At 72.4% G+C, this 56665-nt stretch carries 52 protein-coding genes, 1 pseudogene and 1 riboswitch (2 of these 54 only partly in view); of the genes and pseudogenes, 35 read left to right on the top strand and 18 right to left on the bottom strand.

The window, feature by feature from the left end; translation table 11 throughout:
* Positions 1-375 carry the 3' portion of a hypothetical protein gene (locus tag AC2RP6_RS14075; protein WP_486446532.1) on the top strand. It extends 300 nt beyond the left edge of the window, so 375 of the gene's 675 nt are visible here — the last part of the coding sequence; the start codon falls outside the window, past its left edge; the stop codon is at positions 373-375.
* Positions 376-525: 150 nt separating this feature from the next.
* The gene (locus AC2RP6_RS14070; RefSeq protein WP_030026053.1) at positions 526-741 is read left to right on the top strand and encodes a DUF6458 family protein; all 216 of its coding nucleotides are present in this window, start codon (positions 526-528) and stop codon (positions 739-741) included.
* Positions 742-751: 10 nt separating this feature from the next.
* Here the strand turns inward: AC2RP6_RS14070 and AC2RP6_RS14065 are convergent, their stop codons facing one another.
* Entirely contained in the window at positions 752-1867 is a 1116-nt protein-coding gene (locus AC2RP6_RS14065) for a glycosyltransferase (protein ID WP_486450331.1), read from the bottom strand.
* Positions 1868-1875: 8 nt separating this feature from the next.
* On the bottom strand, positions 1876-2415 hold the full coding sequence (locus tag AC2RP6_RS14060; RefSeq protein WP_030826678.1) for a WcaF family extracellular polysaccharide biosynthesis acetyltransferase: 540 nt from the start codon (positions 2413-2415) through the stop codon (positions 1876-1878).
* Positions 2416-2586: 171 nt separating this feature from the next.
* On the opposite strand from AC2RP6_RS14060, the gene AC2RP6_RS14055 reads away from it, so the two are divergent.
* Positions 2587-4035, top strand: a complete 1449-nt coding sequence (locus AC2RP6_RS14055; RefSeq protein WP_486450330.1) for a hypothetical protein — start codon at positions 2587-2589, stop codon at positions 4033-4035.
* Between the two features lie 149 nt (positions 4036-4184).
* On the opposite strand, the gene AC2RP6_RS14050 is transcribed toward AC2RP6_RS14055, so the two are convergent.
* From AC2RP6_RS14050 to AC2RP6_RS14040, 3 genes are read right to left on the bottom strand one after another with little or no spacing between them, the layout of a single operon-like run.
* Entirely contained in the window at positions 4185-5420 is a 1236-nt protein-coding gene (locus AC2RP6_RS14050; RefSeq protein ID WP_486446531.1) for an MATE family efflux transporter, read from the bottom strand.
* Entirely contained in the window at positions 5417-7168 is a 1752-nt protein-coding gene (locus AC2RP6_RS14045) for a lipopolysaccharide biosynthesis protein (RefSeq protein WP_486446530.1), read from the bottom strand. Before AC2RP6_RS14045 ends, AC2RP6_RS14050 begins: the two co-directional genes overlap by 4 nt.
* Positions 7165-8376, bottom strand: coding sequence for a glycosyltransferase family 4 protein (locus tag AC2RP6_RS14040; RefSeq protein ID WP_486450329.1), 1212 nt, complete (start codon positions 8374-8376; stop codon positions 7165-7167). Before AC2RP6_RS14040 ends, AC2RP6_RS14045 begins: the two co-directional genes overlap by 4 nt.
* Positions 8377-8542: 166 nt before the next feature.
* Here AC2RP6_RS14040 and AC2RP6_RS14035 point away from each other — a divergent pair, with 166 nt between their 5' ends.
* Positions 8543-9031, top strand: coding sequence for an FAD synthase family protein (locus AC2RP6_RS14035; protein WP_486446529.1), 489 nt, complete (start codon positions 8543-8545; stop codon positions 9029-9031).
* On the opposite strand, the gene AC2RP6_RS14030 is transcribed toward AC2RP6_RS14035, so the two are convergent.
* Both AC2RP6_RS14030 and AC2RP6_RS14025 read right to left on the bottom strand, forming a co-directional pair.
* On the bottom strand, positions 8932-9735 hold the full coding sequence (locus tag AC2RP6_RS14030; protein ID WP_486446528.1) for a CDP-alcohol phosphatidyltransferase family protein: 804 nt from the start codon (positions 9733-9735) through the stop codon (positions 8932-8934). The genes AC2RP6_RS14035 and AC2RP6_RS14030 overlap by 100 nt on opposite strands.
* Before the next feature lie 34 nt (positions 9736-9769).
* Positions 9770-10972, bottom strand: a complete 1203-nt coding sequence (locus AC2RP6_RS14025) for an MFS transporter (protein ID WP_486446527.1) — start codon at positions 10970-10972, stop codon at positions 9770-9772.
* Between the two features lie 84 nt (positions 10973-11056).
* Between AC2RP6_RS14025 and AC2RP6_RS14020 the strand changes: the two genes are divergently transcribed.
* The gene (locus AC2RP6_RS14020; protein WP_486446526.1) at positions 11057-11554 is read left to right on the top strand and encodes a MarR family winged helix-turn-helix transcriptional regulator; all 498 of its coding nucleotides are present in this window, start codon (positions 11057-11059) and stop codon (positions 11552-11554) included.
* Here the strand turns inward: AC2RP6_RS14020 and glgX are convergent.
* Positions 11520-13889: a glycogen debranching protein GlgX gene (gene glgX / locus AC2RP6_RS14015; RefSeq protein WP_486446525.1), complete on the bottom strand. Its 2370-nt coding sequence runs from the start codon at positions 13887-13889 to the stop codon at positions 11520-11522. The genes AC2RP6_RS14020 and glgX overlap by 35 nt on opposite strands.
* Before the next feature lie 183 nt (positions 13890-14072).
* Here glgX and AC2RP6_RS14010 point away from each other — a divergent pair, with 183 nt between their 5' ends.
* The 10 genes from AC2RP6_RS14010 (at position 14073) to AC2RP6_RS13965 (ending at position 25134) form a co-directional block, all read left to right on the top strand.
* Complete coding sequence (locus AC2RP6_RS14010) at positions 14073-15293, top strand: L,D-transpeptidase (RefSeq protein WP_486450328.1); 1221 nt, start codon at positions 14073-14075, stop codon at positions 15291-15293.
* A gap of 138 nt (positions 15294-15431) precedes the next feature.
* Positions 15432-17588: a choice-of-anchor A family protein gene (locus AC2RP6_RS14005; protein WP_486446524.1), complete on the top strand. Its 2157-nt coding sequence runs from the start codon at positions 15432-15434 to the stop codon at positions 17586-17588.
* Positions 17589-17643: 55 nt separating this feature from the next.
* Complete coding sequence (locus AC2RP6_RS14000) at positions 17644-18513, top strand: MSCRAMM family protein (RefSeq protein WP_486446523.1); 870 nt, start codon at positions 17644-17646, stop codon at positions 18511-18513.
* A 97-nt stretch (positions 18514-18610) separates the two neighbouring features.
* Positions 18611-19318 (top strand): L,D-transpeptidase family protein, encoded by a 708-nt coding sequence (locus AC2RP6_RS13995; RefSeq protein WP_486446522.1) that lies wholly within the window; start codon positions 18611-18613, stop codon positions 19316-19318.
* Positions 19319-19440: 122 nt separating this feature from the next.
* Complete coding sequence (locus AC2RP6_RS13990) at positions 19441-20679, top strand: L,D-transpeptidase (protein WP_486446521.1); 1239 nt, start codon at positions 19441-19443, stop codon at positions 20677-20679.
* An 86-nt stretch (positions 20680-20765) separates the two neighbouring features.
* On the top strand, positions 20766-21533 hold the full coding sequence (locus AC2RP6_RS13985) for an enoyl-CoA hydratase/isomerase family protein (protein ID WP_486446520.1): 768 nt from the start codon (positions 20766-20768) through the stop codon (positions 21531-21533).
* Positions 21534-21779: 246 nt separating this feature from the next.
* Positions 21780-22292, top strand: a complete 513-nt coding sequence (locus AC2RP6_RS13980) for an ATP-binding protein (protein ID WP_030655726.1) — start codon at positions 21780-21782, stop codon at positions 22290-22292.
* A gap of 365 nt (positions 22293-22657) precedes the next feature.
* Positions 22658-23473 carry a polysaccharide deacetylase family protein gene (locus AC2RP6_RS13975; protein WP_486446519.1) on the top strand — a complete coding sequence of 272 codons (816 nt, stop codon included), beginning with the start codon at positions 22658-22660 and terminating at the stop codon, positions 23471-23473.
* The gene (locus AC2RP6_RS13970; RefSeq protein ID WP_486446518.1) at positions 23470-24657 is read left to right on the top strand and encodes a YncE family protein; all 1188 of its coding nucleotides are present in this window, start codon (positions 23470-23472) and stop codon (positions 24655-24657) included. Before AC2RP6_RS13975 ends, AC2RP6_RS13970 begins: the two co-directional genes overlap by 4 nt.
* A gap of 264 nt (positions 24658-24921) precedes the next feature.
* Entirely contained in the window at positions 24922-25134 is a 213-nt protein-coding gene (locus AC2RP6_RS13965; RefSeq protein ID WP_486446517.1) for an EF-hand domain-containing protein, read from the top strand.
* Positions 25135-25183: 49 nt separating this feature from the next.
* Here the strand turns inward: AC2RP6_RS13965 and AC2RP6_RS13960 are convergent, their stop codons facing one another.
* A complete protein-coding gene (locus AC2RP6_RS13960; RefSeq protein WP_486446516.1) occupies positions 25184-25741 on the bottom strand; it encodes a PadR family transcriptional regulator in 558 nt (185 codons plus the stop codon).
* Positions 25742-25900: 159 nt separating this feature from the next.
* On the opposite strand from AC2RP6_RS13960, the gene AC2RP6_RS13955 reads away from it, so the two are divergent.
* Together AC2RP6_RS13955 and AC2RP6_RS13950 are read left to right on the top strand one after the other, a co-directional pair.
* Complete coding sequence (locus tag AC2RP6_RS13955; RefSeq protein WP_486446515.1) at positions 25901-26632, top strand: flavodoxin family protein; 732 nt, start codon at positions 25901-25903, stop codon at positions 26630-26632.
* 6 nt (positions 26633-26638) lie between these two features.
* A complete protein-coding gene (locus AC2RP6_RS13950) occupies positions 26639-27283 on the top strand; it encodes a dihydrofolate reductase family protein (protein WP_486446514.1) in 645 nt (214 codons plus the stop codon).
* Positions 27284-27329: 46 nt separating this feature from the next.
* Here AC2RP6_RS13950 and AC2RP6_RS13945 read toward each other — a convergent pair whose 3' ends face one another.
* From AC2RP6_RS13945 to gcvT, 5 genes are all read right to left on the bottom strand, one after another.
* A complete protein-coding gene (locus AC2RP6_RS13945; protein WP_486446513.1) occupies positions 27330-27830 on the bottom strand; it encodes an AMIN-like domain-containing (lipo)protein in 501 nt (166 codons plus the stop codon).
* A gap of 137 nt (positions 27831-27967) precedes the next feature.
* On the bottom strand, positions 27968-29350 hold the full coding sequence (locus AC2RP6_RS13940; protein WP_030846770.1) for an L-serine ammonia-lyase: 1383 nt from the start codon (positions 29348-29350) through the stop codon (positions 27968-27970).
* Between the two features lie 282 nt (positions 29351-29632).
* Entirely contained in the window at positions 29633-30889 is a 1257-nt protein-coding gene (gene glyA, locus AC2RP6_RS13935) for a serine hydroxymethyltransferase (RefSeq protein ID WP_030769140.1), read from the bottom strand.
* A gap of 15 nt (positions 30890-30904) precedes the next feature.
* Positions 30905-31285 carry a glycine cleavage system protein GcvH gene (gene gcvH, locus AC2RP6_RS13930; RefSeq protein ID WP_030655701.1) on the bottom strand — a complete coding sequence of 127 codons (381 nt, stop codon included), beginning with the start codon at positions 31283-31285 and terminating at the stop codon, positions 30905-30907.
* Positions 31286-31388: 103 nt separating this feature from the next.
* Complete coding sequence (gene gcvT / locus AC2RP6_RS13925; protein ID WP_486446512.1) at positions 31389-32504, bottom strand: glycine cleavage system aminomethyltransferase GcvT; 1116 nt, start codon at positions 32502-32504, stop codon at positions 31389-31391.
* A gap of 171 nt (positions 32505-32675) precedes the next feature.
* Positions 32676-32779, bottom strand: a riboswitch (glycine riboswitch).
* A 187-nt stretch (positions 32780-32966) separates the two neighbouring features.
* On the opposite strand from gcvT, the gene AC2RP6_RS13920 reads away from it, so the two are divergent.
* The 11 genes and pseudogenes from AC2RP6_RS13920 (at position 32967) to AC2RP6_RS13870 (ending at position 45119) form a co-directional block, all read left to right on the top strand.
* The gene (locus AC2RP6_RS13920; RefSeq protein WP_486446511.1) at positions 32967-33644 is read left to right on the top strand and encodes an AAA family ATPase; all 678 of its coding nucleotides are present in this window, start codon (positions 32967-32969) and stop codon (positions 33642-33644) included.
* A 101-nt stretch (positions 33645-33745) separates the two neighbouring features.
* A complete protein-coding gene (locus AC2RP6_RS13915) occupies positions 33746-34480 on the top strand; it encodes an enhanced serine sensitivity protein SseB (protein ID WP_486446510.1) in 735 nt (244 codons plus the stop codon).
* Positions 34481-34577: 97 nt separating this feature from the next.
* The gene (locus AC2RP6_RS13910) at positions 34578-35318 is read left to right on the top strand and encodes an enhanced serine sensitivity protein SseB C-terminal domain-containing protein (RefSeq protein ID WP_486446509.1); all 741 of its coding nucleotides are present in this window, start codon (positions 34578-34580) and stop codon (positions 35316-35318) included.
* Positions 35319-35782: 464 nt separating this feature from the next.
* Positions 35783-36778: an ABC transporter permease gene (locus AC2RP6_RS13905; RefSeq protein WP_486446508.1), complete on the top strand. Its 996-nt coding sequence runs from the start codon at positions 35783-35785 to the stop codon at positions 36776-36778.
* 72 nt (positions 36779-36850) lie between these two features.
* Entirely contained in the window at positions 36851-38629 is a 1779-nt protein-coding gene (locus tag AC2RP6_RS13900; RefSeq protein ID WP_486446507.1) for an ABC transporter substrate-binding protein, read from the top strand.
* Between the two features lie 132 nt (positions 38630-38761).
* Complete coding sequence (locus AC2RP6_RS13895) at positions 38762-39760, top strand: ABC transporter permease (protein WP_486446506.1); 999 nt, start codon at positions 38762-38764, stop codon at positions 39758-39760.
* Positions 39757-40882: pseudogene (locus AC2RP6_RS13890) on the top strand (ABC transporter ATP-binding protein). Before AC2RP6_RS13895 ends, AC2RP6_RS13890 begins: the two are co-directional and overlap by 4 nt.
* On the top strand, positions 40879-41985 hold the full coding sequence (locus AC2RP6_RS13885) for an ABC transporter ATP-binding protein (RefSeq protein ID WP_486446505.1): 1107 nt from the start codon (positions 40879-40881) through the stop codon (positions 41983-41985). Before AC2RP6_RS13890 ends, AC2RP6_RS13885 begins: the two are co-directional and overlap by 4 nt.
* 306 nt (positions 41986-42291) lie before the next feature.
* The gene (locus AC2RP6_RS13880) at positions 42292-42948 is read left to right on the top strand and encodes a trimeric intracellular cation channel family protein (protein WP_486446504.1); all 657 of its coding nucleotides are present in this window, start codon (positions 42292-42294) and stop codon (positions 42946-42948) included.
* A gap of 46 nt (positions 42949-42994) precedes the next feature.
* On the top strand, positions 42995-43849 hold the full coding sequence (locus tag AC2RP6_RS13875) for a thioesterase family protein (protein ID WP_486446503.1): 855 nt from the start codon (positions 42995-42997) through the stop codon (positions 43847-43849).
* A gap of 106 nt (positions 43850-43955) precedes the next feature.
* Complete coding sequence (locus AC2RP6_RS13870; RefSeq protein WP_486446502.1) at positions 43956-45119, top strand: cysteine desulfurase family protein; 1164 nt, start codon at positions 43956-43958, stop codon at positions 45117-45119.
* 13 nt (positions 45120-45132) lie between these two features.
* On the opposite strand, the gene AC2RP6_RS13865 is transcribed toward AC2RP6_RS13870, so the two are convergent.
* Positions 45133-45798 carry an N-acetylmuramoyl-L-alanine amidase gene (locus AC2RP6_RS13865; RefSeq protein ID WP_486446501.1) on the bottom strand — a complete coding sequence of 222 codons (666 nt, stop codon included), beginning with the start codon at positions 45796-45798 and terminating at the stop codon, positions 45133-45135.
* Between the two features lie 69 nt (positions 45799-45867).
* Between AC2RP6_RS13865 and mnmA the strand changes: the two genes are divergently transcribed.
* Complete coding sequence (gene mnmA / locus AC2RP6_RS13860) at positions 45868-47004, top strand: tRNA 2-thiouridine(34) synthase MnmA (RefSeq protein WP_486446500.1); 1137 nt, start codon at positions 45868-45870, stop codon at positions 47002-47004.
* 26 nt (positions 47005-47030) lie between these two features.
* Here mnmA and AC2RP6_RS13855 read toward each other — a convergent pair whose 3' ends face one another.
* Positions 47031-47954: an NADP-dependent oxidoreductase gene (locus tag AC2RP6_RS13855; protein ID WP_486446499.1), complete on the bottom strand. Its 924-nt coding sequence runs from the start codon at positions 47952-47954 to the stop codon at positions 47031-47033.
* Positions 47955-48081: 127 nt separating this feature from the next.
* Here AC2RP6_RS13855 and AC2RP6_RS13850 point away from each other — a divergent pair, with 127 nt between their 5' ends.
* Positions 48082-49110 (top strand): GlxA family transcriptional regulator, encoded by a 1029-nt coding sequence (locus tag AC2RP6_RS13850; protein ID WP_486446498.1) that lies wholly within the window; start codon positions 48082-48084, stop codon positions 49108-49110.
* Positions 49111-49462: 352 nt separating this feature from the next.
* Here AC2RP6_RS13850 and AC2RP6_RS13845 read toward each other — a convergent pair whose 3' ends face one another.
* Complete coding sequence (locus AC2RP6_RS13845) at positions 49463-49591, bottom strand: hypothetical protein (protein ID WP_486446497.1); 129 nt, start codon at positions 49589-49591, stop codon at positions 49463-49465.
* Between the two features lie 493 nt (positions 49592-50084).
* Between AC2RP6_RS13845 and AC2RP6_RS13840 the strand changes: the two genes are divergently transcribed.
* Complete coding sequence (locus AC2RP6_RS13840) at positions 50085-50429, top strand: DUF1330 domain-containing protein (RefSeq protein WP_486446496.1); 345 nt, start codon at positions 50085-50087, stop codon at positions 50427-50429.
* Positions 50430-50620: 191 nt separating this feature from the next.
* Here the strand turns inward: AC2RP6_RS13840 and AC2RP6_RS13835 are convergent, their stop codons facing one another.
* Positions 50621-50878 carry a hypothetical protein gene (locus AC2RP6_RS13835; protein WP_486446495.1) on the bottom strand — a complete coding sequence of 86 codons (258 nt, stop codon included), beginning with the start codon at positions 50876-50878 and terminating at the stop codon, positions 50621-50623.
* Between the two features lie 283 nt (positions 50879-51161).
* Here AC2RP6_RS13835 and AC2RP6_RS13830 point away from each other — a divergent pair, with 283 nt between their 5' ends.
* The 4 genes from AC2RP6_RS13830 to AC2RP6_RS13815 all read left to right on the top strand — a co-directional run.
* Complete coding sequence (locus AC2RP6_RS13830) at positions 51162-51851, top strand: SDR family oxidoreductase (protein WP_486446494.1); 690 nt, start codon at positions 51162-51164, stop codon at positions 51849-51851.
* The gene (locus AC2RP6_RS13825; RefSeq protein WP_486446493.1) at positions 51848-52831 is read left to right on the top strand and encodes a methionine synthase; all 984 of its coding nucleotides are present in this window, start codon (positions 51848-51850) and stop codon (positions 52829-52831) included. The genes AC2RP6_RS13830 and AC2RP6_RS13825 overlap by 4 nt, the downstream gene beginning before the upstream one ends.
* 30 nt (positions 52832-52861) lie before the next feature.
* Positions 52862-55063, top strand: a complete 2202-nt coding sequence (ligA, locus tag AC2RP6_RS13820) for an NAD-dependent DNA ligase LigA (protein WP_486446492.1) — start codon at positions 52862-52864, stop codon at positions 55061-55063.
* Positions 55064-55449: 386 nt separating this feature from the next.
* Positions 55450-56665: the 5' portion of a putative bifunctional diguanylate cyclase/phosphodiesterase gene (locus tag AC2RP6_RS13815; protein ID WP_486446491.1), read on the top strand. Its footprint extends 965 nt past the window's final position; only the first 1216 of its 2181 coding nucleotides appear in the window; the start codon lies at positions 55450-55452; its stop codon lies off the right edge, out of view.

Here is a 56665-nt window from a genome sequence, read left to right as displayed (position 1 = left end):
ACCGGCCAGGAGGCCTGCCAGCGGGTGGCCCGCACGGCCAAGCACGACAAGGACGCGGCGACCGGGGCCGTCATCACCGGGGAGATCGCGGGCGCCAAGGACGCGATCACCCACCTGTGCCCGGACCAGAAGCCCGTCCTCGCCGCGGCGGAGAAGGGCTTCCCCGAGGGTTCCCGGCAGTCGCCCGCAGCGGGCAACTACCGTGCGCTGACCCAGGCCACGAACTGCACCTGGGAGGCCAAGGGCAAGGACGGCGCGGTCCTCGCGTCGGGCCCGGAGGCCCCGCCCAAGGCCGGTGACAAGATCACCGCCGCCATTCCGGCGGGCACCGCGGAGTTCAACTCCTCCGGCTGCTACGCCTGGATCCCCGCGTAACACCCGCACGGCACCGCACCGCACTGCACCGGCAGGGCTGCGGTCGCGAAGAACGCCCCGCAGGACCGGACTTCCGGCCCCGCGGGGCGTTTTCGTCGCCGATACCCGGGTACCCGCGCGGTCACAGTCACCACACCGGAAGGCGGACCCATGGGCATCGGCGGATGCATAGGCCTGATCGTGGTGGGCGCCATCCTCACCTTCGCCAGCGACTGGGAGATGGAGAGCGTCAACCTCGACCTGGTCGGCCTGATCATGATGGCGGTGGGCGGGATCGGCCTCGCCGTCTACACCAGCATCTACAAGCGGCGCCGCGCCGCGGGCGCGATCCCCGTGGTGGAGGAGCACCGCCGCGACGTCATCTGACGCGCGGACCTCAGCGGCGCCGAGCGGCCTCGTACACCGGCAGCAGGGTGTCGAGGACCGCGCCCATGGAGAACGAGCCGTCGGCCAGCTCGCGGGCCGCGAGCGAGGCCTCGCGGCCCGTCCGCGGCTCCAGCAGCTCCAGGACCGCCGCGGCCACCCCGGCCGGCCCGGGGTCGACCGCACGGCCCGCCCCGGCCTTCGCGATGTCCCGCGCCAGGCCGTTGGAGTGCGTCACCACCGACGGGACGCCGACGGCGAGGGCCTCCAGCACGGACATCGGGAACGGCTCGTCCACCGACGGCAGGACGTAGACGTGGGCCCGGCGCAGCTCCGCCAGCACCTGAGCGCTGGACAGCGCCCCCGGCACCGTGAACCGGTCCGTGAGACCCAGCGCCCCGATCCGGGCGCGTACGGCCCCCAGCTCGCCCTCGTCCGGCCCCGCGACGACGAAGTGCGCGTCCGGGTGCTCCGCGAGCACCGCCGGGGCCGCGTCCACGAAGTCCACCGGCCGCTTACGGGCCTGCAGGCGGGCGGAGTACAGGATGCGCGGCGCCCCCTCGGGCGCGGGCCGCTCCTCCTGCGCGGGCGTCCCGTTGACCAGCCGGACCGTGTTCGCCAGCGGTGCGCCGACCACCGCGTCCAGGCCCTCCCGCTCGTGCGGGGTCAGGTACAGCACCGCGTCCGCGCCGCGCAGCAGCCGGCGTACCGCCATCGCGTCCAGCACCTTCGCCAGGAGCTTCGCGCTCGGGTCCACCATGCCGTGCGTCTGCAGCACCAGGGGCTTGCCGGCGCGCAGCGCCGCCAGCGCCACCGGCAGGGTCACCAGGTCGCGCGCCAGGTGGACGTGCACCACGTCGGCGTCACGCACCAGGCGTCCCGCCGAGGCCAGCAGGGCCGGCGAGGTCATTCCGCTGAAGCCGAGCGGCAGCAGCCGGCGGGCCGGGAACAGCTTCGCCGGTACGCCCTCCACGGAGGTGGGCCACTTCTCGAAGCCGTCGCCCAGCGCGAGCAGCCGCGCCTCGTGGCCGCGGGCCCGCAGCCCCTTCGCCAGGTTCAGCGCGACCCGCACCGGCCCGCCGAAGGCGTGCGAGGGGGAGTGCAGGGTGACGGCGTGCAGGACTCTCATCGCGGCACTCACTTGGGCTCCTCCACCGGGCGGCGCCGCCCGTCCTGCGTCTGCAGGGTCAGTTCCGGCAGGTCCTTGTGCACGACGGCGCCCGCGCCCGCGACGGCGCACCGGCCGACGGTCACCCCGGCCAGCACGGTCGCCCGGACCGCCACCCAGGCGCCGTCCTCGACGGTGATCGGCGCGTTGCGGTAGCGGAAGTCGGCGGCCCGGTGGTCGTGGGAGCCGGTGCACAGCATCGCCTCCTGCGAGAGGCACACGTGCGAACCGATGGTCACCGGCTCCAGGTTCAGCACCCAGACGCCCTCACCGATCCACGCGTGGTCGCCCACGGTGAGCTTCCACGGCCACAGCACACGCACCTTGTGCCGGATCAGTACGCCCTCGCCGATCTTCGCCCCGAAGGCCCGCAACAGCGAGACCCGCAGCCGGGCCGGACAGAACCAGGCCATGAAGACCGTGTTCATCACGGCGAACCAGAGCGCCTGCGTCAGCAGCCCGCGCCCCTTGTCGTACCCGGCCAGCGTGAAGGACGGAAGATCACGCAACAGAAGCCCCCATCGTGCTCTCGGCCACGGCCTCCCCGGGCGCGGCCCGCTCAGACTAGACTGCGCGCGGACCAGGCACATCGGGTGGGGGCGGCAGTGACGACGGACATACGCAAGCCCCCCGCGGCGCCCGCCAGGCCGGTCGTCCCGTCCCCCTTCGAGGACGACAGCATGTGGGGCCGGGAAACCCTGCCGCGCACCCTGCTCTCACGTGCGCTGTCCGTACCGCTCGCGCTCGGATTCACCGTCTTCCTGCCGCTCTTCGTCGCCGTGCAGACGGGCGCCGGCGTCCGCGACGCGGCCTTCTGGCTCCAGCTGCTGCTCACCATGTACGCGGGCGCCCGGCTCTCCGCCATGGTGCTCACCAGCCGCCGCAAGCTGCTCCAGGGCTCCTTCTGGCTCTTCGTCTACATGGCCATGGGCGTGGCCCCGCTCGCGCAGGCCGTCCTCGGCCAGGTCCCCACACCGGTCGTCGGCCCGCGCTCCGACCTGACCGTCGCCATCGGGCTGGTCCTGCTCGGCTGCACCGCCTTCGACGTCGGCGTGCTGCTGGCCCGGCACCGCCCGGCCGGGCGCGCGGGCGGCTCCCAGAAGGAGTCGAGGCCCGTCATGGCGCACCGGCGCCGGCTGCAACTGCTGACGGCCCTGTCGTTCCTGTGCAGCGCCGCCTTCATCATGAAGCTGGGCGGCCCCGCGGTCTTCTTCTCCAGCCGCCAGGAGATCATCGCCGGCATCGAGGAGGCGGGCGTCTCCAACGGCGACGGCCAGGCCGGCCAGGCCCTGCTGCGCGGCTTCGGCACCGTGCCGGCCCTGCTCGCGCTGCTCCTCTACACGCGCTGGCTGATCACCTCGAAGTTCGCCCGCCGCAAGGTCTCGATCATCGTGACCTGGGGGGCGCTCGCCTGCCTCAACCTGATCGTCAACAACCCGATCTCGAACCCGCGGTACTGGTTCCTGACGGTGATGTTCGCCCTGCTCTTCACCGTCTTCCCGGTGAGCGCGGCGATGTACCGGGTGGCGCTGTCGATGGCCGTGGTCGTCGCCCTGCTGATCTTCCCGTTCGCGGACCGCTTCCGCTACGACGAGAAGAACTACCGGCCGGTCGAGACCACGTCCTTCCTGGAGCCGATGGCGCTCAAGGACTACGACCAGATCGGCATGTTCGCGAACACCATCACCTACTCGGAGTCGGGCCCCGGGCACTTCTACGGGCGCCAGCTGGCCGGGTCGATCTTCTTCGCGGTGCCCCGCTCGGTCTGGGAGGGCAAGCCGAGGGACACGGGCGTGATGGTCGGGCAGTGGATGGGCACGGTCAACACCAACCTCTCGTCCCCGATCTGGGCGGAACTGTGGCTCGACTTCGGGCCGCTGGGCATGGGGGCGGGGCTGCTCGGCATGGGGTACGCCGCGGCCCGGGTCGACCGGCGCTACGCGAAACGGGCCACGCGGCGCTCGCCACCGGGCAGCCTGATCTCGGTGGTCGTCCCGCTGGTCGCGGGCTACTCCTTCATCCTGCTGCGCGGGCCGCTGCTCCAGGCGTCGGGGCGCGTCGCGATCGCGGCCCTCTGCCTCGCGCTGGTCGCCACCCACCGCACGGACAAGTCCACCACCCTGCGCTGACCCGGCACCCTTTCAGCCTCGCCGGCGTTCGAGGCGCGGGTTCGGGCGCAGCCCGATGCTTGCAGCCCGTCCGGCGTTTGAGGACCGGGTCCGGGCGGAGCCCGGGAAACGGAGAAAGGGCGGGGCGGGGAGAGGCTCCGCGCAGTGGTTCAGGCCGCGGGCGAGGCGGCCCGCTGGGGCTCTTCGGCCTGCGCAGCAGCGGGGCTCAGCCGGGCCACCCGAAGCCAGCCGGCGCCGGCTTTCAGCGCGGAGCCGGCCGCCAAGGCCCACGCGGCACCCGCCACCCCCCACACGGCGTAGCCACCGAGCAGCAGCCCCACCGACAGCAGAGAGAAGACCACCTGCAGGGACAGCGTGGCCTTCGGCGCGAGCACCCGCAGGGTGAGCAGCGCACACGTCCCGAGCCCCATCACGGCGTACTGCGCGCCCGTCGCCGGCAGCAGTGCGGACGCGGCCGTCCAGGTGTCGCCCAGCAGTTCCCGGCCCAGCCGGTCCGGCAGCAGGTACAGCGCCGCCGCCCAGCCCGCGCCCACCGCCGCCAGCACCAGGCCCAGCGCCGCCGTCGCCCGCACCGTGGCCCGCTTGCCGCCGAGCCGCCCGAGCACCGGGGGCCCGAACGCGTTCGCCGAGTTGAACAGCACGTTCAACGGCCCGAAGAGCGTGGTCGCACCCCGCAGCGCACCGACGGCCAGCGGCGTCGCGAAGACGCCGAGACCCAGCACCGCGAGCTGGCTGGAGCCGTTGCCCACGGCGAACTCGACCACGAAACGCTGTCCCAGGTGCCCCCGGCGCAGATACGGCCGGAGGTCCGCCCGGGCGCCCCGGACGTACGGCCGCAGCAGCCACAGGCCCACGCCCAGCGCGGGCAGCGCGGACAGCCCCCACACCAGCACCAGCCGCCCCGCCGAAGCGCCTTCGGGCTGCAGGGACAGCGCGGCGACGACGCACACCAGCCGCAGCGCGTCCGCCGCCAGCGCCCGTTCGGGGGCGCGCAGCGCGGAGAAGCAGTAGCGCAGCCCGTCCTGGAGGAGCACCAGCGGCAGGACGAGGCCCAGCGCGAGGAAGGCCCGTCCGGTGTCCCCGGGCAGCGCGAGGCCGGCCACCGCGAGCAGCAGGCCCACGGCGGCCGACGCGGCCGAGGTGAAAGCGGTGGCCGAGCGGCAGGCCGCACCGAGCCCGTCGCCCTTCTCCAGGACCAGGCTCTGGCCGACGTAGGCCATGTTCAGCCCGAGGAGCACGCTGAAGGTCACGTACACCATCGAGAAGTCGGCGAAGGCGGCGGCGGAGGACAGCCGGGCGGCCAGCACCAGCACCAGGATGTTGGTGGCGCTGGAGGCGGCCTGGTCCAGGACCGAGGCGACGGCGGCGAGGCCGCGTCGGCTCATCTGCGGCCCATGCGTACGGTGCGCAGCGCGACGGTGTCGGTGCCGTCACCCGGGATGTGCTGCTCGGGCTCGGCCACCTCGTACGGGATCGGCTGCGGCTGCGGCGCGGCCTTGCCCGACTTCGCGGGGGCCGCCGGGGCGGCGGCCGGGCCGCCCTTGTCCTTGCCCTTGCCGCGCTTCTCGCCGGGCAGCGGCGCGTGCAGTACCGCACCGAGCACCGTACCGCCGGCGCCGCTGATGAGTTCGCGGATCCGGATGAGGTCGGTGCGGTGGATGGCGCGCGGGTCGCAGACGACCAGGACGCCGTCGACGCGGTCGACGAGGGCGAGGGCGTCGGCGTAGGAGAGCACGGGCGGCGCGAGGACGACGACGGTGGAGTTGGGGGCGTCGGCCTCGGAGATCAGCCGGGTGGCGCGGGCGGAGGTCAGTGCGCGCGGGACGTTGCGCGCCCGGTCGCCCGGGATGAGGTCGAAGGAGCCGGACTCGCCCGCGTCCACGACGAGCTGGCGCCCGTCCGGCCACTCGGAGTCGGAGTGCCGCCCGGGCGCGGGCGCGCCGCCCTGGCCCTGGCTCCAGCGGGGCCGGCCGCCGGCGTCGGTCGGCAGCTGGCTGGCCAGTACCGGGGTGCGCAGGTCGGCCTCGATGAGCAGGACGTCCTTGCCGGTCTCCGCGAAGGAGGCGGCCATGTTCACGGCCACGGCGGCCGCGGTCTCGCTGCTGCCGCGCGGCGCGACGACGAGGAGCCGGCGCCGGTCGGCGAAGCGGGAGTCGTAGGCGAGGCGGAAGGCCACCGAGCGGTACTCCTCGGCGAGCCGCGGGTCGGCCTCACCGGCGGCGAGCAGCGGCCCGCCGCCCGTCCGGTCCCGCGGCAGGTAGCCCAGCACGGGGGCGCGCAGGGCCCGGGCCACGTCGCCCTCGGAGCGCGGGGCCGGGTCGAAGACGAGCCGGACCCAGGCGGCCAGCAGGCCGAGCGCGAGGCCCACGGCCGCGCCGAGCGCGAGGGACATCAGGATGCCGGGGCCGTCGGTCGCGGTGGGCGCGGTCGCGGCGCTGGTGACGCGGCCCGGGGTCATGTCCAGGGCCTCAAGCTTGGTGATCTTGGTGTTGTAGCCGCCGACCTCGCTCTGCAGGTCGGTCTTGGCGGAGCTGGCCGCGTCGCGTCCGGCGCCGGCGGGCATCCGGGCGATCTCCTTGGACGTCTCGTCGAGCTGCTTGGCGATCGGGTCGCGCTGCTCCTTGTAGCCCTTGACCATCTTGTCGCGGGTGGCGTCGAGGGACTCCTGCCGCTTGAGCAGGTACGCCTCGGTCATCGCGTTGGCGCGCTTGGCGGCCTCCTTGGGGGAGTCCGCGGTGTAGGTGAAGCGCAGCACCATGGTCTGCGGCGGGTTGGTCACCTGCAGGCCGGAGCGCAGGGCGGCGAAGTCCTTGGCGGACACCCCGAGCTTCTTCGCCGCCTCGTTGGCGATGGAGGAGCTGAGCGCGACCTGTCGCTCGGAGCCGATGTTGATCGCCTTGTCCGGGGCGAGGCTCGGGTTGAACGGGTCGTCGGTGGGCGCGCGCAGCACCACGTCGGCGGTGGCGACGTAGGTGTCGGCGGTGGATATGCCGAGGTAGACGCCGCCCAGCAGGCCGACTCCGATGCCCGCGCCGATCAGCCTGCGGTAGCGCAGGAGCTGGCGGAACTGGTCCCTGAGGAGGTCGGGTTCGTCGTCGGCCGGTGCCGCTGCCGGGCGGTTCGTCTCGATCACGGCCGGGTTCCCCCAAGTGCTTCGTCCATCAATGCGTCGATGCGGGCCAGGCCCGCTTCACGGCTCAGGTGGGCCGCCACGTGGCGGGGCCCGGCCGCTCCCAGTGCGTCCGCGCCCTCGGGGTCCTCCGCCAGGGCCCGTACGGCCTTCAGCAGGGCCTCGGGGTCCTCCGGCGGTACGAGCACCCCTGCGCCCGAGCGCTCCACCTCCTGGGCGGTCCCGCCCTGCGCCGCCACTGAGGCGACGACGGGCCGGCCGGTCTGGAAGTAGGAGGTGAGCTTCGACGGGACGCTCATGTCCAGCACGGCGGCGTGCTGAGTGACCGCGAGAACGTCCGCCGCCGCGAGGATATCCGGGAACTCGCCGTCAGCGGCAGGGGGGATGATGTCCAGATTCGGCACGTCCGCGGAGAGGTCGGCGAGCGCGGAGCGCTGGCTGCCGTCGCCCATCAGGACGAAACGGACCTTCGGGTCCAGCCGCGCGGCGCCCACCAGGACTTCGAGCCCCTGCTTGAGGCCCATGTTCCCGGAGTGCAGGACGACGGTCTCGCCAGGGCCCCAGCCCAGGTGGCGACGGGTCTCGCCCCGCGGCTTGGTGGGCTTGGGCACGTGCGACCAGTTGGGGACCAGCCGGATCCGGCCGGGGTCCACGCCCATGCCGACGACCCGCTCCACGAAGGTCTCGTGGATGACGCCGACGAGGGTGGCCCGCTTGAGGGCGTACGCCTCGGCGCGGCCGGCGATCGCGGCCGCCTTGTCGCCGCCGCTGATCCCGCTCTGCGCGGCGGCGGCCCCCATGAGGTCCTGGACGACCGGGACGTAGGGGACCTTCCAGCGCGCCGCGAGCCGGGCGGCGAGCACGCCGCCGGCCAGGCTGGGCATCTGGGCGAGCACCGCGTCCGGCCGGGGCATCCGCGGCGGGGCCACGGCGCCGTGCAGCAGAATCGATCCTTCGAACAGGGCCCGCTTCACGGCGGTCTGGCGCGGCGGCACGGTGTGCGCGCGCCGGTGCACGGTGACCCCCGCGCGCTGTTCCGTGCGCTGGAACGCGCCCTTGTACTCCGGTTCGAGCGACCACGCAGGGTAGTGCGGCATGCCGGCGAGCACGTGCGTCTCGTGGCCGAGATCCGCCCAGTGCTCCGCGATCTGCGTCGCGTACGGGCCGATACCCGCGTGCTCCGGAGCGTAATTGGTGGAAACCAGCAGCATGCGCCGCTGACCGGATCTGGACACCGAGCGTCCCCTCTTCCCCTGGATGATGCGCACGTCACCCTATTCGTTCACCCGCGTGCTGCGGAACGTGCACGCTATTGTCTGCTAATCCGCTACACCGGGGGGTGTGGCCGCTGGGGACAAAGAGATGACGGAGCGGTACATGTCGGACATTGGTGCGCCTTCGCGTCGACCGTATCGAGTCGGTTACGCGCCGGGCGCCTACGATCTGTTCCATATCGGACATCTCAACATCCTTCGGCACGCCCGGAGTCAGTGCGACTACCTGGTGGCCGGAGTGGTCTCCGACGAGATGGCCGAACTCGCCAAGGGTCGCCGCCCGATGATCCCGCTCGTCGAGCGGCTGGAGATCGTACGCAGCGTGAAGTACGTCGACGCCGCCTTCGTCGAGACGGTCCCCGACAAGGTGGAGACCTGGAAGCAGGTCCGCTTCGACGTCATCTTCAAGGGCGACGACTGGCGGGGCACCCCCAAGGGCGACAAGCTGGAGAAGGACTTCGCCGCCCACGGCGTCGACGTCGTCTACTTCCCCTACACCGTCCACACCTCCAGCACCCAGCTCCGCCGGGCGCTGGACGCGCTCGCCGAGCCGGCCCCGGCGCCGGGCCAGGTCACCGGCGAACGGCGCTGAGCTTCCCGGAACCACTTCGCCAGGAACGCCAGCAGGAACAGCGCGGCGACCGCGCCCAGTCCCGCGTACGCCCAGGCGAACGACTTCCCGCCGCCGAGCAGCAGGAACACCAGGCAGAAGACCCCGTAGTCCACGGGCAGCAGCGCCACCGCGCGCAGGGTCGACGGCGCGGCGGCGGGGCTCCCCGGGGCGGGCTTCGGCTTGAGCTTCTCGGTCAGCAGGCCGCCGAAGAAGGTGACGACCGCGGCGAACTGGAAACCGAGCGGCACCAGCAGCCAGCCGTCGGCCGTCGTGCCGTACTCCTCGGGGAACCGGTAGAAGGCGATCAGTACGCACGCGTGCAGGGCGGTGAGCTTGGCGGCGTCGACGACGTGGTCCAGCCACTCGCCGGCCGCACTGCCGCCGCCGCGCAGCCGGGCCAGCTGCCCGTCGGCCGAGTCGAAGGCGAAGCCGACGGCGAGCGCGGCCCACACGGCGATCCCCAGCGCCCACGAGGGCCCGGTCAGCGCGACCGCGGCGGCCGCGGCGAAGCTGAAGGCGGCACTGATCAGCGTCACCCGGTTCGGCGTGAGCCCGAGCGCGTACGAACCGGCCGCCAGGTAGCGCCCGGTGGGCCGGTTCACGAACCGGGAGTAGAGCGACACCCCCTTCGCCGACTTCTGCGCCCCGCGCAGTTCCCGCAGCGCGGTCCCGACTCTGCCCATGCAGGGGCTCCCCTCAGCGACGATGTCGAACACATCATCGCAGGACAGGTGAGCGAGTCGGTTCCGGATGTCTGCGGACGTCCGGAAGCAGCAGTACGCACAGGTTCGCGCCCGCGCTGAGCACGGCCGCGACCAGCAGCGGGACCGTGGCGCCGACGGCCGCGGCCAGCGGGGCGGCCACGGCGAGTCCCAGGGGTCGCGCGGCGAACGAGATGAGGGTGTCGAAGGAGCCGACCCGGCCCAGGGTCTCCAGCGGGATGCGGCGCTGCATCTCCGTCTCCCACAGCGGGCTCAGCACGCCCAGGCCGAACATGGCGCAGCAGAAGGCGGCCGCGGTCGCCGGCAGCGGCAGGCGCAGCGCGAAGGCGGTGAGCGGCAGTGCCTGGGCGGCGGCCCCGAAGGCCACCGCGAACAGCGGCCGGCGCAGCGGCAGCCGCCCGGCCGTCCAGACGCCGGCGAGCATGCCGACCGTGCCGAGCTGGGCGATCACCACCCAGGAGCCCTCACCGCCCAGGTGCTCCATGGCGATGGCCGGGCCCAGCGTGAGGAGCAGTCCGGCCGCCAGGTGCCAGACCCCGTGGGCCAGCACGTTGGCGAGGAACCAGGGGTGGCGCCGGGTCTCGGCCCAGCCGGCCCGCAGTTCGGCGCCGAAGGCGGCGCGCGGCGCGGTACGCGGGGCCGGGCCGGTGCGCAGGCCGCCGAGGGTAAGAGCGGAGAGGACGAAGAGCGCCCCGGTGAGCAGCGAGGCCCAGCCGCCGCCCACGGTCAGCGAGAGCGAGCCGGCGGCCGCCGGGGCGGCGACGTTCGCCAGTCCGGTGGCCACGCCGAGCCGGGTGTTGACGCGCAGCCGCTCCTGCGCGGGGACCGCGGCCGCCACGAGGGTGCGGACGGCGGGCGTGCCGAAGGCCACCGCGGCGCCGGTCACTGCGGCGAGCGCGGCCAGCTCGGGGACGCGGCCGTCGAGTCCGGTCAGGAGCAGGACGCCGGTCCCCAGTTGGGCGGCCGCCCGGACGAGATCGGCGACGAGGACCACCCGCCGGGCGGGGAACCGGTCGGCGGCCACCCCGGCGACGGGCAGCAGGACCAGCATGGGCAGCAGCTCGCAGGCGAGCACCAGGCCCAGATCGCCGGAGGAGCCGGCCCGCAGCAGGGCCAGGGTGAGGGTGGTGGGCACCAGTGCGGAGGCGAAGGCGGCGAAGGCGCGGCCGGCGACCAGCCGCGGTATCGGCGAGATCATGTCCGGGAGATTATTTCGCCAGCGAATCATTCGTCAACGAAAGAGCCGCGCCGGCCGGACCGCGGCACGGGACATAATGCGGACATGGGCACCCAAGAGGACTCCGTCGACCGCCACATCGCCCGTTGGACCGGCAAAGTGCCCTTCGACGTGCCCACCGAAGCCGTCATCACCCGCATCCAGCTCCTCGCCAAGCACGTGTCGCACGGCAAGGAGCGGGCGCTCGCCGAGACCGGCCTCCAGGCCTTCGAGTTCGACACGATGCACCGGCTCGCCTCCCGCGGCGCACCCTGGCGAGCCCCCTCCGCCGAGCTCGCCGCCGAACTGCTCCTCTCCCCGGCCGGCATGACCGGCCGCCTCGACACCCTGGAGCGGTCCGGACTGGTCCGCAGGCTGCGCGCCGCCGCCGACCGCCGCCGCGTCGACGTCGAACTCACCGAGGAGGGCCACCGCCGGTGGCTGGACGCCATGCGCTGGCGCGGCGTCGCCGAGGCGGAGATGATCGAACCCCTCGACGACGCCGAACGCGCCGCGCTCGCCGGCCTCCTCAAGCGGATGCTGCTGGCGGTCGAGACCCGCTGACCCGCAGCAGCAGCACCGAGCGGGCCGGCACGGTCACGCTCTCCCCGGCGCGGTGCAGGGTGCCGGGGACGACGGCCTGCTCCTCCAGGGAGGTGTCCAGGACCAGCTCGTACTCCTCGGCCCACGGCGCCCCCGGCAGCACCCACGCCGCCGGCCGGTCGCCGGTGTGGAGCAGGACGAGGAAGCTGTCGTCCGTCACCTGCCGGCCCCGCTCGTCACGGCCCGGGATGTCCCGCCCCGACAGGTACATCCCCAGCGCGGCCGCCGGGGCGTACCAGTCCCGCTCGGTCATCTCCACGCCCGCCGGCGTGAACCAGGCCAGGTCCCGCAGCCCGTCCGCGCCCTGCGGCCGGCCCGAGAAGAACGCCCGCCGCCGCAGCACCGGATGGGCGTGGCGCAGCGCGATCAGCCGGGCCGCCAGCGCGAACAGCGACCGCCACGCCGGATCCTCCAGCAGCGACCAGTCCACCCAGCCCGTCTCGTTGTCCTGGCAGTAGGCGTTGTTGTTGCCGCCCTGGGTGCGCCCGAACTCGTCCCCCGCCACGAGCATCGGCACCCCCGTCGACAGCAGCAGGGTGGTCAGGAGGTTGCGCAGCTGGCGGCGGCGCAGCACCCCCACCCGGGCGTCGTCCGTCTCGCCCTCCGCGCCGCAGTTCCACGAACGGTTGTCGTTGGTCCCGTCCCGTCCCGCCTCCCCGTTGGCGTCGTTGTGCTTGCGCTCGTAGGACACCAGGTCCCGCAGGGTGAACCCGTCGTGCGCGGTCACGAAGTTCACCGAGGCGTACGGCCGCCGCCCGCCCCACGCGTACAGGTCGCTCGACCCCGACAGCCGGTACCCCAGATCCCGTACGTCGGGCAGCGCACCGCGCCAGAAGTCCCGTACGGCATCGCGGTAGCGGTCGTTCCACTCCGTCCACAGCGGCGGGAACGCCCCCACCTGGTAGCCGCCCGACCCCACGTCCCACGGCTCGGCGATCAGCTTCACCCGCCGCAGCACCGGGTCCTGGGCGATCACCGCCAGGAACGGCGACAGCATGTCCACGTCGTGCATCGAACGGGCCAGCGCCGCCGCCAGGTCGAAACGGAAGCCGTCCACCCCCATCTCCGTGACCCAGTAGCGCAGCGAGTCCGTGATGAGCCGCAGCACGTGCGGACGCCCGGCGTGCAGGGTGTTGCCGCAGCCGGTGTAGTCGGCGTACCGCCGCGGGTCGGACTGGAGCCGGTAGTAGCCCCGGTTGTCGAAACCGCGCAGCGACAGCGTGGGCCCCAGCTCGCCCGCCTCCGCCGTGTGGTTGTAGACCACGTCGAGGATGACCTCGATCCCGGCCGCGTGCAGCGCCCGGACCATCCGCTTGAACTCGCCGACCTGCTGGCCGGCCGTACCGCTCGAGGAGTACCCGGCGTGCGGGGCGAAGTAGCCCACCGAGTTGTAGCCCCAGTAGTTGCGCAGCCCCCGGCGCAGCAGGTGGTCCTCGTGCGCGAACTGGTGCACCGGCAGCAGCTCGACCGCCGTCACCCCCAGCTTCACCAGGTGCTCGACCGCCGCCGGATGGGCCAGGCCCGCATAGGTGCCGCGGAGCTCCTCGGGAACACCCGGATGGCGCATCGTGAAGCCGCGCACGTGCAGCTCGTAGATCACCGAATCGGCCCAGGGCGTCTTCGGCCGGACGTCGTCCGCCCAGTCGTCGTCGTCGTGCACGACCACGCCCTTGGGCACGAACGGCGCCGAGTCCCGGTCGTCGCGCACGGTGTCCGCGATGTACTGCTGCGGCCAGTCCCGGACGTGCCCGTACACCTCCGGCGGCAGGGTGAAATCCCCGTCGACCGCCCGCGCGTACGGGTCCAGCAGCAGCTTCGCCGGATTGTGCCGGACCCCGGTCCAGGGGTCCCAGCGGCCGTGCACCCGGAAGCCGTAGCGCTGCCCCGGCCGCACGCCCGGCACGAAACCGTGCCAGATCTCGTGCGTGAGCTCCGTCAGGACGCACGCGGTCTCGGCGCCGGCCTCGTCGAACAGGCACACCTCCACCGACTCCGCGCCCTGCGCCCACACGGCGAAGTTGGTGCCCGCGGTCCCGTCCGGACCGTGGTGGAAGCGGGCCCCCAGGGGGTGCGAGGACCCCGGCCACACCTCCGGGGCCGGGCGCCCGTGTGCGCGTAACACCTGCCCCTTGACCTGGCCGTTCGTCCGGCCCTCCGGCCGTCCGTCCGACGGGTGGCCCAGGGGGCCGCCCATGAGGGCGTCGACGTGCGGTACGGGCGCGGCCTGTCCGCTCCGTACCGCTCCGACGGCGTTGCTGACGGCTTCCACCGCCTCCTGCTCGGCTGCGCTCGACACTGCCCGCCTCCACGGCTCTTCGGTACCGGCGGGGGGAGGGGAGTGTCTGGCCCCGGCGTCCCGGCCCGGGCCCGCCCCCGTCTGGTCCTTCCCACTGTTCTGCCCGGACAGTTCTGCCCGGAACGTCGCCCGCCCTCACGTTTCCCCCGGAGGGCTCCGGTCGTTGGAGGGATCGTGACACTTCTGACGAGGCGGGCAGGGGCGGGCTTGGCCGCCGTGGCGGCATGGGCGGGCCTGCTGGGCGGACTGGCCGGCTGCACCCACGACGGCAAGTCGCCCGTCGAGATCCAGCTTCCGGGCAGAGTCCGCTCGCCGGACGAGGCCATCCGCATCACCCCCGACGACAACGCCAAGGACGTCCCGGCCGACGGCCGGCTGACGGTCACCGTGCCCGAAGGGCGGCTGGAGCGGGTCGTGGTGACCAAGGTGGAGGACGCGCAGCAGGAGGAGGTACCCGGCGCCATCGCCGCCGACGGGCTCAGCTGGAGCCCGACCCCGCAGGCCGGGCGGCTCGCCCTCGCGGCCAAGTACACCGTGGACGCGGTCGCCCTCGACGGGCACAACCGCCGCCAGGCCCGGCACACCACCTTCACCACCTACGTCCCCGAGGAACGGTTCATCGGCTACTTCAAACCGGAGAACCGTTCGACCGTCGGTACCGGCATGATCGTCTCCTTCAAGTTCAGCCGTGAGATCGAACGACGCGCCGAGGTGGAGCGCGCCATCCGGATCACCTCCGAACCGGCCGTGCAGGTGGCCGGCCACTGGTTCGGCAAGGAACGACTCGACTTCCGGCCCAAGCAGTACTGGAAGCCCGGCACGAAGGTCACCGTGCGGATGGACCTGCGCGACGTCGAGGGCGCCCCCGGCTCGTACGGGATCCAGTCCAAGACCGTCACCTTCACCGTCGGGCGCTCCCAGATCTCCACCGTGGACGCGGCCGCCCACACCATGGAGGTCCGCCGGGACGGCGAGCTGCTGTCGACCGTGCCGATCAGCGCCGGAGCGCCCAAGACCACCACCTACAACGGGAAGATGGTGGTGATGGAGCTCTTCGACGTGACCCGGATGAACGGCCAGACCGTCGGTTTCGGCGGCGAGTACGACATCCCCGACGTCCCGCACGCCATGCGGCTCACCAACTCGGGGACCTTCCTGCACGGGAACTACTGGTCCAGCCCCGACACCTTCGGCTCCACCAACGTCAGCCACGGCTGCGTCGGCCTGCGCGACGACAAGGGCGGCGGCTCCGACACCCCGGCGGGCTGGTTCTTCGACCGCACCCTGGTCGGGGACGTGGTGGAGGTGGTGAACTCGCAGGACAAGACGGTCGCCGCCGACAACGGACTGGGCGGCTGGAACATGTCCTGGGCGGACTGGGTGGCCGGATCGGCCGTCGTCTGAACGGCGCACCAACCCCCGCAAGAGTGACTTGTGTGATCGGAATGCCGTAGCCGCGAGTGTCCACGGCCCGCACCGCCGACCGCTGCCCCCAGCCTGTCAGGGCACATGAGGGCAGCAGGGCGGAACGGACGGAGCGTCATGTCAGCAAGGAACTGGACCCTCGGGCTCGCGATCGGCGCCGTGCTGGCCGCCGCCGCCCCCACGGCCGTCGCCGCCGGACCCGGCGCCGACCGGCCGGTGGCGGCGGCCCGGGCGCCGCTGCCCGACGGGCTCGGTCCGTGCGTCCCGGGCCGCTGTCCGGACCCCTACCCGCCGGTCAACAGCGACGGCGTCCTGCGCGGCCGCGACAACGGCATCAACATCTTCGTCGGCGGCGACTTCCGGGTCCGTGGTCGGGCCTCCGAGGCCGAGGGCCGCCTCGTCGTCCTCGGCGGCTTCGACCAGGACAAGGTGGCCGGCGGGGACAGCCGGTACAACGTCGGGATCGTCGGCGCCGGATCGCTCGTACCGCCCCCCGCCGGCGCCGACTTCCTCACCACCGGCGCCGGCGTCACCGTCGCCCAGGGCGAACGCCTGCTCGCCGACGGCGGTGTGGTCCGGCACGCGGGCCCCGTCACCGGCTCGGTGTCCGGAACCCTGGTCCGGGACCCCGCCGCCGTCACCCCGTACGCGGGCCTGCGCGACCGGCTCAGCGCCGCGAGCCAGTGCTACGCCCGGGTCGGCGGGCAGCCGCGCCCGGCCACCGGCACCGTCGCGGACCGGGGCTACGAGACGCTCTTCACCGGCGACGGCACCTCCGCCCTCCAGGTCTTCAACGTGAACGCCGACATGGTCGGCAACGGCGGCGGAATGCAGGGCGTCCGCTTCGACCGGATCCCGGCCGGGGCCACCGTGCTGGTCAACGTCCTGGGCACCGACCGCACCATCAACACCTACAGCGGCGGCCTCCAGGACACCGACCCGCTCAACGCCTACCGCGACCGCCTGCTGTGGAACTTCCCCGACGCCACGACCGTGCGGCTGACCGGCGGCGGCCAGTTCCAGGGCAGCTTCCTGATGGGGCAGCAGAACTCCGAGACCACCGTCACCCTGCCCGGCATCAACGGCCGCTTCTTCACGACCGGTTCCGTCACCCACGGCAGCGAGACCGTCGGGGGCGGCGGCCAGGAGTTCCACGCCTATCCCTTCAACGGCGACCTCCCCGACTGCGGGGGACCGGTCCCGGTGACCGGTTCGGTCTCCGTCCTCAAGCGGGACGCGCAGACGGGCGCCCCGCTGGCGGGCGCGCGGTTCGAGCTGTGGCGGGAGTCCAACGGCACCCCCGGCCTCCAGACGGCCGGCCCGGGCGCCGACACCCGCGTCACCGAGTGCACCACAGGGACCGACGGCCTGTGCGGGGCGACCACCGGGCTCGGCACGTACTACTGGCGCGAGACCCAGGCACCCCCCGGATACGTCCTGCCGCCCGGGCCGGTGGACGCGCTGACGCTCACCGCGGAGAACGCGCAGGCCGGCGTCCGCCACGAGGCCGACAACGAGCGGGCACCCGAGCCGCCGGACGGCGCCCGCGTGGTCCTGCGCAAGACGGACGGGTCGACCGGCCTGCCACTGGCCGGCGCGGAGTTCGAGCTGTGGCAGGAGAGCAACGGCACCCCCGGGCTGCAGACGACCGCCCCCGGCGGTGACACCCGGCTGGACGGAACCTGCGTGACCGACGCCCGGGGCACCTGCACGGTGGAACTGCCGGTCGGCCGGACGTACTACTGGCGGGAGACGGCGGTCCCGGCCGGGTACGAGCAGCCGGCGAACCCGGTCACGCGCTTCGACCTCACCCGGGACGACGTTACGGACGGCGTCGTCGTCGCCGTCCCGAACAGCAGGAGCGAGCGGTACGAGGGCGCCATCCGGGTCCTCAAGAAGGACGCCAAGACCGGACGGCCGCTGCGCGGCGCGGTCTTCGAGGTGTGGCAGGAGACCAACGGCACCGCCGGTCTCCAGACGCGCGGCATCAACCCCGACCACCGGGCGGCCGACGGCTGCGCCACCGACCGCGGCGGCGTCTGCGACTTCGGCCCGCTGCCCGAGGGCTCCTACTACCTGGTCGAGACGGCCGTGCCCGAGGGCTACGCCCTGCCCGCGGACCGGGTGACCGGACCGCTGCGGCTGGACGGCGCCACCCCGGACCGGCGGCTCGTGGTCACGCTGCGCAACGAGCGCGACGGCCACGGCAAGGGCAAGGGCGACCACGGCAAGGGCGACCACGGCAAGGGCGACCGCCCGGGCCCCCGGGCCTGACCTGCGGACCGGTCCCCGGATCCGACCCCCGGCCCCCGACGACGGACGGAGCGGCATGACAGCCAGGACGACGAGGGTGTGGCCCATCGGCCTCGCCGCCGCGGTGGTGCTCACCGCGGCGGCCCCGGCCCTGGCCGCACCGCCCCCGGTAGCGGCCGGCGGGGCCCGGGTCGTGCTGCGCAGCACCGACCTGGACACGGGGGCGCCGCTGGCCGGGGCCCGGTTCGAGCTGTGGCGCGAGACCAACGACCGGGCCGGGCTGCAGAGCAGCGGTCAGGGGGCCGACGAACGGCAGTCGGGCAGCGCCTGTGTGACCGACGCGAAGGGCCTCTGCACGGTGCAGCTCCTGACCGGCGAGACGTACTACGCGCTCCAGCTCGCGGCCCCCGCCGGCTACGCGTGGCCGGACGAGGCGGCCACCGGCTTCGACCTGGGCGAGTCCGCCGCCCGGGACGGACTCGTCCTCGCCGTCCCCAACCGGCGCCCGGACGCCGCGTACGGCGGATGGATCGTCGTCCGCACGAAGGACGCCAAGACCGGCTCCCCGCTGCCCGGCGCCGTCTTCGAGCTGTGGAAGGAGACCAACGCGACCACCGGCCTCACCACCGGGGGCCTCGCCGCCGACCAGCGCGTCAGACCCGGCTGCGCCACCGACGCCGACGGCACCTGCACCTTCGACGGGCTCGCCGACGGCGGGTACTTCCTGGTGGAGAAGGACGTCCCCGAGGGCTACGTCCTGCCGAAGACCCGCGTCACCGGTCCCTATCAGCTGGACGCCACGAGCGGACGGCAGCTCGTGCTCACCGTCCCCACCGGGCGCGCCGAGCCGATCCCCCTGGACGAGAAGGCCGAGGACGCGGACGGGAGCGCCCGGGAGGGCGGCCTGCGGGCCCGGGCCGCGCGGCCGGGTGCGCCGGTGGAGTGACCTCCTCACCCCGGCGGCGCAGCAGCGCGAGCCGTACCCCGGCCACCGGGCTTGGCTGGGCCTCGACCGTCGCGCGCGCAGACCGAGGAGGCCCCGCATGGCCGCACGTCAGGGGAGAGGCCCGGTGGCACGGGCGGCCGTGCTCGGCGCTCTGTTCGCACTCGCGGGCCCGCAGCCGGCCTTCGCCGTGGCCGCCCCGGCGGAGCCGGAGAGCGCGTGCGTGGCGGGCACCGGCCCCTACCAGCGGGAGCTGGAGCACCACGTGGGACGGCCGGTCGACGGGGTGCAGTCCGCGGCGGACTGCCGTGCGGTCCGCGCGTTCCAGCGCACGAACGGGGTGAGCCCCGCCGACGGCTACGCGGGCGTCGCCACCTACCGCACGATGCTCGTCGTGACGGCCCGCCCGGACCCCAACGCCGCGGGCGACTGCCCCGAGCGCGAACACCGCGTCACCTGCGTCGACCTGGACCGTCAGCTGCTGTGGGTGCAGGAGGACGGCGGCGTCGTCTTCCGGCCCGTGCCCATCCGCACCGGCCGCGACTTCCAGGAGACCCGGACCGGCTGGCACGAGGTGTACTGGCGCAGCAGGGACCACGTCTCCACCCTGTACGGATCGCGCATGCCGTACGCCCAGTTCTTCGACGGGGGCCAGGCCCTGCACGGCTCTCCCGGAACCCTCTACGAGGGCGGCGGCTCCGCCGGCTGCGTCAACCTCACCGAAGCGGACGCGAAACGGCTGTGGGACCTGCTCGGCGAGGGGGACGCCGTCTACGTCTGGGGCACCAAGCCGGGCACCGAGGACTGACCGCAAGCCGTTCCCACCGTGTCGCGGCAGTTGGGACGGAACGGTGACAAGACCGTGGCTCATCGTGATCCTCCCGTGTGATTTCCTGTCGACATGCGCGCGACTGTCCGTGCGCGGGGGACATGGGGAGAACACGAGTGAACGTGCAGCCGATACGCGGCCGCGCCCGGACCGGCCTGCCGGCCCTTCTGCTGGGAGCGGCCCTGCTGTTCACCACCGCCTGCAGTGGCGGTGGCGGTGGCGGCAACGGCAGCGGGGGCGACAACGCCGGGGGCGGCGCCAAGACCGGTACCGAGGCGTCGAAGGCCGTCGTCAGCGTCAAGCCCGACGACGGGGCCAAGGAGGTCGCGACCAGCGGCGTCCTGAAGATCACGAGCACCGGCGGCAAGCTCAGCACGGTGACCGTCGCCGACACCAAGGGCAACGCGGTCGAGGGCAAGGTCTCCGACGACGGCGCGAGCTGGGAGCCGGCCCGCCACCTGGCCTCCGCCACGGAGTACAAGGTCCACGCGGTCGCCAAGGACGAGGCCGGCCGGGAGTCCGCCAAGGACACCTCCTTCACGACCCTGACCCCGACCAACACCTTCGTGGGCCACTACACGCCCGAGGACGGCGCGACCGTCGGCGTCGGCATGCCGGTCTCGATCAACTTCTCCCGCGGCATCACCAACCCCGAGGCCGTCGAGAAGGCCATCACGGTGACGGCCGAGCCGGCCGTGCCGGTCGAGGGCCACTGGTTCGGCAACGACCGCCTCGACTTCCGCCCCGAGAAGTACTGGGCCGCGGGGACGACGGTCACCGTGAAGCTCGCCCTGGACGGCGTCGAGGGCCGCCCGGGCGTCTACGGCAAGCAGACCCGTACGGTCACCTTCAAGATCGGGCGCTCGCAGGTCTCCACGGTCGACGCGGCCGCGCACACGATGCAGGTCGTCCGGGACGGCCAGGTCTTCAAGGACGTTCCGATCACGGCGGGCGCCCCGTCGACCACGACCTACAACGGTCAGATGGTCATCAGCGAGAAGTACAAGGTCACCCGGATGAACGGCGCGACCGTCGGCTTCGGCGGCGAGTACGACATCTCCGACGTCCCGCACGCGATGCGCCTGTCGAACTCCGGCACCTTCGTGCACGGCAACTACTGGGCCTCCTCCGGCACCTTCGGCTCGGCCAACGTCAGCCACGGCTGCATCGGCCTCAAGGACGTCCGCGGCGCGGGCGACTCCAAGCAGCCCGCCGCGTGGTTCTTCGACGAGTCGCTGATCGGCGACGTGGTCATCGTGAAGAACTCCAAGGACAAGCAGATCGCCCCGGACAACGGCCTCAACGGCTGGAACATGGACTGGGCGGAGTGGATCAAGTAGATCCCCCGCTACGACGCGGAGGTGGCCCGGTGCTGTGACACACAGCACCGGGCCACCTCGCGTTAACCGCCGCTAACCTGGCCCGTATGACCATCTCTCTCGAAGTCTCCGAAGGCGTCGGCACCCTCCGCCTGGACCGGCCGCCCATGAACGCCCTGGACATCGCCACCCAGGACCGGCTGCGCGAGCTGGCCGTGGAGGCGACCGACCGGGCCGACGTCCGCGCGGTCGTCATCTACGGCGGCGAGAAGGTGTTCGCCGCGGGCGCGGACATCAAGGAGATGCAGACGATGGACCACGCGGCGATGGTCGCCCGGTCCCGTGCGCTGCAGGACGCCTTCACCGCCGTCGCCCGCATCCCCAAGCCCGTCGTCGCGGCCGTCACCGGCTATGCGCTGGGCGGTGGTTGCGAGCTCGCGCTGTGCGCCGACTACCGGATCGCCGCCGACAACGCCAAGCTCGGCCAGCCCGAGATCCTGCTCGGCCTGATCCCCGGCGCGGGCGGCACCCAGCGGCTCTCCCGGCTGGTGGGCCCCTCCCGGGCCAAGGACCTCATCTTCACCGGCCGCATGGTCAAGGCGGACGAGGCCCTGACGCTCGGCCTGGTCGACCGCGTGGTGCCCGCCGCCGAGGTCTACGAGCAGGCGCACGCCTGGGCCGCGAAGCTCGCGCAGGGGCCGGCGATCGCGCTGCGCGCCGCCAAGGAGTGCGTGGACGCGGGCCTGGAGGCCGACATCGACACCGGGCTCACCATCGAACGCAACTGGTTCGCGGGCCTGTTCGCCACCGAGGACCGCGAGCGCGGCATGCGCAGCTTCGTCGAAGAGGGCCCGGGCAAGGCGAAGTTCGTCTGAACCGCCTCGGTCGGGCGGTCCTCCCTGGGGGTGGATTAGCCAGGCCTTAAGGCAGCCTTAAGGCGCTTCGGTGATCAACTCACGGTGATTGCTCACGTGCGGTGGGTCACGCCAGGTCAGGGCCGTTTCGAAGCCCTCCGGTCGCCTCCCGCACATGACAGGAGACCCCCTTGGATTCGCTGAATCCGGGGGGTGTTTTCCTGCGGAACGGCCCGGGGTCACAGGCGGGCCGTCCATGATGGGTCCATGGCGGGCCTGGAGGGTGTGGAACAGCCGCGGCAGCGCGGCGGTGCTTCGGCGGTACGGCTCACGGCGGCCGTCGAGGAGGAACAGGGCCTCAAGGCGCTGGAGTTGTACGGGAACCCGGCCGAGGCGGAAGTGACGCTGCCGTCCATGCCCGAGTCGGCCGGTACCGCCCGCCGGCTCACCCAGTGCGTGGTGGTCCGCCTCTGGGGCCTCTCACCGCAGATCTCCGAGCACGCCGTCCTCCTGGTCTCCGAACTCGTCGGCAACGCGGTGCGCCACACGGGCGCCCGCTCGTTCGGCTTACGCATGCTGCGGCGGCGCGGCTGGATCCGGGTGGAGGTGCGCGACCCCTCGCGCGGGCTGCCCTGTCTGATGCCGGTCCACGAGCTGGACACCACCGGCCGCGGCCTCTTCCTCGTCGACAAGCTGTCCGACCGCTGGGGCGCCGACCTGCTGCCCCGGGGCAAGATCACCTGGTTCGAGATGCGGGTCGCCGACCGCCAGAACGCCTGAAGCCCCCGGCTCGCCGTGTGGGGCGGTGTGGGGGCTCCATGGGTGCGCCGGGGATCGAAGGGGGTGTGATCCCCGGCGTGAGGACTTCGCTCGGGTCAAGGGGGAAGTCGTGGTTTCGACTATGACAGACGAGGGCTCGAACGCCAAAAGTCCCTACTTGGACATAAGTGTGCAAATAGGAAGACTTTCTAGCTAAATCCTAGGTGAGGTGGGCCACTCACCTCGCAATCGATGAATAACTATCGACTGCTCTGAGTAAATCGTTGATCACGTGGCGGATGGACCATGCGATCCGCCCTCTTCGGTGGGCGTCCCGAAATGGGTCAATCATTACCTTCCGGGTCATCCACCTCTTAAATGGGCAAGTGCTCTCACATCCAGGCCGCCGCGCGGCCCTGCGTGCGGCTCTGCGTGCGGCCGGTCTCGGTGTGGCCGGCGTCGGGACGGCCGGTCTCGCCGCGGGCTGCGGCCCGGGCGACCCGACCGCCGGGACCCGAACCACACCCCCCACCCCGCCCCCGGGTCCCGCCCGCCCCGCGCAGGCGGCCCCGGCCGCCGCCCCGCGCCGGTTCGCCGGACAGCCCGTCGAGATCGGCCACGGTGCGCGCGACCGCAACGAGGTCGCCCTCACCTTCCACGGCAACGGCGAGCCCGCCGTCGCCCGCGCGGTGCTGGACGCGGCGGAGAAGGGGGGAGCGCGGGTCACCGTCCTGGCGATCGGCACCTGGCTCGACGCCCACCCGGACATGGCCCGCCGGATCCTCGACGGCGGCCACGAACTCGGCAATCACACCCAGCGCCACCTCGCGATCAACGACATGACCGAGGCGGAGGCCCACGCCGAGATCACCGGCTGCGCCCAGCGCCTCAAGCGGCTCACCGGCTCCATCGGCACCTGGTTCCGGCCCTCCCGGACGCAGTACGCGACACCGCTCGTGCAGAAGCTGGCCCAGCGGGCCGGCTACCCGCACGTCCTCTCGTACGACGTCGACTCCCTCGACTTCACCTCGCCCGGTGCCGCGGCCGTCGTCCGCAACGTCACCGGCACGATCCGGCCCGGATCCGTGGTGAGCCTGCACTTCGGCTACACGGACACGGTCGACGCGATGCCCCCCCTCCTCGAAGAACTCGCGCGCCGCAAGCTGCGCGCGGTGACCACCACGGAGCTGCTGACGCCATGACGACCACCCGCCTTCCCCGGAATGCCGGCGTACTGCTGGCCGGTCTGGTCCTCGCCGCCCTGGCCGGCTGCGGATCGGCCGGAAAGGGTCCCGCCGAGGCGCTCGGCACCAAGGGCCCGGCCGAGCCCGTCAAGGCCGTACCGGCGGCGCCGCCCGGACTGCCCGGCATGCCGCCCCTGCTGGATCCGAACGACGTCTACGCGGCGGACCGGCCGGGCAAGCTCTCCCCGGTGGTCAAGGACTTCCCGTCCCGCGTCTACGTACCGAACACCAACTCCAACACGGTGTCCGTCATCGACCCGGAGACCTACCAGGTCATCGACACCATCCCGGTCGGGGTGCAGCCCCAGCACGTCGTCCCCTCCTGGGACCTGAAGACCCTCTGGGTCAACAACAACCGGGGCCACACGCTCACCCCGATCAACCCCGCCACCGGCGAGGCCGGAAAGCCCGTCGAGGTCCACGACCCGTACAACCTGTACTTCACGCCCAACGGGAAGTACGCGATCGTCATGGCCTCGCTCGACAAGGAGCTGGTCTTCCGCGACCCGCACACCATGGACCGGGTCAAGACCGTCCCGGTGACCTGCTTCGGCGTCAACCACGCCGACTTCTCCGCCGACGGTCGCTACTTCATCGTGAGCTGCGAGTTCTCCGGTGAGCTCCTGAAGGTGGACACCGAGAAGATGGAGGTCGTCGGCCAGCAGAAGCTGCCCTTCGAGGGCGCGATGCCGCAGGACGTGAAGGTGTCCCCGGACGGCAAGACCTTCTACGTCGCCGACATGATGGCGCACGGCATGTGGGTGCTCGGCGGCGACACCTTCGAGACCCCCAAGCTGCTGCCCACCGGCAAGGGCTGCCACGGCCTCTACGTGAGCCGCGACTCCAAGGAGATGTACGTGTCCAACCGGGGCGAGGGCACGATCTCGGTCTACAACTTCCCGCAGAAGAAGCTCACCAAGAAGTGGACGCTGCCGGACGGCGGCAGCCCCGACATGGGCGGTGTCTCCGCCGACGGCAAGGTCCTCTGGCTGTCGGGCCGCTACAACTCCGAGGTGTACGCCATCGACACGGTGACCGGCAAGCAGCTCGCCCGGATCCCGGTGGGCGGCGGCCCCCACGGACTCGCCGTGTACCCCCAGCCCGGCCGCTACTCGCTCGGCCACACCGGGATCTTCCGCTAGGTCCGGTCGTCAAAGTGGCGCCGGTCAGGCCCGCGGTGTCCGGTGCCGTGCATCGCAAGGCGGAGGGGCGCCCGAGTACTGGACGTACTTGGGCGCCCCGACAACGCGGCGAGGTGCGGTGCCGGGCGCCGCGGGCCAGGTGCAACTTTGACGACAGGGCCTAGACCGGCGGGGCCCGGGGGCCGTCCGGGACCCGGGGGTCCCGGACGGGCCGGGTGCCGCTACCCTGGGCCGGTCAACAAGCACCAAGAAGGGGTGGACCCAGTGGCGGACATCGAGAGCGCACGGGCTACGTTCGACAAGTTCGACGTGAACGGTGACGGCTTCATCACGGCCGACGAGTACAGCGCCGCGATGCGCGCCATGGGCGACGCCCACGTGTCCCCGGCCGTCGCGGACTCCGTCGTCGCCTCCAAGGACGCCAACGGCGACAAGCTGCTGAGCTTCGACGAGTTCTGGGCCTCCCTGAACAAGTAGCACCCCGGTCTGCCGCCCCGGGCCCACGGGCCCGGGGCGGCATCCTGCGTCAGGCGGCCGGCCCGGACGTGTCCTCCATGTCCCCGACCTCGGCGAGGGCCTCCTCCAGCCAGGTCAGCCAGAACGTCTCCAGGGCGATCCCGCCGTGCAGCACGAGCCGGCGCAGCCGGTCCTCCACGGCGTCGCGCCCCGGCGGGAAGTCCTTCTCCTCGATCGCCTCGTACTGCGCCAGCTGGCGACGGTGCAGGTCCAGATGGCGCCGCAGCTCGGGGGCCAGCCCCTGCGGCCCCACCACGCCCGCCGCCCGGATCCGCAGCAGCAGCGGGTCGCGCATCGGCTTGGGGTCCTGGCTCTCCGCGACCCACCGGGCCAGCTCCGTGCCGCCCGCGGGCAGCACCTCGTACTCCTTCTTCTGCCCCCGTACGGGCACCTCGCTGGGCAGCGCCCGGATCAGCCCGGCCTCCTCCAGCCGGCCCAGCTCGCGGTAGATCTGCTGGTGCGTCGCCGACCAGAAGTACCCGATCGACCTGTCGAAGCGCCGGGTCAGTTCCAGCCCGGACGAGGGCTTCTCGAGCAGGGCGGTGAGGATGGCGTGCGGCAGGGACATGCCGCCATCCTAGGTTTGCGGCGACCGGCACCGCGATCACCTCCGGCCGCGGTCAGCTCCCCCGGCCCGGTCCCCGGCTCTGCGCCGCTCTCCCCGCGGCCGCCCCCGGACGGGCCAGGCCCGGTGGCGGCCACCGCGCGCACTGGACAGGCTGGGGGCGTGGCTGCCGACGAGAACACCGCGCCCCCCGCGCCGTACGCCGACCTCACCGCGCTCTACGTGAACTGCACGCTCAAGCGCTCGCCCGAGACCAGCAACACCGAGGGCCTGATCGACCGGAGCCGTGCGGTCATGGAGTCCGCGGGCACCCGTACCTCCCTCATCCGCGCCGTCGACCACGACATCGCGACGGGCGTCTGGCCCGACATGACCGAGCACGGCTGGGAGAGCGACCAGTGGCCGGTCCTCTACAGCCGGATCATGGACGCCGACATCCTCGTGCTGTGCGGGCCCATCTGGCTCGGCGACAACAGCTCCGTGATGAAGAAGGTCATCGAGCGGCTCTACGCCTGCTCCTCCCTGCTGAACGAGCACGGCCAGTACGCCTACTACGGCCGGGTCGGCGGCGCGCTGATCACCGGCAACGAGGACGGCGTCAAGCACTGCGCCATGAACGTCCTCTACAGCCTCCAGCACCTCGGGTACGCGATCCCGCCCCAGGCCGACGCGGGCTGGATCGGCGAGGCCGGCCCGGGCCCCTCGTACCTCGACCCCGGCTCGGGCGGCCCCGAGAACGACTTCACCAACCGCAACACCGCCTTCATGTCCTGGAACCTCATGCACCTGGCCGGGCTGCTCAAGCGCTCCGGCGGCATCCCGGCGCACGGGAACCAGCGCTCCCTGTGGGACGCCGGCTGCCGGTTCGACTTCCCCAACCCCGAGCACAGGTGATCCGAGATGGTCCAGCTGCTGAGAGTCCAGAACTTCACCGTCTCGCGCGACGGATTCGGTGCCGGCGAGCCCCAGAGCCTGGAGCGGCCGTTCGGCCACGCCGATCCCGGCGCCATGTTCGCGTGGGCCGGGGCCACCGCGAGCTGGCCGAACCGCACCGACCCCGGCGGCAGCCGGGGCCTGGACGACTACTTCACCCGCGACTTCTCGCACAACATCGGCGCCGAGATCATGGGCCGCAACAAGTTCGGGCCCCAGCGGGGACCGTGGGCCGACCACGCGTGGCGCGGGTGGTGGGGCGACGAGCCCCCGTTCCACACCCCGGTCTTCGTCATGACCCACCATCCGCGTCCGTCGTTCTCGCTCTCCGACACCACCTTCCACTTCGTCGACGACGATCCGGCGACGGTTCTGGAGGCGGCCAGGGAGGCGGCGGGGGGCAAGGACGTGCGGCTCGGCGGCGGAGCGACCACCGTCCGCGAGTTCCTGGACGCCGGTCTCGTCGACACCCTGCACGTGGTGGTCGCGCCCGTCGAGCTCGGCCGCGGGGTGCGGCTCTGGAACACGCCGGAGGAGCTGACCGACCGGTTCCACCTGGAGGTCGTGCCCAGCCCGAGCGGCGTGACGCACCACCTCTTCTGGCGGCGGTGACGCAGGTGGCGGGGGTACGCGGGCACCCCCGCCGCCGCGCGGCGGTTCAGTGGGCGATGTCCACGATGAGCCGCTCGGGGGAGTGCAGGCTGTAGGCGCGGTAGTAGGGGACGGTGTCGAAGGCGGCGCCGAAGGTCACGTACCCCTCGTAGTCGCCGGTCATGGCGAGGCCCTTGAGCTTGCTGAGGTAGATCTTCTGGAGCTTGGGACCCTGGTAGACGCTGCCGCCCGCGTCGTCGTGCGCGGCGGCGGGGTTGAGGCGGATCTCCAGGAAGTGCTTCCCGGCCAGCGGGACGGGCTTTCCGGAGCCGTCGTACACGAGCTGTGCGACGGGTGTGACGGTCACCGTGGGGGTGTACCCCTGCAGGTCGATGACGATCCGGTCGAAGGTGGCGTGCCCGCCCCAGCGGGCGTTCACGACGAGCGGGGTCGGGCTCGGGGCCGGGGTGGGGGTGGAGGCCGAGGCGGGCGCGGCGAAGGACAGGCAGGCGGCGAGCAGAGCGCCGGTCGCCAGGGCCACGAACTGCCGGAGACGGGTGTTGATCATGACGTCCCCTCGATTCCGAGAGACGGGGACAGGTGGCACAGTCTGGGACGCCCCGCCACCCCTTGCGGTTCCGGCCCGTTCCGCTGTGCGGTGGGGGCCGGGCGCACGCGCCTGGCCCCCACGTCGTCATCGGTGCGTCAGCACTCGATGACGTTGACCGCGAGGCCGCCGCGGGCGGTCTCCTTGTACTTGATCTTCATGTCGGCGCCGGTCTCCTTCATGGTCTTGATGACCTTGTCGAGGGAGACCTTGTGCGAGCCGTCGCCGCGCATCGCCATCTTGGCGGCGGTGACGGCCTTGACCGCGGCCATGCCGTTGCGCTCGATGCAGGGGATCTGGACCAGGCCGCCGACCGGGTCGCAGGTCAGGCCCAGGTTGTGCTCCATGCCGATCTCGGCGGCGTTCTCGACCTGCTCCGGGGTGCCGCCCAGGACCTCGGCGAGGGCGCCGGCCGCCATGGAGCAGGCCGAGCCCACCTCGCCCTGGCAGCCCACCTCGGCGCCGGAGATCGAGGCGTTCTCCTTGAACAGCATGCCGATCGCGCCCGCGGCGAGGAGGAAACGGACCACGCCGTCCTCGTCCGCGCCCGGGACGAAGTTCATGTAGTAGTGCAGGACCGCCGGGAGGACGCCCGCCGCGCCGTTGGTGGGCGCGGTCACGACACGGCCGCCGGCCGCGTTCTCCTCGTTGACCGCCATCGCGTAGATCGTCGTCCACTCGCTGCGGTGCATCATCGGGTCGCCCTCGGTGCGCAGCTGGCGCGCCGTGGAGGCCGCGCGGCGCTTGACCCGCAGGCCGCCGGGGAGGATGCCCTCGCGGGACATGCCGCGCGAGACGCAGGACTGCATGACGCGCCAGATCTCCAGGAGGCCCTCGCGGATCTCCTCCTCCGTGCGCCAGGCCTTCTCGTTCTCCAGCATCAGGGAGGAGATCGACAGGCCGGTCTCGTTCGCCAGGCGCAGCATCTCGTCACCGGAGCGGAAGGGGTACTTCAGCACCGTGTCGTCGAGCTTGATCCGGTCCTCGCCGACCGCGTCCTCGTCCACGACGAAGCCGCCGCCGACCGAGTAGTAGGTCTTCTCCAGCAGCGGGGTGCCGGCCTCGTCGTACGCGAAGAGCGTCATGCCGTTCGCGTGGTAGGGCAGGGAGCGGCGGCGGTGCAGGATCAGCTGGTTCGGCTCGTCGAAGGCGATCTCGTGGCCATCGCCTATCTCCGCGCCCAGCAGCCGCAGGCGGCCGCTCTTGCGGATGCGCTCCACCTCGTCGTCCGCCGTCTCCACGTCCACGGTGCGGGGGGAGTGTCCCTCCAGGCCCAGCAGCACGGCCTTGGGGGTGCCGTGGCCGTGGCCGGTCGCGCCGAGGGACCCGAAGAGCTCGGCGCGCACCGAGGCCGTCTGGGCGAGCACGCCGTCCTTCTTCAGCCGCGTCACGAACATACGGGCGGCGCGCATCGGACCGACCGTGTGGGAGGAGGAGGGACCGATGCCGATGGAGAAGAGGTCGAAGACGGAGATGGCCACGGTGGCGGACTCCCTTGTCTGCTCGTGGGGTGGGAGGGGTGCAGGAGAGGCGGATTGTTCAGATTTCGTCCGACAGACGAGCTTAACGCGGTCCGGTGAACGTCCTGGCTGCCGTGCGGCGTGGGAAGGATTACGCCGACGGGTCGGGCGGGTGCCGGCCGCGGGTCCCGGCCGCGGGTCCCGTCGGCACGTCCCGGCCGCCCGCTCGGGGCGCCCGCAGGGGAACCGCACGCGAAGGGCCCGGCCCGTGCACAGACGGGGCCGGGCCCTTCCACGCCACCGCTAGAGCGAGGGGTACAGCGGGAACTTCGCGGCGAGCGCCGAGACGCGCGCCTTGAGGCCCTCGGCGTCGTACGCCGGCTTCAGCGCCTGCGCGATGATCTCGGCGACCTCGGTGAACGCCTCGGCGTCGAAACCGCGGGTGGCCAGGGCCGGCGTACCGATCCGCAGACCCGAGGTGACCATCGGGGGCCGCGGGTCGTTCGGGATGGCGTTGCGGTTGACCGTGATGCCGACCTCGTGGAGACGGTCCTCGGCCTGCTGGCCGTCCAGCTCGGAGTTGCGCAGGTCGACCAGGACCAGGTGCACGTCGGTGCCGCCGGTGAGGACGTCCACGCCCACGGCCTTGACGTCGTCCTGGACCAGACGGGCGGCGAGGATCTTCGCGCCCTCCAGGGTGCGCTCCTGGCGCTCCTTGAACTCGGGCGAGGCCGCGACCTTGAAGGAGACGGCCTTGGCCGCGATCACGTGCTCCAGCGGGCCGCCCTGCTGGCCGGGGAAGACCGCGGAGTTGATCTTCTTGGCCAGCTCCTGCGTCGACAGGATGACACCGCCGCGCGGACCGCCGAGGGTCTTGTGCGTGGTGGTGGTCACGACGTGGGCGTGCGGGACCGGGTTCGGGTGCAGCCCCGCGGCGACCAGGCCCGCGAAGTGCGCCATGTCGACCATCAGGTACGCGCCGACCTCGTCCGCGATGCGGCGGAAGGCGGCGAAGTCCAGCTGGCGCGGGTAGGCGGACCAGCCCGCGACGATCAGCTGCGGCTTGGACTCCTTGGCGAGGCGCTCGACCTCGGCCATGTCCACCTGGCCGGACTCGTCGACGTGGTACGGGACCACGTTGTAGAGCTTGCCGGAGAAGTTGATCTTCATGCCGTGGGTCAGGTGACCGCCGTGGGCCAGGTTCAGGCCCATGATCGTGTCGCCCGGCTTGAGCAGCGCGAACATCGCGGCGGCGTTCGCCTGCGCACCGGAGTGCGGCTGGACGTTCGCGGCCTCGGCGCCGAACAGCGCCTTGATGCGGTCGATCGCGATCTGCTCGACCACGTCGACGTGCTCGCAGCCGCCGTAGTAGCGACGGCCCGGGTAGCCCTCGGCGTACTTGTTGGTCAGGACCGAGCCCTGGGCCTCCATGACGGCGACCGGAGCGAAGTTCTCCGACGCGATCATTTCCAGGGTCGACTGCTGGCGCACGAGCTCGGCGTCGACGGCTGCGGCGACGTCGGGGTCGAGTTCGTGGAGAGGGGTGTTCAGTACGGACATCAGGATCCCCTGGGGTCAGTTACCGGCGGTGAGCTTCGTGTACTCCTCGGCGGAGAGCACGTCCTTGGGCTCCTCCGAGATGCGCACCTTGAACAGCCAGCCGCCCTCGAACGGAGCGGTGTTGACGAGCGCCGGGTCGTCCACGACGTCCTGGTTGGCCTCGACGATCTCGCCGGAGACCGGGGAGTAGAGGTCGGAGACCGACTTGGTCGACTCCAGCTCGCCGCAGGTCTCGCCCTCGGTCACGGTGTCGCCGACCGCGGGGAGCTGGGCGTAGACGACGTCACCGAGCGCGTTGGCCGCGAACTCCGTGATGCCGACCGTCGCGACGCCGTCCACGACGTCGGACAGCCACTCGTGCTCCTTGGTGTAACGCAGATTCTCGGGGGTGCTCATGGCCTGATTCTCCTGGATGCGGGGGAGTGGATACGAACTGCGGTCTTGGGTACTGAGACGGCGCCGTTCCGGTGGCCGGACGGCGGACGTCGCGCGCGGGGGGTTACTTCTGCCGCTTGTAGAACGGCAGCGCCACGACCTCGTACGGCTCATGCGTACCGCGAATGTCGACGCCGACGCCGGAGGCGCCGGGCGCGGCGTGCTCCGCGTCCACGTACGCCATCGCGATCGGCCTGCCCAGCGTCGGGGACGGGGCGCCCGAGGTGACCTCGCCGATCACCTCTCCGCCGAAGGTGACGGGGAAACCGGCGCGCGGGACGCGGCGGCCCTCGGCGATCAGGCCGACCAGCTTGCGCGGCGCCTTGGTCGCGGCCTTCTCGGCGGCGGCCTCCAGGGCGGCGCGGCCGACGAAGTCCCCCTCCTTCTCGAACTTCACGACCCGGCCCAGACCCGCGTCGAAGGGGGTCAGGGCGGTGGTCAGCTCGTGCCCGTACAGCGGCATGCCCGCTTCCAGGCGCAGGGTGTCGCGGCAGGACAGGCCGGCCGGGACCAGGCCGGCGCCCTCGCCGGCCTTGGTCAGCGCCTGCCACAGCTCCACGGCGTGCTCGGGGGCGACGAAGAGCTCGAAGCCGTCCTCGCCGGTGTAGCCGGTGCGCGCGATCAGCGCGGGCACGCCCGCGACGGTGCCCGGCAGGCCGGCGTAGTACTTCAGGCCGTCCAGATCGGCGTCGGTGAGGGACGCCAGGATGCCGGGCGACTCCGGGCCCTGCACCGCGATCAGCGCGTAGGCGTCGCGGTCGTCGCGGACCTCGGTGTCGAAGCCGGCGGCGCGCTCGGTCAGGGCGTCGAGGACGACCTGGGCGTTGGAGGCGTTGGCGACGACCATGTACTCGGTCTCGCCGAGGCGGTAGACGATCAGGTCGTCGAGGATCCCGCCGTCCTCCTGGCAGATGTGCGTGTAGCGGGCGCGGCCGACGCCGACGGTGGAGATGTTGCCGACCAGTGCGTAGTCGAGGGCCTTGACGGCCTCCGGGCCGGTCAGCGTGATCTCGCCCATGTGCGAGAGGTCGAAGAGGCCGGCCTTGGTGCGGACGGCGTTGTGCTCGTCGCGCTCGCTGGCGTACCGCAGCGGCATGTCCCAGCCCGCGAAGTCGGTCATGGTCGCACCGAGCGAGCGGTGCAGCGCATCGAGGGCGGTCAGGCGGGGGGCAGTGCTCATGGGTGTGGCTCCCGGGTCCCAGGGCATCGACATGACATGACGAGGACGTTCCTCCCCATCTGTCATCGGAACCTGAGAGGTTCGCCGAGAGTTCCGCCGATCCATCGATCGCCGGTATCCGCGACTTGCACCTTGGGTGGAGCTGCCGGGCAGCTCGCTTTTCAGATCTGCCTCATCCACGCGGTACGGGGCCTGAGAGATTCAAGGGAGGTTCTTGCTCCTTCGGCGCCCGGACACGGCCTTGCGGCGTGCCGGGACTCTCCCGCGCGGATTCAAGCGGCCGGTATGCAGTTGGTCCAGATGGCGCACATCATTGCACGGCATGCCCGAGATCGGGGGTGGGGGGCGGAAAGTTCGTACGCCCGTCCGAGCCGCCGGAACGGAACCGGACATGCCGATTACCGTCTCTTTACACTCAGTGGGCAAGGGTCCCGGTGACCCGATTCGGGGGAGGCGAACACCGTGCGGAGATTCGGAGTGGTGGCGACGACGGGAACCGTGGACGCGGTGCCGGCGCAGCGGCGCGGCGCGCGCGAGCGCAGGAGGGCGGCGGACGGCGGCCTCGGCCTCGTGCGCGACCTGCGCGGCCCGGCGCTGCGCGGACCGCGGCGGCTCGGCTTCGCCGAGGGCGACATCGTCGTGGTCTCCGGCCTCCCCGGCGGCGGCAAGAGCACGCTGATCAAGCGGGCCGCCCCCGAGGGCGGGGCCGTCGACTCCCAGGACACCCGCGAACGCTGGGAGGGCCGGATGCCGGCCGCCCTGCCCTACGCCGTGTACCGCCCGCTGGTGCGCGCCGCGCACTACTGGGGCCTCTACCGGATCCTGCGCTCCGGCGCCTCCGTGGTCGTCCACGACTGCGGCACCCAGAGCTGGGTGCGCGGACTGCTCGCCGCGGCGGCGCGCCGCCGCGGCCGCGCCCTGCACCTCCTCCTGCTGGACAGCAGCCCCGAGGAGGCCCTCTCCGGCCAGCGCGCGCGGGGCCGCAGCGTGTCCGCCTACGCCTTCGCCCGCCACCGCGGCGCCGTGGGACGCCTGCTGCGCGACGCCGAGGCGGGCCGCCCGCCCGCCGGGTGCGCCTCGGCGACCCTGCTGGACCGCCGCTCGGCCGCCGCCGTGACGGGGATCGGCTTCCAGGGCTGACCGCCCGCCCGGGTCCCCCGGATCGGCCCCGGCGCAGGAGCCGGGCCGGCGGCCGGTAGCCTGCGGGTCGACACGCGCGGGACCGACGGAGGCGGGGGCAGATGCAGGGCAGCGGCTGGCCGGACAATGAGCTGGAGCAGGTGCTCGGGGCGGCGCTGGGGCAGCCGGACGCCGGCGGCCGGATCCTGGAGGTGCTCGGACGCAGCCGGGTGTGGGTGCCGCTGCCGGGCGGCGGCGGTCCCGACGCGGCCGGCCTGGACCTGCCCACCATGGACATCGGCGGGGCGGCGTACGTCCCCGTCTACAGCTCCGAGGCCCAGTTCCTCGCCTGCGTCGGCCCCGGCATGGACTTCGCGGTGGCCCCGGCGGTCGAATTCGCCCGGGGGCTGCCCCCGCAGCTCGGCATCGCGCTCAATCCGGAGGGCGCCGTCGGCGTCCCGCTGCCCCCGCCCGCCGTCGCGGAGCTCTGCCGGGCCGGCCGCAGCCCGCTGGACGGCCCCGCCACCGGCGGCCGCGTGCGGCTCTTCGAGCCCGACTGGCAGGACGACCCGGTGGACTTCCTGGCCGCCGCCGGCGAGGAGTTCCGCGCCACCGGCGTGGTCGCCGCGGCGCACCGCTGCCTCGCCAGCGTCGAGGGAGGGGCCCCGGAGCTGTTCATCGGTGTCCGCCTGCTGGGATGGGAGCCGCAGATGCGCGAGGCCCCGCTGGAGGCCCTCGGACGGGCCCTGACCCGCGTCCCGGCGCCCTGGCCCGTGCAGTTGATCCTCCTGGACGCGGCCCAGGACCCGGTCACGGACTGGATTCGTGAGCGCGTACGCCCCTTCTACCTCGCGTAGGGCCGCTTAAGCTGGTTACATCTCCTGGCCGCACATGTGAGCGCGGGCCCGGGTGAAGGCACGCGTGGAGCGACGGGCGGACGAAGAGGGGTACCGGGTGAGTGCGTCAGGCACGGCCGCGGCCGGGCAGGTCGAGCACATGATGCGCCAGGTGACCCCCGGGCGCTACGAGAGCTACGAGTCACTGCTGCACGCCCTCTCCGAGGGCCGGCTGTGGATGCTGCTCTGGCAGGGGCAGCCGGGGTCCCCGGACGCCCAGTACGGAGGCATGGAGGTCGACGGCCTCGGCTACGCGCCCTGCGTCACCTCCCCCCAGGAGCTGGCCGCGAGCGGCTGGCACCGGGGCTACGAGGTGGTCACCGGGCGGGACATCGCCCGCGCCCTGTACCCGGACCGCTGGGGGCTGTGGCTCAACCCGCACGCCCAGGGCGGCGGCCTCGGCGTGCCGTGGGCGGACCTGCGCCGCGTCGCGACCGGCCTGGACCGGATGCCGGCGGGCCCGCTGCGGCTGTCCGAGCCCAGCATCGAGCTCCCGCAGTTCTACGGGCTGCTGACCCAGCACGCGCACCGCACCCCGGCCGTACGGTCGCTGCGCCGCGCCTGGGTGCAGCCCGCGCTCGGGTCCCCCTACCTCGCGGTCGGCCTCGACCTGTACGACGCCTCCGCGCCCGCGCTGGAATCCGTACGGGAGATGATGCGCCAGTCGGTCGGGGCGGTCCCCGAGGGCGTCCCGGTGTGCACGGTCGCGCTGGCGGACGAGCACGATCCCGTCGCGATGTGGCTGCGGGCCCAGACCCGCCCCTTCTACGACCGCGAGGGCCAGGCGCCGACGTACTGACCCGCCCCGCCGGGGCGGTCCCGCAGCGCTGCGCGGACCTCCGGCACCAGATCCGCATCCTGAGACATCCGTCTCGAAGGCCGCACCGGACCCATCGGTGCGGCCTTCGGCATATCCACTGAATACGACCAAGATCCGCGCCCGAAAGGGCAGTTGGGCCGGATGTCCGTTCCGCGCCGAACATGCGGTGTTTCACCGCTCAACAGGTCTGGCGGTTCGGATAACGGAAGGTGTAGGCGCAGATCACGGTTGCGCATCACATCCCCGGGGGGTCTGGCGGGTGGTTGAGAGGGCGTTGAAGACTCCCCCCACCGAAGGCCGGTCCATCTCGCAAGCACCAGCTCTTCACGTGCGCTTCCGGCACATTTCTCGCCAATCGCACCACCAGCGACGCCGATTGAACCAAGCCGCCACAGCGGCGGGCATGGGCCGGCCACCGTCGGCCGAGAGGGGTCCCCACCACGATGACGGCACCACTGCACGACACCAGCGCGGCCGAGCCCGCAGCCGTGGCCGCCCCCGACGTTCCGCAGAAGGCGATCGAGGGGCGCTCGCCGTGGCAGATCGCCTGGCTGCGCCTGAAGCGCGACAGGGTCGCCCTGGCCGGCGGTGTCATCGTGCTCCTGCTGATCGTCGTCGCGATCTTCGCGCCGCTGATCGTCAAGGCGTTCGGCCACCCGCCCGAGGAGCTCCACGAGGACCTCCTCGACCCGCTGCTGGGCCTCCCGCTCGGCGACTGGGGCGGCATGAGCGGCGACTTCCTGCTCGGCGTCGAACCGGTCAACGGCCGCGACGTCTTCAGCCGCATCGTCTACGGCGCCCGGATCTCGCTCCTGGTGGCCTTCCTGTCCGCCTTCGTGGCGGTCTCGCTGGGCACCTTCTTCGGCATCGTCGCTGGCTACTTCGGCGGCTGGGTCGACGCGGCCATCAGCCGGGTCATGGACCTGCTGCTGGCCTTCCCGCAGCTGCTCTTCATCATCGCGCTGATCTCCGTCATCCCCAACAAGCTCTGGGGGTTCGAGGGTTCGGGCCTGCGCATCGCCGTCCTGGTGCTGGTGATCGGCTTCTTCGGCTGGCCCTACATCGGCCGGATCGTCCGGGGCCAGACCCTCTCGCTGCGCGAACGCGAGTACGTCGAAGCCGCACGCAGCCTCGGCGCGGGCCGCTTCTACATCCTCTTCCGCGAACTGCTCCCGAACCTGGTGGCGCCCATCACGGTCTACGCGACGCTGATGATCCCCACCAACGTGCTGACCGAGGCGGCCCTCAGCTTCCTCGGAGTCGGCGTCAAGCCGCCCACGCCGTCCTGGGGGGAGACCCTCGCCACGGCCGTGCGGACCTACGAGGACGATCCGCTCTTCATGATCTTCCCCGGCGTAGCGATCTTCATCACCGTGCTGGCCTTCAACCTCTTCGGCGACGGCGTCCGTGACGCCCTCGACCCGAAGGGCTCCCGCTAGCCACCGCAGGGCAAACCAGACCGGCCTCGTGCCGTACGTACACCGGAACTACAACGGAGGGTTGCGAGCATCGTGACTACCCATCGCACGTCGAAGCGCAGACTTGCCGCCGGCACGGCCGTCGTGCTCGCGGCCATGCTCACCGCGACCGCCTGTGGCGGGGCCGACAACAAGGACGACAAGGGCGCGGCCTCCGGCGGCGGCTTCAACGCGGGCATCGACAAGGTCGCCAACGCGTCGGACAAGAAGGGCGGCGAGCTGAAGTTCGTCGGTACCCAGGACGCCGACTCGTGGGACCCGCAGCGCGGCTACTACGGCTTCATGTGGGACTTCGCCCGCTACTACACGCGCCAGCTGGTCAGCTTCAAGCCCGGCCCCGGCAAGGAGAGCACCGAGCTCGTCCCGGACCTCGCCACCGCCAAGGCCGAGATCAGCGACGGCGGCAAGACCTACAAGTACACCCTCAAGGACAACGTGACCTGGGAGGACGGCTCGCCCGTCACCGCCCAGGACATCAAGTACGGCATCGAGCGCACCTGGGCGCAGGACGTCATCTCCGGCGGTCCGGTCTACCTCCAGCAGGTCCTCGACCCGAAGACCGAGTACCCCGGCCCGTACAAGGACACCGCGCCGGACAAGCTCGGCCTGAAGGCGATCGAGACCCCGGACGCGAAGACCATCGTCTTCAAGCTCCCGGCGCCCAACGGCGACTTCGAGCAGATGCTGGCGATGCCCGCGGCGAGCCCGGTCAAGCAGGACAAGGACACGGCCGCCAAGTACGGCCTCAAGCCCTTCTCGAACGGCCCGTACAAGATCGACTCGTACGAGCCGAACAAGAGCATGAAGCTCTCGCGCAACGCGAACTACAAGCCCGAGTCGGACACCATCCGCAAGGCGCTCCCGGACACCATCTCGGTCACGTTCATGGCGAACGCGGACGACATGGACAAGCGCCTGATGAACGGCGAGTTCGACGTCGACATCAACGCGACCGGCATCGGCCAGGCGGCCCGCGCCACCGCGCTGAAGGACCACAAGGGCAACCTCGACAACGGTCAGACCGGCTTCATCCGGTACGCGGTCATGCCGCAGACCGTCGCGCCGTTCGACAACATCGAGTGCCGCAAGGCCGTCATCTACGCGGCCGACAAGAAGTCCCTGCAGACCGCCCGCGGCGGCCCGCAGGCCGGTGGCGACATCGCCCCCAACATGCTCCCGCTGGGCATCAAGGGCTCGGACGCCAAGTACGACCCGTACGAGGTCCTGAAGAACGACGGCAAGCCCAACGTCGACAAGGCCAAGGAAGCCCTCAAGGCCTGCGGCAAGGAGACCGGCTTCAAGACCACCATCGCCGTCCGCAACAACAAGCCGGTCGAGGTCGCCACGGCCGTCTCCCTCCAGAACGCCCTCAAGCAGGTCGGCATCGAGGCCGACGTCGACCAGTTCGACGGCGCTCAGACCTCCGGCATCATCGGTTCGCCGAAGGTCGTCAAGGAGAAGGGCTACGGCATCATCATCATGGGCTGGGGCGCCGACTTCCCGACCGGGCAGGGCTTCTCCCAGCCGCTGGTCGACGGCCGCTTCATCCTGCAGAGCGGTAACAACAACTTCTCCGAGCTGAACGACCCGGCGATCAACGCCCTGTTCGACCAGGCCATCGCGGAGACCGACCCGGCCAAGGCCGGCGACATCTACAAGCAGATGAACCAGAAGGTCTCCGAGGCCGCGGTCTACCTGCCCTTCGTCTACGACAAGACGATCACCTGGCGCAGCACCCGGCTGACGAACGCCTACACCACCGACGCCTACAACGGCCGCTACGACTACGCGTCCCTCGGTGTCGTGAAGTAACGGTCCATCAGTCCAGTTCCAGTGTTCCAGTGCCACACCCGCTAGGCACGAAGGGCAGGTGATGGCCGCGGTTGGGGCCTGGGGGCGCTCTCCAGAAGGGGGCGCCCCCGGGCCGCAGCCAGGCCGAGCGCAGTGCTTGCATACCTCATCCGACGGATCTTCGCCGTCCTCGTCATGCTGCTGGTCATCACGCTGGTGACCTTCGGAATCTTCTTCCTGTTCCCGAAGCTGATCGGAACGGACCCCGCCCTGTACTTCGTGGGCAAGCAGTCCGACCCCATCGCCATCGAGGGCATCCGGCAGAAGATGGGTCTCGACGACCCGATCCTCGTCCAGTTCGGCAAGTTCGTCGTCGGGCTGGTGGCGGGTCGCACGTACGCCAACGGCTCCGACGTCACGCAATGCGCCGCGCCCTGCTTCGGATACTCCTTCAAGACCGAGCAGGAGGTCTGGCCGCTGCTGCTGGACTGGCTGCCGGTCACCCTCTCCCTGGCCCTGGGCGCCGTGGTGCTCTGGGTCGCCGGCGGTGTCGCCACCGGCGTGGTGTCCGCACTCAAGCGCGGCACCGTCCTGGACCGCTCGGCCATGGGCGTCGCCCTCGCCGGCGTCTCCCTCCCCATCTACTTCACCGGCATGCTCGTCATCGCCCTCTTCTCCGACCAGCTGGGCTGGTTCGGACGACCGGAGGCGACCTTCGCCGACGATCCGGGCAAGTGGTTCAACGGCATGGTCCTGCCGTGGGTCTCGCTCGCCTTCCTCTACGCGGCGATGTACGCGCGGCTCACGCGCGCGACCATGCTCGAAGTCCTCAACGAGGACTACATCCGCACCGCCCGCGCCAAGGGCCTGACGGAACCCGTCGTCATCGGAAAGCACGCCATGCGCTCCACGATGACGCCGATCCTGACCGTCCTGGGCCTCGACCTCGGCGCCCTGATGGGCGGCGCGGTCCTGACCGAGTACACGTTCTCGCTGCACGGACTGGGCTACAGCGCGGTGCGCGCCATCAGCGAGCACGACCTCCCGGTCATCCTGGGCATCACCCTGATCTCCGCGTTCTTCGTCGTCGCCGCGAACCTCATCGTTGACCTCCTGTACGCGGTGATCGACCCCCGAGTGAGGCTGTCATGACCGACCGGACGACCACGACCGGAGAGACCGCAGCGCCCCACCAGCCCTACGACGGGTCGCCGCCCGCCACCGCCTTCCTGGAGGTCCGCGACCTCAAGGTGCACTTCCCGACCGAGGACGGCCTGGTCAAGTCGGTCGACGGCCTCTCCTTCACGCTGGAGAAGGGCAAGACCCTCGGCATCGTGGGCGAGTCCGGCTCCGGCAAGTCGGTCACCTCGCTGGGGATCATGGGCCTGCACCGCGTGGGCCAGTACGGCCGCCAGCGGGCCCGGATCTCCGGCGAGATCTGGCTCGACGGCAAGGAGCTGCTCTCCGCGGACGAGGACGAGGTGCGCCGGCTGCGCGGCCGGGAGATCGCGATGATCTTCCAGGACCCGCTGTCCGCGATGCACCCGTACTTCACCGTCGGCAAGCAGATCTCCGAGGCGTACCGGGTCCACCACAAGGTCGACAAGAAGGCCGCCCGCAAGCGGGCCGTCGAGCTCCTCGACCGCGTCGGCATCCCCGAGCCGCACAAGCGGTTCGACAGCTACCCGCACGAGTTCTCCGGCGGCATGCGCCAGCGCGCGATGATCGCGATGGCGCTCGTCAACAACCCCGAACTGCTCATCGCGGACGAGCCGACGACCGCCCTGGACGTCACCGTCCAGGCCCAGATCCTCGACCTGATCCGGGACCTCCAGAAGGAGTTCGGCTCCGCGGTCATCATGATCACGCACGACCTCGGCGTGGTCGCGGAGATGGCCGACGAACTCCTCGTGATGTACGGCGGCCGGTGCGTCGAGCGGGGCACCGCCGAGAAGGTCTTCTACGAGCCCCGCCACCCCTACACCTGGGGACTGCTGGGGTCGATGCCGCGCATCGACCGCGAGCAGACCGAGCGCCTCATCCCGGTCAAGGGCTCGCCGCCCAGCCTCATCAACATCCCGAGCGGCTGTGCCTTCAACCCGCGCTGCCCGTACGCAGACGTGCCCAAGGGCAACGTCACCCGCACCGTGCGCCCCGAGCTGCACGGCGCAGGAGGACACCGGGCAGGACGGCACCCCCCACTGGTCCGCCTGCCACATGTCGCAGGACGAGCGGACCCGGATCTGGACCGAAGAGATTGCGCCGAAGCTGTGACCGACACCCAGAAGACGGATCCGGCCGTCACCCTTCCGGCGCAGGCCACGGACTCTCCCGAGCCGCTGCTCAAGGTCACCGGCCTGACCAAGCACTTCCCCATCACCAAGGGGCTGCTGCGCCGGCAGTCCGGCGCGGTCAAGGCCGTCGACGGCCTCGACTTCGACGTCCGGCGCGGTGAGACCCTCGGCATCGTGGGCGAGTCCGGCTGCGGCAAGTCGACCATGGGACGGCTGATCACGCGGCTGCTCGAACCGACCGGCGGCACGATCGAGTTCGAGGGCAAGGACATCACGCACCTGGGCGTGGCGGGGATGCGCCCGCTGCGCCGCGACGTGCAGATGATCTTCCAGGACCCGTACGGCTCGCTGAACCCGCGCCACACGGTGGGCACCATCGTCAGCGCCCCGTTCAAGCTGCAGAACGTCACCCCGGAGGGCGGGCTCAAGGCGGAGGTCCAGCGGCTGCTGTCGCTCGTCGGCCTCAACCCCGAGCACTACAACCGCTACCCGCACGAGTTCTCCGGCGGCCAGCGCCAGCGCATCGGCATCGCGCGGGCCCTGGCGCTCAAGCCGAAGCTGGTCGTCGCCGACGAGCCCGTCTCGGCGCTGGACGTCTCGATCCAGGCCCAGGTGGTGAACCTGCTGGACGACCTCCAGGAGGAACTCGGCCTCACCTACGTGATCATCGCGCACGACCTGTCGGTCATCCGGCACGTCTCGGACCGCATCGCGGTGATGTACCTCGGCAAGATCGTCGAGCTCGCCGACAACAAATCGCTGTACGGGGAGCCCATGCACCCCTACACCGCGGCCCTGATGTCGGCCGTGCCGGTGCCGGACCCCAGGCGGCGCGGCGCCAAGAGCGGCCGCATCCTGCTCAAGGGCGACGTGCCGTCCCCGATCTCCCCGCCGAGCGGCTGCCGCTTCCACACGCGGTGCTGGAAGGCGACGCAGATCTGCGCGACGCAGGAGCCCCCGCTGCTGGCGCTGAAGACCGGCCACCAGGTGGCCTGCCACCACCCGGAGAACGCCCCCGACCAGGCCCCGGGCGACAAGCCCCTCCCGGGCGCGGCGGACGCGGTGACGACGGCGACGGACTGACCGGAAGCGGGCGGGCCGCAACGGCCCGCCCGTATCCCCCCGTATCCCGGCCTGCCCGTTCCGGGCCCCGCCCGGCACAATCCAGCCCCGCCGGCGTTTGAGGCGCGGGGGCCCGGGGGCAGAGCCCCCGCAACGCCGCCGCACGGCACCTACCCAACCCGCGCCGCCGTGCGGAGCGCCCCGGGGCCCGGGGCCGCGCCACGGATCCGGCCCGCACCGGTACCCGCATCCGCACCGGCATCCGCATCCGGCCGCGGCCGCGGAGCCTCGCATTCCGCCCCGCCCGCCACAGGCGACAATGGCCCGGTGCTCCACGATCTCTTCCCGCCCGGGGTCCAGCATGCGCTGGACCTCGCCGGCATCTACGTCTTCGCCACCGCGGGCGCCCTGCTCGCCGTCCGCAAGAACTTCGACGTCTTCGGCATCGCCGTCCTCGCCCTGGTCACCGCCCTGGGCGGCGGCCTCTTCCGCGACCTGGTCATCGGCGCCGTCCCGCCGGCCGCCTTCGGCGAGCTGAGCTTCTTCGTCACCCCGCTGATCGCCGCCGCGATCGTCTTCTTCCTGCACCCCGAGGTCCAGCGGATCAACCGGGCCATCAACGTCTTCGACGCCGCCGGCCTCGCGCTGTTCTGCGTGACCGGCACGACCAAGGCCTACGAGTACGGCCTCGGTCTGACCGCGTCCGCCGCGCTGGGCCTCGCCACGGCGGTCGGCGGCGGCGTCCTGCGCGACGTGCTGGTCAACGAGGTCCCCTCGCTGCTGCGCGACCGCGAGATGTACGCCGTGCCCGCCACCGTCGGCGCCGCGATGGTCGCGGTCTCGATCGCCCTGGACTCCCTCAACGCCCTCACCACGGGCCTGGCGATCGTGACCACCTTCGTCCTGCGGCTCCTCGCCATGCGCTACCACTGGCGGGCACCGCTGGCCTGGAACCGGCGCTCCTCGGTGGCCGAAGAGCCGTAACAAGAGAAAGCTACCGCTTAGTAGCAAGCGGGTGTACCGTCGTTCCATGTCATTTGCAGCTGCCCAGGCATCCATCGGCGACAGCGAGTTCGACCGCGACACCGCCATCACCGAGCGCGCGGGCGAACCGGGCGTCTACGACGCGGAGCTCTCCGCTGGCTGGACGATCATCGCCGCCGTCAACGGCGGATACCTGCTGGCCCTGGTGGGCCGGGCCCTGTCCGCGGCCCTCCCGCACCCGGACCCCTTCACGGTGTCCGCGCACTACCTGACCTCCTCCGTGCCCGGCCCCGCCGTGATCCGCACCGAGGTCGTCCGGGTCGGCCGCACCCTCTCCACCGGGCAGGCCTCGCTCCTCCAGTTCGACGAGCACGGAAACGAGGTCGAGCGGATCCGCGTCCTCGCCTCCTACGGCGACCTCGCCGCCCTGCCGGACGACGTGCGCACGGTCGCGGTACCGCCGCTCATGCCCACCTACGAGAACTGCGTCGGCCCGGAGGCCGGCCCCGCGCCGATCCCCGGCAGCTCCGCCATCGTGGACCGGCTCCGGCTGCGCCTGGATCCGGCGACCGCCGGCTGGGCCGTCGGCGCGCCCTCCGGCAAGGGCGAGATGCGGGCCTGGTTCGAACTGGCCGACGGCCGCGACGCGGACCCGCTCTCCCTGCTCCTGGCGGTGGACGCGCTGCCGCCGACCGCCTTCGACCTCGGCCTGGTGGCCTGGACCCCGACGGTGGAACTCACCACGCACGTCCGCCGCCGCCCCGCCCCGGGCCCGCTGCGGATCGCCATCACCACCCGGAACCTGGCCGGTGGCTTCCTGGAGGAGGACGCCGAGGTCTGGGACTCCACCGACCACCTGGTCGCGCAGTCCCGCCAGCTCGCGCGAGCCCTGCGCATGTGACGCCCGCCCGGCCGGGGAGCCGTGGACCCGCCGGTCCCGCGCCCCCGGCCGGATCGGGGTCCCGCCGGGCGGAGGGGCGCGCACGGGCTCGTAGAATCGGGGGATCATGGCCTACCTCGACCACGCCGCCACCACCCCCATGCTGCCGGAGGCCGCCGCGGCGATGACCGCGCAGTTCGCCGCCACGGGGAACGCCTCCTCCCTGCACGCCGCCGGCCGCCGGGCCCGCCGCACCGTCGAGGAGGCCCGCGAGGCCTTCGCCGAGGCGATCGGAGCCCGCCCCAGCGAGGTGGTCTTCACCGCCGGCGGTACGGAGGCCGACAACCTCGCCGTCAAGGGGCTCTACTGGGCCCGGCGCGACGCCGACCCCGGCCGGACCAGGGTCATCGCCAGCCCCGTCGAACACCACGCCGTCCTCGACGCCGTGCACTGGCTCGCCGAGCACGAAGGCGCCCAGGTCGACTACCTGCCCGTCGACCGCCACGGGCGCGTGCACCCCGACGCGTTCCGCGAGGCCGTCGAGCGCGACCCGGACGACGTCGCCCTGGCCACCGTCATGTGGGCCAACAACGAGATCGGCACCGTCATGCCGGTCCGCGAACTGGCCGCCGTCGCCCGAGAGGCCGGCATCCCGCTGCACTCCGACGCCGTCCAGGCCTTCGGGCAGCTCGACGTCCACTTCGGCGACAGCGGCCTCGCCGCCATGACCGTCAGCGGCCACAAGATCGGCGGCCCCTACGGCATCGGAGCCCTGCTCCTCGGCCGCGACCAGAGCCCCGTACCCGTGCTGCACGGCGGCGGGCAGGAGCGGCACGTCCGCTCCGGCACCCTCGACGTGCCCGCCGTGGCCGCCTTCGCCGTGGCCGCCGTCCTCGCCGCCGAGCGGCGCGAGCAGTTCGCCGCCGAGATCGGCGCCCTGCGCGACGAGCTCGTCGGCGCCGTCCTCGCGGCCGTGCCCGACGCCGTCCTCGGAGGCGACCCCGAAGAGCGGCTGCCGGCCAACGCCCACTTCAGCTTCCCCGGCTGCGAGGGCGACTCCCTCCTGCTCCTGCTCGACGCCCAGGGCATCGAGTGCTCCACCGGCTCGGCCTGCACCGCGGGCGTCGCGCAGCCCAGCCACGTCCTGCTGGCGACCGGCACCGACCCGCAACTGGCCCGCGGCACCCTGCGTTTCTCCCTCGGCCACACCTCCACCAAGGAGGACGTCGCCGCCCTCGCCGCGGCCATCGGACCCGCGGTGGAGCGGGCCCGGACCGCGGGCCTCAGCTGAGCGTGCGGGAGGCTCAGGCCGCAGCGGCCAGGGCCTCCCGGACCATGCGCAGGTAGCGGTCCCAGTCCCAGTGGGCGCCCGGGTCCGTGTGGTCGGCGCCCGGCACCTCCGAGTGCCCGACGATGTGCTTGCGGTCCGCCGGGAAGTCGTAGCGGCGGCAGATGTCGGCCGCCAGCCGCGCCGACGCCGCGTACAGGGCGTCCGTGAAGTCCTTCGGCCGGTCCACGAAGCCGACGTGCTCGATGCCGACGCTGCGCTCGTTCATCGAGCGGTTCCCGGCGTGGAAGGCCACGTCCAGCTCGCGCACCATCTGCTCCACGTGTCCGTCGCCGCGGACTATGTAGTGCGCCGAGGCCTTGTGCCACGGGTTCTTGAAGGCGTCCACCGACGACTGGAAGCCGCCCTGCGTGACGTGCACGACGATCCGGTCCACGCGGTAGTCGTCGGGCCGGTCCGCCATCCGCCAGTTCGCCGGGGAGGCCGCGGTCCAGCCCGCGCCCGCGTGGTCGATCTCGCCCTCCTTGCGCGGCTTGGCCACCCCGGGCAGCAGCCAGTACCCGCGCCGGATCTCGTCCCGCCCGGCGACCGCCGCCGCGGCGACCACGCCGAGCCCGCCGAACAGCACGGCCCTGCGCGTGCGGCTCCTCGGCTTCGATCCCGCGTTCCCCTGCTCGGTCATGTGATCCACCCCCCTGACCCGACAACGCGCTGTGACCCCGCTCGGTTCCCCCGTACCCTGGACGGTGCTATGACTGAGAACCTGCCGCGCACCGACCGCCCCCTTCGCGTCCTGGCCGCCATGTCCGGCGGAGTGGACTCCGCCGTCGCCGCCGCCCGCGCCGTCGAAGCCGGGCACGACGTGACCGGCGTCCACCTCGCACTCTCCGCGAACCCGCAGTCCTTCCGGACCGGCGCCCGGGGCTGCTGCACCATCGAGGACTCCCGCGACGCCCGCCGCGCCGCCGACGTCATCGGCATCCCCTTCTACGTGTGGGACCTCGCCGAGCGCTTCCGCGAGGACGTCGTCGAGGACTTCATCTCCGAGTACGAGGCCGGGCGCACCCCGAACCCCTGCCTGCGCTGCAACGAGAAGATCAAGTTCGCGGCCCTGCTCGACAAGGCCCTCGCGCTCGGCTTCGACGCCGTCTGCACCGGCCACTACGCGACCGTCGTGCTGAAGGAGGACGGCTCCCGCGAGCTGCACCGCGCCTCCGACATGGCCAAGGACCAGTCCTACGTCCTCGGCGTCCTCGACGAGAAGCAGCTCGCCCACGCCCTCTTCCCGCTCGGCGACACGCTCACCACCAAGGAAGAGATCCGCGCCGAGGCCGAGGAGCGGGGCCTGGCCGTCGCCAAGAAGCCCGACAGCCACGACATCTGCTTCATCGCCGACGGCGACACCCAGGGCTTCCTCGCACACCGCCTGGGCAGGGCCGAGGGCGACATCGTCGACGAGTCCGGCGAGAAGGTCGGCACCCACGAGGGCGCCTTCGGCTTCACCATCGGCCAGCGCAAGGGCCTGCGGATCGGCCACCCGGCCCCCGACGGCAAGCCGCGCTACGTCCTCGACATCTCCCCGGTGAACAACACCGTCACCGTCGGCCCCGTCGAGGCCCTCGACGTCAGCGCCCTCACCGCGATCCGGCCCCGCTGGTGCGGCGCCGAGGCGGCCGCCCCGGGCACCTACACCGCCCAGCTGCGCGCCCACGGCGGCGAGACCGAGGTCTTCGCCGAGGTCGTGGACGGCGAGCTGCGCGTCTCCTTCACCGAGCCCGTCCGGGGCGTGGCCCCCGGCCAGGCGATCGTGCTCTACGACGGCACGCGCGTGGTCGGCTCCGCCACCATCGCGACGACGACGCGCGCCGCGGCCGCCGCCACCGCCTGACGGGCGGGGACGGCGACCGCCGCCGGTCAGACCACCGTCAGGACGATCTTGCCGGTGGTCCGGCCCTGCTCGCCGATCTCGTGGGCGCGGGCGGCGTCGGCGAGCGGCAGCACCGTCTCGACCAGCGGCTTCAGCAGACCCTTGTCCGCGAGGTCCGCGATGGCCTCCAGGCCCTTGAGGTCGGGGTCGACCAGCACCCAGGAGGCGTTGACCCCGTCGGCGTCCGCGGGGACGTCGTCCGGACCGGGCAGCGACACCAGGTGCCCACCGGGCTTGAGGACCTTCAGGCTGCGCTCGGCGGTGTCGCCGCCCAGCGCGTCCAGCACGACGTCGACGTCCGCGACCGCCTCGGCGAAGTCCACCGAGCGGTAGTCGATCAGCTCGTCGGCGCCCAGCCCGCGCAGCACGTCGTGCTTGGCCGCGCTGGCCGTTCCGATCACGTACGCACCGCGCGCCTTGGCGATCTGCACCGCCAGGTGCCCGACGCCGCCGGCCGCCGCGTGCACGAGCACCCGCTGGCCGGGCGTGACGCCCGCGGTGTCCACCAGGGCCTGCCAGGCGGTGAGCGCCGCGAGCGGCAGCGCCGCCGCCTGCACGTGGTCGAGGGAGGCGGGCTTGCGGGCGAAGTGCCGCGCCGGGGCCACCACGTACTCCGCGTAGCCGCCCGCCTGGCGCGGGAAGTGCGGCATGCCGTAGACCTCGTCGCCGGGGGCGTAGAGGGTCACGCCGGGGCCGACCGCCTCGACGGTGCCGGAGACGTCCCAGCCCACGATCGGGGTCTCGCCCCAGGCGATCAGGGCGCCGCTGGCGCGGGTCTTCCAGTCGACCGGGTTGACGCCCGCCGCGTGGACCCGGACGAGGACCTCGCCCAGACCCGGCTCCGGCCGCTCGATCTCCCGCTCGACCAGGTTCTCGGGGCCGCCCCACTCGTTGACGACGATCGCGCGCATCTCAGTCCGCCTCATTCCATCCGTTTGCGTCAGGTACCGGGGTGTTTCCCGGCGACGTGTTCCAGATTCGGGCACCGCGCGCCCCCGTGGTGTTGGCCGTTTGGCCACTATGTGACAGGATCTGGCCATGGGTGAATTCGAGGAGCACACCGGGGAAGCGACCCCCCGCGGGAGCGGCGCGGACGGCCGGCACCTGGTCGCGGTGCTGGCCCTGCCAGGCTTCCCCCCGTTCGAGCTGGGCATACCCTCGCGGGTCTTCGGCAGTGCCGTGGACGACGACGGCCGGGATCTCTACGAGGTCGTCGTCTGCACCGCCGACGGCGCCCCCGTGTCCAGCGACTCCGGTTTCACCCTCCAGCCGGCCGCCGGGCCCGAGGCCCTCGCCACCGCCGACACCGTGATCGTCCCGCCCACCCACGCCATGCCCGAGCTGGCCGACGGCGGCCCGCTGCCGCCCGCCGTCGCCGCCGCCATCGCCGGCATCCGCCCCGGGACCCGCCTGGTGTCCATCTGCTCCGGCTCCTACGTGCTCGCCGCCGCCGGACTCCTCGACGACCGCCCCGCCACCACCCACTGGAACCTCGCCGAGGAGTTCCGCCGCGCCTATCCCCGGGTCCGCATCGACGAGGACGTCCTCTTCGTCGACGACGGCGACGTCCTGACCTCCGCCGGGGTCTCCGCCGGCGTCGACCTGTGCCTGCACCTGATCCGCCGCGACCACGGCGTGGCCGTCACCAACCGGGCCGCCCGCATGTGCGTCGTACCGCCCTGGCGCGACGGCGGCCAGGCCCAGTTCATCGACCGCCCGGTCCCCGAACCCACCGTCGCCACCACCACCGCCACCCGCGCCTGGGCCCTGGAGCGCCTCGCCGAACCGGTCAGCCTCGCCGAACTCGCCGCCCACGCCCGGATGAGCCTGCGCACCTTCACCCGGCGCTTCCGCGACGAGGTCGGCATGACCCCGGTGCAGTGGCTCACCGCCCAACGCCTGGAGACGGCCCGGCACCTGCTGGAGTCCAGCGACCTCCCCGTCGACCTGGTGGCCCACCGGTCCGGCTTCGGCTCCGCCAACTCCCTGCGCCAGCACATGCGCGCGTCCCTCGGCGTCTCCCCGATCGCCTACCGCCGCACCTTCCAGCCCACCGCCCCGGCATGACCCCGGAGATGTGCGGGCGGCGTGGGGGAAAGACGTACACGATCAGTTCTTTCGGGAGAGTGCCCGCGCCCTGCGTGGAGCCTGTTCCTCGTCTAGCCCTGGGCCCTGGGTGACTCGACGAGTGCTCCGGAGGCCCCGATTTCCGTCGGATGGACGGTGAGAAGACTGCCGGACGGAGAACTCTCGGCGCATGTGTTCACCATCGATCGCGCCATCGACACGCGACCCTCCTGATCCACGGAGGTTTACGGGCCGCCCCCGTCCATCGGCTTCCTGGGCTTGCCCCACCAGGTATCCCACCCGGCCCACAGGTTGGATTGCCCGCGCTCGTCGTTCCAGGTGCACGTGACATTCAGCCCCCGGCGTAGTCGCGGTAGTCCGAAGCGTGGCCGATGGTGGGCAGGTGCTCGAACACGTAGGACCGGCCGGCGGCGGTGATCGGCCTCTCGATGCGCAGGGCATCGCTGTCGGGGATCGCCACGGGGCAGGACGGTCACATCGCCGCTTGCACGGCACGCCCACCATGGCGGTTCGGGTGATCTCCCCACTCTCGCCTCCCACCCCGCCCCCTGCGCCGGGGCCGGGCCGCACGCGGGATCTAGCGGGCAGAGTCGGATGACAGGACCGGCGACGCGGCCGCGTGATCCGCGCAGGCGGCCCACCAACTCTCGCCGCCGGCGGCGCTGACCCGCACGCTCCACAGTGCGCGGTGGGGGCACGGGGCGGCCCAGGTGCACTCGCCCCGCGCGGAAGCCGTGCCGGGCCTGTGGTTACTCGCTGCCCACGGACATTTCTCGCGGAGTTCCATGGGTGCCATTGAAGCGGAAGCGCGTCCGGCGGCGCCGCCGAACGGGGCAGCTCCGCCCAGGAAGTTCCTTACCCCGGAGGTAATCGCCACCGCCGCCGCCCGCTGACAGGATCGGACCAACGGGCCGCACCGGCGGACCGGTTCGGTACCGACAGGGGAGCAGACCATGACCGCGTACGCCATCGCCCACCTCCGCCCCGAGACCATGCACGAGGACGTCCTCACCTACATCGAGGCCATCCAGTCGACGATGGACCCCTTCGGCGGCCGCTTCCTCGTGCACGGCCAGCAGGTCGAGGTCCTGGAGGGCCCCTTCCCCGGCACCGTCGTCGTCATCGGCTTCCCCGACATCGAGCGGGCCCGCGCCTGGTACGCCTCCGAGGCCTACCAGGCCATCCTCCCGCTGCGCACGCGCCACATAGCGGGCGAGGCGGTCCTGGTCGAGGGCGTTCCGGCCGACTACGACGCCTCGAAGACGGCCGCGACCCTGCGCGCCGAAGCCGGCCTCTGATGGGCGACCGGGCCACCTTCGTCGTACGGCGCGGTGGCCCGGGACCTCGACCTGCCGGAGGGGCGATCCCGGGCCCGCGCGCCCATGCGAACGAGGACAGCCGGTACGCCGACGGCTCGGTCGAGGCGGGTGTCCTCGCGGACACCTCTCGCGGGCTCCTGCTGTTCTTCGCGTCGGAGGGGCCTTCCGCCTCACTGCGCACCCGGGCCGCCGGGCTGGAGCTGTTGCGGCACGCCTGGCCCGGCCGGGAGGTGCGTCGGCTCTACGGCGGCCAGAGCGGGCTGCGCGCCCACCGCGGCCTCGCTCCGCAGGAGCAGCCCGAGGCCGCGGTGCACCCCGGCCCGGCGCCGGAGCCGGACGACGAGGAGCGGGCGGATCCCGGTCCGCCGGCCGCCGTGGTAGCGGTGGCCGGACCGGACCGTGGAGTTCCCGACCGCTGGACGGAGCACGGACGGGCATCCGGCGGCCGCTGCGCGCCGCCTCCCGCCCGCCGCCACCGCGGACCGGGCGGGGGCTGTGGAACGGTTCCCGCGGGCTGCCAGCGGCCGGGACGCCGGGGTCCCGGCCCGGGCCGAGCGGCGGACCGCTCCTCGGCGCGGCGCCCCGTACGGTGGTCCGCGAGGCGTACCGCGCCGCCGGGGGCGGGTGAGCCGATCGCGGCGGGTCCGCGGGGTCGGCGGCGGCCCGGGGGCTTCGCCCTCCGCGGCCTGCGGGACCTGCGAGCATGGCGGTATGGCTACTCACCTGATCACCGGTGCCGGTTCCGGCATCGGCGCCGCCGTCGCGAACCGTCTGCACGCCCGCGGCGACGACCTCGTCCTCCTGGCCCGTGACGCCGCCCGCGGCAAGCAGCTCGTCGAGCGCTACCCCGGATCCCGGGCCCTCGTGGGCGACCTCGCCGATCCCGACCGCCTCTCCTGGGCCTTCTCCAAGCAGGCGATCCCCGAGCGCATCGACTCGCTGCTGCACATCGCCGGCATCGTGGACCTCGGACCGGTGGGGGAGCTGCGCCCCAAGACCTGGCACCAGCAGCTCAACGTGAACCTGGTCGCCCCCGCCGAGGTGACCCGGCTGCTGCTGCCCACCCTGCGCGCCTCCAAGGCCACCGTCGTCTTCGTGAACTCCGGCGCCGGCCTCGCCGCGCACGCCGACTGGAGCGCGTACGCGGCCTCCAAGCACGGCCTGAAGGCGCTCGCCGACTCCCTGCGCGGCGAGGAGCGGGCCAACGGCGTCCGCGTCACCTCCGTCTACCCGGGCCGCACCGCCAGCCCCATGCAGGCCAAGGTGCACTCCCAGGAGGGCAAGGACTACGACCCCGCCGACTGGATCGACCCCGAGTCGGTGGCGACCACCATCGTCATGGCCGTCGACCTGCCCCGCGACGCCGAGGTCAACGACCTGTCCGTGAGGCCCGGCCGATGAGCGCGGGAGCGACCGGCGTCGGCTCGCTGCCGGGCGGCGACGCCCGCGAGGCCGCGAAGACCGCGACCGGCTCCTTCGAGGACTTCCCGTACCTGCCCGAGCTGCCCGCCCGCGGTCCCGGCGCGGACATGATCGGCCGCTCGGCCGGGATGCTCGTCGACCTGTACGCGCACGTGGAACCCAGCGGCTGGCGGATCGGCGACCGGCCCGGACGCGACACGCGCCGGGCCCGGTCCTGGCTGGGCGAGGACCTGGACGCGCTGGAGGAGTTCACCCAGGGCTACACCGGCCGGCTCAAGGTCCAGGCCGTCGGGCCCTGGACGCTCGCCGCCGCCCTGGAGCTGCACGGCGGCGAGGCGATGCTGCAGGACGCCGGCGCCTGCCGGGACCTGGCCGGATCGCTCGCCGAAGGCCTGCGCGAGCACCTGGCCGACGTGCGCAAGCGGATCCCCGGCGCCGAGGTCGTGCTCCAGCTCGACGAGCCGTCCCTGACGGCCGTGCTGCTCGGCCGGGTCCGCTCCGCGAGCGGCTACCGCACGTACCGGGCCGTGGACCGGCAGGTCGTCGAGGGGGCGCTGCGCGACCTGTTCGCCGTCCACGACGGCGAGGTCGTCGTCCACTCCTGCGCCCCCGAGGTGCCCTTCGGGCTGTTGCGCCGGGCCGGTGCCACAGGGGTGTCGTTCGATTTCTCCCTGCTCACGGAGCGCGAGGACGACGCCGTGGGGGAGGCCGTCGAAGGCGGTACGAAACTGTTCGCCGGAGTGGTGCCGGGTACCGACGGCCCGTTGTCGGACCCGGGCGGTAGCGTCATGGGTGTCAGGAAGCTCTGGCGCAGGCTGGGGCTGGCCCCGGGGACTCTCGCGGAGTCCGTCGTGGTCACCCCCTCGTGCGGTCTGGCGGGCGCGTCGCCCGCCTACGCCCGCGCGGCGCAGGCGCATTGCGCCAGAGCGGCGAGGTCGCTCGCCGACAACCCTGAGTGACGGTCGGGACGGGCCACGGGAGGACACGGCATGGCAGCCGAACAGCAGGACACGGCAGTACCGGCAGCGGTGCGCGAACAGCACCAGCTGCTGGCCGAGCAGGTCGAGGAGCACCGCTTCCGGTACTACGTCAACGACCAGCCGGTCGTCAGCGACGCCGAGTTCGACAAGCTGCTGCGTTCGCTGGAGGCGCTGGAGGAGCAGTACGCCGAGCTGCGCACGCCCGACTCGCCCACCCAGAAGGTGGCCGGGGCGTACGAGACGGACTTCGCGTCCGTCGTGCACCGCGAGCGCATGCTCTCCCTCGACAACGCCTTCGACGACGAGGAACTGTCCGCCTGGGCCGAGCGGGTGGCCCGGGACGCGGGCACCTCCGACTACCACTACCTGTGCGAGCTGAAGGTGGACGGCCTCGCCGTCAACCTCACCTACGAGAACGGCCGGCTCACCCGGGCGGCCACCCGCGGCGACGGCCGCACCGGTGAGGACATCACGCCCAACGTCCGCACCATCGCCGACATCCCCGACCGTCTGTCCGGCGACCGGATCCCGGCGCTCGTCGAGATCCGCGGCGAGGTCTACTTCCCGATGGAGAAGTTCGAGGAGCTCAACGCGAGACTCGTCGCGGCGGAGGGCAAGCCCTTCGCCAACCCGCGCAACGCCGCGGCCGGTTCGCTGCGCCAGAAGGATCCGAAGGTCACGGCGAGCCGCCCGCTGCACATGGTCGTCCACGGCATCGGCGCCCGCGAGGGCTTCGAGATCGAGCGCCAGTCGCAGGCGTACGAGCTGCTGCGCGAGTGGGGCCTGCCCACCGCCCGGCACAACAAGGTGCTGTCCTCCCTGGCCGAGGTCCGGGCCTTCATCACCGAGTTCGGGGAGAACCGGCACTCGGTGGAGCACGAGATCGACGGCGTCGTCGTCAAGCTCGACGAGATCGCGCTCCAGGGGCGCCTGGGCTCCACCGCCCGGGCCCCGCGCTGGGCGATCGCCTGGAAGTACGCGCCCGAAGAGGTCAACACCAAGCTGATCGACATCAAGGTCGGCGTCGGGCGCACCGGCCGCGTGACCCCGTACGCGCAGGTCGAGCCCGTGACGGTGGCGGGCTCCGAGGTCGAGTTCGCCACCCTGCACAACCAGGAGGTCGTCAAGGCCAAGGGCGTGCTCATCGGGGACACCGTGGTCCTGCGCAAGGCGGGCGACGTCATCCCCGAGATCCTCGGGCCCGTGGTGGACCTGCGGGACGGCACCGAGCGGGAGTTCGAGATGCCGGCCGAGTGCCCCGCCTGCGGGACCGCCCTGCGCCCCATGAAGGAGGGGGACATCGACGTCCGGTGCCCCAACGGCCAAACCTGCCCGGCCCAGTTGCGGGAGCGGATCTACTACCTCGCCGGCCGGCAGTCCCTGGACATCGAGAACTTCGGCATCGTCGCGGCGGCCGCCCTGACCGGCCCACTGGAGCCGGCGCAGTCGCCCCTGCTCGACGAGGGCGACCTCTTCGACCTGACCATCGAACAGCTCCTGCCCATCAAGGCCTACGTCCTCGACCCGGACAGCGGCCTGCCCAAGCGCGATCCGAAGACCGGCGAGGAGAAGATCGTCAGGGTCTTCGCCAACCAGAAGGGCGAGCCGAAGAAGAACGCCCTGGCGATGCTGGAGAACATCGCCGCCGCCAAGGACCGTCCGCTCGCCCGCGTCATCAACGGCCTGTCCATCCGCCACGTCGGCCCGGTCGCGGCCGAGGCCCTTGCCCGTGAGTTCCGGTCCATCGCGGCGATCGAGGCGGCGACCGAGGAGCAGCTGACCGCGACCGACGGGGTCGGGGCGATCATCGCCGCCTCCCTCAAGGAGTGGTTCGCGGTCGACTGGCACCAGGAGATCCTGCGCAAGTGGCGTGCGGCCGGGGTGCGGATGGAGGAGGAAGGTTCCGCCGAGGAGGAGGGGCCGCGTCCTCTGGAGGGCCTGACCGTCGTCGTCACCGGTACTTTGCAGAGCCACACGCGGGACGGCGCCAAGGAGGCCCTGCAGAGCCGCGGCGCCAAGGTGACCGGATCCGTCTCGAAGAAGACCTCCTTCGTCGTGGTCGGCGACAACCCCGGCTCGAAGTACGACAAGGCGGTCCAGTTGAAGCTGCCCGTCCTCGACGACGCCGGATTCGCCGTACTGCTGGAGCAGGGCCCGGACGCGGCCCGCGAGGCCGCGCTCCCGGTGGACGGCGCCGCCGAAGGGGAGTAGGACCCGCGGGGCAATCCCCGAGGGGGAGTAGCAGAGGCGAACGGATGCGAGGCGTGCGGCCGTACGGGCGGGCGCACGCCAGGCGCGGCGGACGGTGGTAAACGGCCGGTACAAGGCTGGTCGCAGGGCGGTGACCTGTCGGATCATCGGACGGGTGACTGGGGGCCCCGGTCCAAACTCACCCGTTCGGCGGATACCGTACTGATGAGGATGGCTGGGTCGCATTCGGGCAACCACTGCCGACCGCTGCCCCTGGGAGCCTCCCGCGTCCTACTGTTGAGGTGTGCGCCTGTCGTGCACGGCTGCGGGATGCGATTTCGGCCGTGGTGGCATGACATCGGGGCCATCGCGTGACATCGGCATCGCCGGCTGTGAGAGGTACGGGCATGAAACCCACCGAAAGCGCCGACCCGTCACCTGAATTCGGCGGGGACATCCCGTCCATGCGGGCGGGCAGGCTCGGTCTCCTGGGTGCCAGGACGCCGGAGACCCGACCGGTCGTCACCGGTGAGGGCGGGCAGGGGCGGCGCGGCGTGCTGCCCTTCCTCGTCGTGGGTCTCGCGGTCGCGGTCCTCACCACCGGCGTCGCGTCCGCCCTGAACGGCCGTCACGCCCTTTTCCCCGGCGGGCCGGTCGGCTGGGCACTGGCCCTCCTCACCGGCATCATCGTCGGCCACCTCGTCGCCCTCGGCCGCGACCGCTGGTGGGGCGGCACCGGATCGGGCGCCGCCCTCACCCTCGGCGTGCTCATCCTCTACGGCTGGGTGCCGGCCGGACTGGTCTCGCTGGCCGTGGTCTCGCTGGTCGGCGCGGCCCGCCGGCACCGCTGGCGGCAGGGCCTGCTCCACGGCTCCGTCGACATCCTCGGCATCGGGGCCGGCGCCCTCGTCCTCGCCGCCTTCGGCGAGACGCCCTCCGTCGAGAGCCCCTGGCCGCCCACCGCCTGGGGGCTGGACGCGGTACCCGAGATCGCCCTGGTCGCCGTCGCCTACCTGCTGGCCACCCGGCTCCTGCTGTGGATCGCGCTGGCCCCGCGCGGCGGCGGGCTGCCCACCGTGGCCCGCACCGCCCTGCTCCGACAGGCCTTAGTCGCGGTCGCGCTGCTCGGCATCGCCCCCCTCATCTGCGTCGTCGCCGTCAGCCGGCCGGTGCTGCTGCCGCTGTTCGCCGTACCGCTGATCGCGCTGGACTCCACCCTCTGGATCGCCCGGGCGCGCGCCGAGGAGCAGCTGCGGGACCCGCTAACCGGGCTGCCGAACCGGCAGTGGCTGCTGGAGCGCGCCTGGTCCGCCTTGGACGAGGCGGAACGTCTCGGCACGCGGGCGGCCCTCGTGCTGATCGACCTGGACCGCTTCCGCGCCGTCAACGACACCCTGGGCCACCTGGCCGGCGACCGGCTGCTCCTCCAGATCGCCGACCGGCTGCGCCAGGCCCTGCCCGAGGAGGCGGAGGCCGCCCGCCTCGGCGGCGACGAGTTCGCCGTCCTGCTCCCCGTCACCGACTCCACCACCAGCGCCCAGCGCGTCGCCCGCCACCTGGTCGCGGAGCTCAGCTCCCCCCTCGACCTGGACGGCCTCACGCTCGTCCTGGAGGCCAGTGCCG

The organism is Streptomyces sp. WAC03905 (genome assembly GCF_057371075.1).
The sequence above is the reverse complement of the archived record's forward strand: the minus strand, read 5'-3'. Positions and strand labels throughout refer to the sequence as shown.

Excerpts from the sequence above, each read along its gene's own strand:
- AC2RP6_RS14070 (WP_030026053.1), top strand. The coding sequence starts at position 526 with ATGGGCATCGGCGGATGCATAGGCCTGATCGTGGTGGGCGCCATCCTC.
- AC2RP6_RS14065 (WP_486450331.1), bottom strand. The coding sequence starts at position 1,867 with ATGAGAGTCCTGCACGCCGTCACCCTGCACTCCCCCTCGCACGCCTTC.
- AC2RP6_RS14055 (WP_486450330.1), top strand. The coding sequence starts at position 2,587 with ATGTGGGGCCGGGAAACCCTGCCGCGCACCCTGCTCTCACGTGCGCTG.
- AC2RP6_RS14050 (WP_486446531.1), bottom strand. The coding sequence starts at position 5,420 with ATGAGCCGACGCGGCCTCGCCGCCGTCGCCTCGGTCCTGGACCAGGCC.
- AC2RP6_RS14040 (WP_486450329.1), bottom strand. The coding sequence starts at position 8,376 with ATGCTGCTGGTTTCCACCAATTACGCTCCGGAGCACGCGGGTATCGGC.
- AC2RP6_RS14035 (WP_486446529.1), top strand. The coding sequence starts at position 8,543 with ATGTCGGACATTGGTGCGCCTTCGCGTCGACCGTATCGAGTCGGTTAC.
- AC2RP6_RS14030 (WP_486446528.1), bottom strand. The coding sequence starts at position 9,735 with ATGGGCAGAGTCGGGACCGCGCTGCGGGAACTGCGCGGGGCGCAGAAG.
- AC2RP6_RS14025 (WP_486446527.1), bottom strand. The coding sequence starts at position 10,972 with ATGATCTCGCCGATACCGCGGCTGGTCGCCGGCCGCGCCTTCGCCGCC.
- AC2RP6_RS14020 (WP_486446526.1), top strand. The coding sequence starts at position 11,057 with ATGGGCACCCAAGAGGACTCCGTCGACCGCCACATCGCCCGTTGGACC.
- AC2RP6_RS14005 (WP_486446524.1), top strand. The coding sequence starts at position 15,432 with ATGTCAGCAAGGAACTGGACCCTCGGGCTCGCGATCGGCGCCGTGCTG.
- AC2RP6_RS14000 (WP_486446523.1), top strand. The coding sequence starts at position 17,644 with ATGACAGCCAGGACGACGAGGGTGTGGCCCATCGGCCTCGCCGCCGCG.
- AC2RP6_RS13995 (WP_486446522.1), top strand. The coding sequence starts at position 18,611 with ATGGCCGCACGTCAGGGGAGAGGCCCGGTGGCACGGGCGGCCGTGCTC.
- AC2RP6_RS13990 (WP_486446521.1), top strand. The coding sequence starts at position 19,441 with ATGGGGAGAACACGAGTGAACGTGCAGCCGATACGCGGCCGCGCCCGG.
- AC2RP6_RS13985 (WP_486446520.1), top strand. The coding sequence starts at position 20,766 with ATGACCATCTCTCTCGAAGTCTCCGAAGGCGTCGGCACCCTCCGCCTG.
- AC2RP6_RS13980 (WP_030655726.1), top strand. The coding sequence starts at position 21,780 with ATGGCGGGCCTGGAGGGTGTGGAACAGCCGCGGCAGCGCGGCGGTGCT.
- AC2RP6_RS13970 (WP_486446518.1), top strand. The coding sequence starts at position 23,470 with ATGACGACCACCCGCCTTCCCCGGAATGCCGGCGTACTGCTGGCCGGT.
- AC2RP6_RS13960 (WP_486446516.1), bottom strand. The coding sequence starts at position 25,741 with ATGTCCCTGCCGCACGCCATCCTCACCGCCCTGCTCGAGAAGCCCTCG.
- AC2RP6_RS13950 (WP_486446514.1), top strand. The coding sequence starts at position 26,639 with ATGGTCCAGCTGCTGAGAGTCCAGAACTTCACCGTCTCGCGCGACGGA.
- AC2RP6_RS13945 (WP_486446513.1), bottom strand. The coding sequence starts at position 27,830 with ATGATCAACACCCGTCTCCGGCAGTTCGTGGCCCTGGCGACCGGCGCT.
- glyA (WP_030769140.1), bottom strand. The coding sequence starts at position 30,889 with ATGTCCGTACTGAACACCCCTCTCCACGAACTCGACCCCGACGTCGCC.
- gcvH (WP_030655701.1), bottom strand. The coding sequence starts at position 31,285 with ATGAGCACCCCCGAGAATCTGCGTTACACCAAGGAGCACGAGTGGCTG.
- gcvT (WP_486446512.1), bottom strand. The coding sequence starts at position 32,504 with ATGAGCACTGCCCCCCGCCTGACCGCCCTCGATGCGCTGCACCGCTCG.
- AC2RP6_RS13915 (WP_486446510.1), top strand. The coding sequence starts at position 33,746 with ATGCAGGGCAGCGGCTGGCCGGACAATGAGCTGGAGCAGGTGCTCGGG.
- AC2RP6_RS13905 (WP_486446508.1), top strand. The coding sequence starts at position 35,783 with ATGACGGCACCACTGCACGACACCAGCGCGGCCGAGCCCGCAGCCGTG.
- AC2RP6_RS13875 (WP_486446503.1), top strand. The coding sequence starts at position 42,995 with ATGTCATTTGCAGCTGCCCAGGCATCCATCGGCGACAGCGAGTTCGAC.
- AC2RP6_RS13870 (WP_486446502.1), top strand. The coding sequence starts at position 43,956 with ATGGCCTACCTCGACCACGCCGCCACCACCCCCATGCTGCCGGAGGCC.
- AC2RP6_RS13865 (WP_486446501.1), bottom strand. The coding sequence starts at position 45,798 with ATGACCGAGCAGGGGAACGCGGGATCGAAGCCGAGGAGCCGCACGCGC.
- mnmA (WP_486446500.1), top strand. The coding sequence starts at position 45,868 with ATGACTGAGAACCTGCCGCGCACCGACCGCCCCCTTCGCGTCCTGGCC.
- AC2RP6_RS13855 (WP_486446499.1), bottom strand. The coding sequence starts at position 47,954 with ATGCGCGCGATCGTCGTCAACGAGTGGGGCGGCCCCGAGAACCTGGTC.
- AC2RP6_RS13850 (WP_486446498.1), top strand. The coding sequence starts at position 48,082 with ATGGGTGAATTCGAGGAGCACACCGGGGAAGCGACCCCCCGCGGGAGC.
- AC2RP6_RS13840 (WP_486446496.1), top strand. The coding sequence starts at position 50,085 with ATGACCGCGTACGCCATCGCCCACCTCCGCCCCGAGACCATGCACGAG.
- AC2RP6_RS13830 (WP_486446494.1), top strand. The coding sequence starts at position 51,162 with ATGGCTACTCACCTGATCACCGGTGCCGGTTCCGGCATCGGCGCCGCC.
- AC2RP6_RS13825 (WP_486446493.1), top strand. The coding sequence starts at position 51,848 with ATGAGCGCGGGAGCGACCGGCGTCGGCTCGCTGCCGGGCGGCGACGCC.
- ligA (WP_486446492.1), top strand. The coding sequence starts at position 52,862 with ATGGCAGCCGAACAGCAGGACACGGCAGTACCGGCAGCGGTGCGCGAA.